The sequence below is a fragment of the Nocardioides lentus genome, from assembly GCF_039529515.1.
In the GTDB taxonomy this organism is placed as follows: domain Bacteria; phylum Actinomycetota; class Actinomycetes; order Propionibacteriales; family Nocardioidaceae; genus Nocardioides; species Nocardioides lentus.
Window position 1 is genome coordinate 57,672 of sequence record NZ_BAAAMY010000009.1, and the last position, 56,013, is coordinate 113,684.

At 72.4% G+C, this 56,013-nt stretch carries 60 protein-coding genes and 4 tRNA genes (2 of these 64 running past the window's edge); 43 read left to right on the plus strand and 21 right to left on the minus strand.

Annotation, left to right across the window (positions count from 1 at the left end):
* The 8 genes in view from ABD158_RS16295 to ABD158_RS16330 are tightly spaced (at most 33 nt apart) and all read left to right on the plus strand, a layout consistent with a single transcriptional unit that may run on beyond the window.
* On the plus strand, nt 1-545 hold the 3' portion of the coding sequence (locus ABD158_RS16295) for a YihY/virulence factor BrkB family protein (protein ID WP_344008658.1). Its footprint begins 544 nt before the window's first position; only the last 545 of its 1,089 coding nucleotides appear in the window; its start codon lies beyond the left edge, outside the window; its stop codon occupies nt 543-545.
* A gap of 5 nt (nt 546-550) precedes the next feature.
* The gene (locus ABD158_RS16300; protein ID WP_344008659.1) at nt 551-922 is read left to right on the plus strand and encodes a hypothetical protein; all 372 of its coding nucleotides are present in this window, start codon (nt 551-553) and stop codon (nt 920-922) included.
* Nucleotides 923-955: 33 nt separating this feature from the next.
* Nucleotides 956-2,056: a potassium channel family protein gene (locus tag ABD158_RS16305; protein ID WP_425573222.1), complete on the plus strand. Its 1,101-nt coding sequence runs from the start codon at nt 956-958 to the stop codon at nt 2,054-2,056.
* 2 nt (nt 2,057-2,058) lie between these two features.
* Entirely contained in the window at nt 2,059-3,462 is a 1,404-nt protein-coding gene (locus ABD158_RS16310) for a TrkH family potassium uptake protein (RefSeq protein ID WP_344008661.1), read from the plus strand.
* Nucleotides 3,455-4,111, plus strand: a complete 657-nt coding sequence (locus tag ABD158_RS16315) for a potassium channel family protein (RefSeq protein WP_344008662.1) — start codon at nt 3,455-3,457, stop codon at nt 4,109-4,111. The genes ABD158_RS16310 and ABD158_RS16315 overlap by 8 nt, the downstream gene beginning before the upstream one ends.
* 30 nt (nt 4,112-4,141) lie before the next feature.
* On the plus strand, nt 4,142-4,345 hold the full coding sequence (locus tag ABD158_RS16320) for a hypothetical protein (RefSeq protein WP_344008663.1): 204 nt from the start codon (nt 4,142-4,144) through the stop codon (nt 4,343-4,345).
* 28 nt (nt 4,346-4,373) lie between these two features.
* On the plus strand, nt 4,374-7,292 hold the full coding sequence (locus ABD158_RS16325) for an ATP-binding cassette domain-containing protein (RefSeq protein ID WP_344008664.1): 2,919 nt from the start codon (nt 4,374-4,376) through the stop codon (nt 7,290-7,292).
* Nucleotides 7,289-8,131: an ABC transporter permease gene (locus tag ABD158_RS16330; RefSeq protein ID WP_344008665.1), complete on the plus strand. Its 843-nt coding sequence runs from the start codon at nt 7,289-7,291 to the stop codon at nt 8,129-8,131. Before ABD158_RS16325 ends, ABD158_RS16330 begins: the two co-directional genes overlap by 4 nt.
* A 217-nt stretch (nt 8,132-8,348) precedes the next feature.
* Here the strand turns inward: ABD158_RS16330 and ABD158_RS16335 are convergent, their stop codons facing one another.
* From ABD158_RS16335 to ABD158_RS16345, 3 genes are read right to left on the minus strand one after another with little or no spacing between them, the layout of a single operon-like run.
* Complete coding sequence (locus ABD158_RS16335) at nt 8,349-9,161, minus strand: helix-turn-helix transcriptional regulator (protein WP_344008666.1); 813 nt, start codon at nt 9,159-9,161, stop codon at nt 8,349-8,351.
* Nucleotides 9,162-9,193: 32 nt separating this feature from the next.
* On the minus strand, nt 9,194-9,994 hold the full coding sequence (locus tag ABD158_RS16340; RefSeq protein ID WP_344008667.1) for a helix-turn-helix transcriptional regulator: 801 nt from the start codon (nt 9,992-9,994) through the stop codon (nt 9,194-9,196).
* Between the two features lie 23 nt (nt 9,995-10,017).
* Entirely contained in the window at nt 10,018-10,389 is a 372-nt protein-coding gene (locus ABD158_RS16345; RefSeq protein WP_344008669.1) for a hypothetical protein, read from the minus strand.
* Nucleotides 10,390-10,860: 471 nt separating this feature from the next.
* Here ABD158_RS16345 and ABD158_RS16350 point away from each other — a divergent pair, with 471 nt between their 5' ends.
* From ABD158_RS16350 to ABD158_RS16360, 3 genes are all read left to right on the plus strand, one after another.
* Nucleotides 10,861-11,181, plus strand: a complete 321-nt coding sequence (locus ABD158_RS16350; protein ID WP_344008670.1) for a DMT family transporter — start codon at nt 10,861-10,863, stop codon at nt 11,179-11,181.
* Between the two features lie 425 nt (nt 11,182-11,606).
* Nucleotides 11,607-13,406: a hypothetical protein gene (locus ABD158_RS16355; RefSeq protein ID WP_344008671.1), complete on the plus strand. Its 1,800-nt coding sequence runs from the start codon at nt 11,607-11,609 to the stop codon at nt 13,404-13,406.
* Between the two features lie 113 nt (nt 13,407-13,519).
* Nucleotides 13,520-13,861, plus strand: a complete 342-nt coding sequence (locus tag ABD158_RS16360) for a hypothetical protein (RefSeq protein WP_344008672.1) — start codon at nt 13,520-13,522, stop codon at nt 13,859-13,861.
* 11 nt (nt 13,862-13,872) lie between these two features.
* Here ABD158_RS16360 and ABD158_RS16365 read toward each other — a convergent pair whose 3' ends face one another.
* From ABD158_RS16365 to ABD158_RS16375, 4 genes are all read right to left on the minus strand, one after another.
* The gene (locus ABD158_RS16365) at nt 13,873-14,043 is read right to left on the minus strand and encodes a hypothetical protein (RefSeq protein WP_344008673.1); all 171 of its coding nucleotides are present in this window, start codon (nt 14,041-14,043) and stop codon (nt 13,873-13,875) included.
* A 298-nt stretch (nt 14,044-14,341) separates the two neighbouring features.
* On the minus strand, nt 14,342-14,698 hold the full coding sequence (locus ABD158_RS16370; RefSeq protein ID WP_344008674.1) for a hypothetical protein: 357 nt from the start codon (nt 14,696-14,698) through the stop codon (nt 14,342-14,344).
* Complete coding sequence (locus ABD158_RS19285) at nt 14,695-14,991, minus strand: helix-turn-helix domain-containing protein (protein ID WP_425573223.1); 297 nt, start codon at nt 14,989-14,991, stop codon at nt 14,695-14,697. Before ABD158_RS19285 ends, ABD158_RS16370 begins: the two co-directional genes overlap by 4 nt.
* A 241-nt stretch (nt 14,992-15,232) precedes the next feature.
* Nucleotides 15,233-15,541, minus strand: coding sequence for a hypothetical protein (locus ABD158_RS16375; RefSeq protein WP_344008675.1), 309 nt, complete (start codon nt 15,539-15,541; stop codon nt 15,233-15,235).
* Nucleotides 15,542-15,849: 308 nt separating this feature from the next.
* On the opposite strand from ABD158_RS16375, the gene ABD158_RS16380 reads away from it, so the two are divergent.
* Nucleotides 15,850-16,947, plus strand: coding sequence for a hypothetical protein (locus ABD158_RS16380; RefSeq protein ID WP_344008676.1), 1,098 nt, complete (start codon nt 15,850-15,852; stop codon nt 16,945-16,947).
* A gap of 105 nt (nt 16,948-17,052) precedes the next feature.
* Here ABD158_RS16380 and ABD158_RS16385 read toward each other — a convergent pair whose 3' ends face one another.
* Nucleotides 17,053-17,898, minus strand: a complete 846-nt coding sequence (locus tag ABD158_RS16385) for a hypothetical protein (RefSeq protein ID WP_344008677.1) — start codon at nt 17,896-17,898, stop codon at nt 17,053-17,055.
* A gap of 325 nt (nt 17,899-18,223) precedes the next feature.
* Between ABD158_RS16385 and ABD158_RS16390 the strand changes: the two genes are divergently transcribed.
* The 3 genes from ABD158_RS16390 to ABD158_RS16400 are packed head-to-tail and all read left to right on the plus strand — an operon-like array spanning nt 18,224 to nt 19,594.
* On the plus strand, nt 18,224-18,856 hold the full coding sequence (locus ABD158_RS16390; RefSeq protein ID WP_344008678.1) for a hypothetical protein: 633 nt from the start codon (nt 18,224-18,226) through the stop codon (nt 18,854-18,856).
* On the plus strand, nt 18,853-19,248 hold the full coding sequence (locus tag ABD158_RS16395) for a hypothetical protein (protein ID WP_344008679.1): 396 nt from the start codon (nt 18,853-18,855) through the stop codon (nt 19,246-19,248). Before ABD158_RS16390 ends, ABD158_RS16395 begins: the two co-directional genes overlap by 4 nt.
* A 10-nt stretch (nt 19,249-19,258) precedes the next feature.
* Nucleotides 19,259-19,594, plus strand: a complete 336-nt coding sequence (locus ABD158_RS16400) for a hypothetical protein (protein ID WP_344008680.1) — start codon at nt 19,259-19,261, stop codon at nt 19,592-19,594.
* Between the two features lie 8 nt (nt 19,595-19,602).
* Here ABD158_RS16400 and ABD158_RS16405 read toward each other — a convergent pair whose 3' ends face one another.
* From ABD158_RS16405 to ABD158_RS16430, 6 genes are all read right to left on the minus strand, one after another.
* Complete coding sequence (locus ABD158_RS16405) at nt 19,603-20,253, minus strand: hypothetical protein (RefSeq protein WP_344008681.1); 651 nt, start codon at nt 20,251-20,253, stop codon at nt 19,603-19,605.
* A gap of 273 nt (nt 20,254-20,526) precedes the next feature.
* The gene (locus ABD158_RS16410) at nt 20,527-20,850 is read right to left on the minus strand and encodes a hypothetical protein (protein ID WP_344008682.1); all 324 of its coding nucleotides are present in this window, start codon (nt 20,848-20,850) and stop codon (nt 20,527-20,529) included.
* Complete coding sequence (locus tag ABD158_RS16415; protein WP_344008683.1) at nt 20,847-21,203, minus strand: hypothetical protein; 357 nt, start codon at nt 21,201-21,203, stop codon at nt 20,847-20,849. The genes ABD158_RS16410 and ABD158_RS16415 overlap by 4 nt, the downstream gene beginning before the upstream one ends.
* A 159-nt stretch (nt 21,204-21,362) precedes the next feature.
* A tRNA-Val gene (locus ABD158_RS16420) sits at nt 21,363-21,437 on the minus strand.
* A gap of 24 nt (nt 21,438-21,461) precedes the next feature.
* Nucleotides 21,462-21,532, minus strand: a tRNA-Cys gene (locus ABD158_RS16425).
* A gap of 30 nt (nt 21,533-21,562) precedes the next feature.
* A tRNA-Gly gene (locus ABD158_RS16430) sits at nt 21,563-21,635 on the minus strand.
* Nucleotides 21,636-21,773: 138 nt separating this feature from the next.
* Between ABD158_RS16430 and ABD158_RS16435 the strand changes: the two genes are divergently transcribed.
* Both ABD158_RS16435 and ABD158_RS16440 read left to right on the plus strand, forming a co-directional pair.
* Nucleotides 21,774-22,595: an aminotransferase class IV gene (locus ABD158_RS16435; RefSeq protein WP_344008684.1), complete on the plus strand. Its 822-nt coding sequence runs from the start codon at nt 21,774-21,776 to the stop codon at nt 22,593-22,595.
* Nucleotides 22,596-22,684: 89 nt separating this feature from the next.
* Nucleotides 22,685-22,756, plus strand: a tRNA-Val gene (locus ABD158_RS16440).
* A gap of 38 nt (nt 22,757-22,794) precedes the next feature.
* Here the strand turns inward: ABD158_RS16440 and ABD158_RS16445 are convergent.
* Nucleotides 22,795-23,187 carry a RidA family protein gene (locus tag ABD158_RS16445; protein WP_344008685.1) on the minus strand — a complete coding sequence of 131 codons (393 nt, stop codon included), beginning with the start codon at nt 23,185-23,187 and terminating at the stop codon, nt 22,795-22,797.
* 133 nt (nt 23,188-23,320) lie between these two features.
* Here ABD158_RS16445 and thrS point away from each other — a divergent pair, with 133 nt between their 5' ends.
* The 21 genes from thrS (at nt 23,321) to ABD158_RS16550 (ending at nt 42,558) form a co-directional block, all read left to right on the plus strand.
* Nucleotides 23,321-25,303 carry a threonine--tRNA ligase gene (gene thrS / locus ABD158_RS16450; protein WP_344008686.1) on the plus strand — a complete coding sequence of 661 codons (1,983 nt, stop codon included), beginning with the start codon at nt 23,321-23,323 and terminating at the stop codon, nt 25,301-25,303.
* Nucleotides 25,303-26,289 (plus strand): glycoside hydrolase family 25 domain-containing protein, encoded by a 987-nt coding sequence (locus ABD158_RS16455; protein ID WP_344008687.1) that lies wholly within the window; start codon nt 25,303-25,305, stop codon nt 26,287-26,289. The genes thrS and ABD158_RS16455 overlap by 1 nt, the downstream gene beginning before the upstream one ends.
* Before the next feature lie 170 nt (nt 26,290-26,459).
* Nucleotides 26,460-27,437, plus strand: a complete 978-nt coding sequence (locus tag ABD158_RS16460; protein ID WP_344008688.1) for an AurF N-oxygenase family protein — start codon at nt 26,460-26,462, stop codon at nt 27,435-27,437.
* Nucleotides 27,438-27,490: 53 nt separating this feature from the next.
* On the plus strand, nt 27,491-29,179 hold the full coding sequence (locus ABD158_RS16465) for an FAD-dependent oxidoreductase (RefSeq protein ID WP_344008689.1): 1,689 nt from the start codon (nt 27,491-27,493) through the stop codon (nt 29,177-29,179).
* Nucleotides 29,180-29,246: 67 nt separating this feature from the next.
* Nucleotides 29,247-29,972 carry a TetR/AcrR family transcriptional regulator gene (locus ABD158_RS16470; RefSeq protein WP_344008690.1) on the plus strand — a complete coding sequence of 242 codons (726 nt, stop codon included), beginning with the start codon at nt 29,247-29,249 and terminating at the stop codon, nt 29,970-29,972.
* Entirely contained in the window at nt 29,969-30,544 is a 576-nt protein-coding gene (locus tag ABD158_RS16475) for an HIT family protein (protein ID WP_344008692.1), read from the plus strand. The genes ABD158_RS16470 and ABD158_RS16475 overlap by 4 nt, the downstream gene beginning before the upstream one ends.
* A gap of 50 nt (nt 30,545-30,594) precedes the next feature.
* Nucleotides 30,595-31,200 carry a phosphatidylinositol phosphate synthase gene (gene pgsA / locus ABD158_RS16480; RefSeq protein WP_344008693.1) on the plus strand — a complete coding sequence of 202 codons (606 nt, stop codon included), beginning with the start codon at nt 30,595-30,597 and terminating at the stop codon, nt 31,198-31,200.
* 116 nt (nt 31,201-31,316) lie between these two features.
* Nucleotides 31,317-31,841 carry an alternate-type signal peptide domain-containing protein gene (locus tag ABD158_RS16485; RefSeq protein ID WP_344008694.1) on the plus strand — a complete coding sequence of 175 codons (525 nt, stop codon included), beginning with the start codon at nt 31,317-31,319 and terminating at the stop codon, nt 31,839-31,841.
* 8 nt (nt 31,842-31,849) lie between these two features.
* Nucleotides 31,850-32,464, plus strand: a complete 615-nt coding sequence (locus ABD158_RS16490) for a signal peptidase I (RefSeq protein ID WP_344008695.1) — start codon at nt 31,850-31,852, stop codon at nt 32,462-32,464.
* On the plus strand, nt 32,461-33,285 hold the full coding sequence (locus ABD158_RS16495; RefSeq protein ID WP_344008697.1) for an LPXTG cell wall anchor domain-containing protein: 825 nt from the start codon (nt 32,461-32,463) through the stop codon (nt 33,283-33,285). Before ABD158_RS16490 ends, ABD158_RS16495 begins: the two co-directional genes overlap by 4 nt.
* Nucleotides 33,282-33,932: a SipW-dependent-type signal peptide-containing protein gene (locus ABD158_RS16500; protein ID WP_344008698.1), complete on the plus strand. Its 651-nt coding sequence runs from the start codon at nt 33,282-33,284 to the stop codon at nt 33,930-33,932. Before ABD158_RS16495 ends, ABD158_RS16500 begins: the two co-directional genes overlap by 4 nt.
* The gene (locus ABD158_RS16505; protein ID WP_344008699.1) at nt 33,932-34,435 is read left to right on the plus strand and encodes a hypothetical protein; all 504 of its coding nucleotides are present in this window, start codon (nt 33,932-33,934) and stop codon (nt 34,433-34,435) included. Before ABD158_RS16500 ends, ABD158_RS16505 begins: the two co-directional genes overlap by 1 nt.
* 37 nt (nt 34,436-34,472) lie before the next feature.
* Nucleotides 34,473-35,399, plus strand: coding sequence for a pyridoxal 5'-phosphate synthase lyase subunit PdxS (gene pdxS, locus ABD158_RS16510; protein WP_344008700.1), 927 nt, complete (start codon nt 34,473-34,475; stop codon nt 35,397-35,399).
* The gene (pdxT, locus tag ABD158_RS16515; protein WP_344008701.1) at nt 35,393-36,031 is read left to right on the plus strand and encodes a pyridoxal 5'-phosphate synthase glutaminase subunit PdxT; all 639 of its coding nucleotides are present in this window, start codon (nt 35,393-35,395) and stop codon (nt 36,029-36,031) included. The genes pdxS and pdxT overlap by 7 nt, the downstream gene beginning before the upstream one ends.
* A complete protein-coding gene (locus tag ABD158_RS16520) occupies nt 36,031-36,795 on the plus strand; it encodes a YebC/PmpR family DNA-binding transcriptional regulator (RefSeq protein WP_344008703.1) in 765 nt (254 codons plus the stop codon). Before pdxT ends, ABD158_RS16520 begins: the two co-directional genes overlap by 1 nt.
* Nucleotides 36,796-36,914: 119 nt before the next feature.
* Nucleotides 36,915-37,472 (plus strand): crossover junction endodeoxyribonuclease RuvC, encoded by a 558-nt coding sequence (gene ruvC, locus ABD158_RS16525; RefSeq protein WP_344008723.1) that lies wholly within the window; start codon nt 36,915-36,917, stop codon nt 37,470-37,472.
* Nucleotides 37,469-38,068 (plus strand): Holliday junction branch migration protein RuvA, encoded by a 600-nt coding sequence (gene ruvA / locus ABD158_RS16530; protein ID WP_344008704.1) that lies wholly within the window; start codon nt 37,469-37,471, stop codon nt 38,066-38,068. The genes ruvC and ruvA overlap by 4 nt, the downstream gene beginning before the upstream one ends.
* A gap of 16 nt (nt 38,069-38,084) precedes the next feature.
* Complete coding sequence (gene ruvB, locus ABD158_RS16535) at nt 38,085-39,140, plus strand: Holliday junction branch migration DNA helicase RuvB (protein WP_344008724.1); 1,056 nt, start codon at nt 38,085-38,087, stop codon at nt 39,138-39,140.
* Between the two features lie 76 nt (nt 39,141-39,216).
* The gene (gene yajC, locus ABD158_RS16540) at nt 39,217-39,579 is read left to right on the plus strand and encodes a preprotein translocase subunit YajC (protein ID WP_344008705.1); all 363 of its coding nucleotides are present in this window, start codon (nt 39,217-39,219) and stop codon (nt 39,577-39,579) included.
* Nucleotides 39,576-40,145, plus strand: a complete 570-nt coding sequence (locus tag ABD158_RS16545) for an adenine phosphoribosyltransferase (RefSeq protein ID WP_425573224.1) — start codon at nt 39,576-39,578, stop codon at nt 40,143-40,145. Before yajC ends, ABD158_RS16545 begins: the two co-directional genes overlap by 4 nt.
* Before the next feature lie 160 nt (nt 40,146-40,305).
* Nucleotides 40,306-42,558 (plus strand): RelA/SpoT family protein, encoded by a 2,253-nt coding sequence (locus tag ABD158_RS16550; RefSeq protein ID WP_344008725.1) that lies wholly within the window; start codon nt 40,306-40,308, stop codon nt 42,556-42,558.
* Between the two features lie 36 nt (nt 42,559-42,594).
* Here ABD158_RS16550 and ABD158_RS16555 read toward each other — a convergent pair whose 3' ends face one another.
* The 6 genes from ABD158_RS16555 to ABD158_RS16580 are packed head-to-tail and all read right to left on the minus strand — an operon-like array spanning nt 42,595 to nt 50,401.
* The gene (locus ABD158_RS16555; RefSeq protein WP_344008707.1) at nt 42,595-45,135 is read right to left on the minus strand and encodes an OpgC domain-containing protein; all 2,541 of its coding nucleotides are present in this window, start codon (nt 45,133-45,135) and stop codon (nt 42,595-42,597) included.
* A complete protein-coding gene (locus ABD158_RS16560; RefSeq protein WP_344008708.1) occupies nt 45,132-45,551 on the minus strand; it encodes an ATP-binding protein in 420 nt (139 codons plus the stop codon). The genes ABD158_RS16555 and ABD158_RS16560 overlap by 4 nt, the downstream gene beginning before the upstream one ends.
* The gene (locus tag ABD158_RS16565) at nt 45,551-45,880 is read right to left on the minus strand and encodes an STAS domain-containing protein (RefSeq protein WP_344008709.1); all 330 of its coding nucleotides are present in this window, start codon (nt 45,878-45,880) and stop codon (nt 45,551-45,553) included. Before ABD158_RS16565 ends, ABD158_RS16560 begins: the two co-directional genes overlap by 1 nt.
* Complete coding sequence (locus tag ABD158_RS16570; RefSeq protein WP_344008710.1) at nt 45,877-47,841, minus strand: glycosyltransferase family 2 protein; 1,965 nt, start codon at nt 47,839-47,841, stop codon at nt 45,877-45,879. Before ABD158_RS16570 ends, ABD158_RS16565 begins: the two co-directional genes overlap by 4 nt.
* Nucleotides 47,842-47,858: 17 nt before the next feature.
* Nucleotides 47,859-49,133, minus strand: a complete 1,275-nt coding sequence (locus ABD158_RS16575; protein WP_344008711.1) for a PP2C family protein-serine/threonine phosphatase — start codon at nt 49,131-49,133, stop codon at nt 47,859-47,861.
* A complete protein-coding gene (locus ABD158_RS16580; protein WP_344008712.1) occupies nt 49,130-50,401 on the minus strand; it encodes a DUF349 domain-containing protein in 1,272 nt (423 codons plus the stop codon). The genes ABD158_RS16575 and ABD158_RS16580 overlap by 4 nt, the downstream gene beginning before the upstream one ends.
* A 62-nt stretch (nt 50,402-50,463) precedes the next feature.
* On the opposite strand from ABD158_RS16580, the gene ABD158_RS16585 reads away from it, so the two are divergent.
* From ABD158_RS16585 to ABD158_RS16605, 5 genes are all read left to right on the plus strand, one after another.
* Entirely contained in the window at nt 50,464-51,186 is a 723-nt protein-coding gene (locus ABD158_RS16585; RefSeq protein WP_344008714.1) for an MBL fold metallo-hydrolase, read from the plus strand.
* 4 nt (nt 51,187-51,190) lie between these two features.
* Nucleotides 51,191-52,582 carry a histidine--tRNA ligase gene (gene hisS, locus ABD158_RS16590; protein ID WP_344008715.1) on the plus strand — a complete coding sequence of 464 codons (1,392 nt, stop codon included), beginning with the start codon at nt 51,191-51,193 and terminating at the stop codon, nt 52,580-52,582.
* Entirely contained in the window at nt 52,579-54,381 is a 1,803-nt protein-coding gene (aspS, locus tag ABD158_RS16595; RefSeq protein WP_344008716.1) for an aspartate--tRNA ligase, read from the plus strand. Before hisS ends, aspS begins: the two co-directional genes overlap by 4 nt.
* Before the next feature lie 200 nt (nt 54,382-54,581).
* A complete protein-coding gene (locus ABD158_RS16600; RefSeq protein WP_344008717.1) occupies nt 54,582-55,589 on the plus strand; it encodes an ABC transporter permease in 1,008 nt (335 codons plus the stop codon).
* Nucleotides 55,590-55,683: 94 nt separating this feature from the next.
* Nucleotides 55,684-56,013 carry the start of an ABC transporter substrate-binding protein gene (locus ABD158_RS16605; protein WP_344008718.1) on the plus strand. Its footprint extends 1,452 nt past the window's final position, so the window shows 330 of its 1,782 coding nt (coding positions 1-330); the start codon lies at nt 55,684-55,686; the stop codon falls past the right edge of the window.

Sequence of the window (56,013 nt, forward strand, 5' to 3'; positions counted from 1 at the left end):
TGGCCTTCCTGCGGGTCCTGTACTGGCCGGTCGTCGTGGTCGTCTGCATCTGCTTCCTCGCCACGCTCTACCACGTGTCGGTGCCGGTGCGGACGGCGTGGAGCTTCAACCTGCCGGGCGCCGTGTTCTCGCTGCTGGTGTGGATCGGCGGCTCGTCGGTGCTGCGCTGGGTGCTGACCATCACCGCGGCGGAGTCCCGCTCGGTCTACGGCCCGCTCGCCGCCCCGATCGCGGTCCTGCTCTGGCTGTACCTGCTGGCGATCGCGGTCCTGATCGGCGCGGCGGTCAACGCGGCGTTCGACGAGGTGCTCGGGCAGCAGGCGACCCAGCGCGCGCGCCGCGAGATCGCCGAGCGCCTGCGTCGCGGCCTCACCCTGGTGCCCGTGCGCCGCTCGCCCCGCCGTACCCCGGGTGCCACTCCGGTGGCCGGCCCGGTGGCCGGCCCGGTGGCCGGCCCGGTGGCGGGCCCCGCGGCCGGCCCGGCGGTCGCACCCGCCCGCGCCGCGGGGGCGGACCGGCGGGCCTCGGGGGCTCTGCCAGACTGAAGGCCGTGGGCAACGTCAACCTCCCGACCCCCGTCGCGGTGGCCATCGCCGCCCTGTGCGTGCTGGCCGGCTACCTGCTGGGCATCGTCGCCGGCCCGGACGGCCCCGAGCGCACCGTCGGCACCGTCGAGTCCTTCGACCCGGGCGAGAACCTGCTGTGCCTGTCGGGCGAGGCCGTCGCCGAGCTCGAGGACACCGCCCTGGACGGGGAGGACGACGACGTCCTCTGCGGCCGCTGGCAGCGCAGCGCGGGCAGCACGCGACCGTCCGTGGGCGACGACTTCCGCTTCGTCACCGAGCGCACCACCGACGCCCCCGACGGCGAGTCCGCCCCCGAGGCGGGCAGGGTCGTCATCTACGGGGCCGTGGTCGACTAGATTCCGGGCGTGGTCGCAGAGGGTCCCAGGGACATCGACGGGCGCGGCCTCGACGCCGCTGCCGCCAGCGACCGCGGACGGGTCGACCTGCCGGAGCCCGAGCGCTCCCCGGTCTGGCAGCTCGCGCGCCGGCTGCTGCTCGCGCTCGGGATCCTCGTGGCCACGGTCGCGCTGGTCTGGTTCGACCGCGACGGCTACAACGACAACGGCGACCCCACCAACACCGTCAGCCTGGTCGACGCGATCTACTACACGACGGTCACGCTCTCGACGACCGGCTACGGCGACATCGCCCCGGCGTCGCAGACGGCCCGGCTCGTCAACGCGTTCGTGATCACGCCGCTGCGCATCGCCTTCCTGGTGCTGCTGATCGGCACGACGCTCGAGGTGCTCGCCTCGCAGGGCCGCGAGGCGCTGCGGGTGCTCAGATGGAGGAAGCGGATGGGTCAGCACGTGGTCGTCATCGGGTACGGCACGAAGGGCCGCAGCGCGGTCGACGTGCTCGTCGGCAACGGCCTGCCGCGCGAGTCGGTGGTCGTGGTCGACGCGAGCCAGCACGCCCGCGAGGACGCGCACGACGACGGGTTCGCCGTGGTCATCGGCGACGCCACGCGCCGCGAGGTGCTGCGGCGCGCCCGGGTGGCCGACGCGGACCAGGTCATCATCACCACCGACCGCGACGACTCCAACGTCCTGGCCACCCTCACGGTGCGCCAGCTCAACCCCGACGCCAAGATCGTCGCCGCCGTGCGCGAGCACGAGAACGTGCCGCTGATCCGGCAGTCCGGGGCGGACTCCGTCATCACCTCCTCCGACGCGGTCGGTCGGCTGCTCGGGCTCTCCACGCTGTCCCCGACGCTGGGCACCGTCATGGAGGACCTCCTCACCCGCGGCGAGGGCCTCGAGGTCGCCGAGCGCGACCTGCTGGTGGCCGAGGTCGGCAAGCCCCCGCAGTCGCTGCCCGACCAGGTGATCGCCGTGGTCCGCGACGAGAACGTCTACCGCTACTTCGACCCGGTCGTCACCCGCCTCGCGCGCGGGGACCGGCTGATCGTGGTGCGGCCGGCGCAGGAGCGGCCCTGGGCGCCGCGGCCCGGGACCCACGGTGAGACGTCGGCCGACGAGCCGGACTGAGCGTGTGGTCCCCGCGCGGGCGTGACCGCCGCCAGGAGCGCCGCACCCTCGAGGCCCGCCAGTTCGCGCGGCGCCGGCGCAGCCTGGCGGACCGACCCGGTCGCGCGATCGTCCTCGGCTTCGCCGGCGTCATCGGGGTCGGCACGGCCGTCCTGCTGCTGCCGGTCGCCCGCGCCGGGGAGCAGTCGCCGGGCCTGCTGGACGCGTTCTTCACGGCGACCAGCGCCGTCTCGGTGACCGGGCTCAACGTCGTCGACACCCCGACGTACTGGTCGACGTTCGGGCACGTCGCGATCCTCGCGCTGTGCCAGGCCGGCGGCTTCGGGATCATGGCGCTCGCCTCGCTGCTCGGTCTGCTGGTCACGCGCCGTCTCGGCCTGCGCAGCCGGCTGACGACGGTCGCCGAGGCCGGCACGGTCGGCCTGGGCGAGGTCCGCGAGGTGCTGTTCGGGCTGATCCGGATCTCGCTCGTGGTCGAGGCCGCGGTCGCGCTCGTGCTGTGGCTCCGCCTGTGGCTGGGCTACGACGAGCCGCCCGGGCGCGCCGCCTGGTACGCCGTGTTCCACGCGGTGTCGTCGTTCAACAACGCGGGCTTCTCGCTCTGGTCCGACAGCCTCGTGCGGTTCGTCGGCGACCCCTGGATCGTGGTCCCGGTCTGCGTGGCGGTGTTCCTCGGCTCGATCGGGCTGCCGGTGCTGATGGAGCTCTCGCGACGGGTGCTGCCGGTGCGGGAGTGGTCGCTGCACACCCGGATGACCGTCGGGGGCTGGCTCGGGCTGATGGTGCTCGGCTGGGTGGTGCTGACCGCCTTCGAGTGGACCAACCCCGACACCCTCGGCGGCCGCCCGGTCGGCACCCGGCTCCTCGGCGGCCTGGCGGCGTCGGTGCTGCCGCGCTCCGCGGGCCTGCAGACCGTCGACTACGCCGACGTCACCGACGAGTCCCTGGTCGTGACCACCGTGCTGATGTTCATCGGCGGCGGGGCGGCCAGCGCCGGCGGGGGGATCAAGGTCACGACGCTGCTGCTGCTCCTGCTGGTGATCGCCGCCGAGGTCCGCGGCTCCCGCGACGTCGAGGTCGCGGGCCGCCGCCTCGGCCCCCGCACGCAGCGGCAGGCGGTCGCGGTGACCACGCTGACCATCGGCATCCTCTTCGTCGCGACGCTGCTGATGATGGCGCTGGCCGACCTGGGTCTGGGGCGGGCGGCGTTCGAGACCGCCTCGGCCTTCTCGACCGCGGGCCTGTCGTCGGTCGGCACCGGGTCGCTCCCGGACTCCGCCCAGCTCCTGCTGGTGGTACTGATGTTCGTGGGCCGGATCGGTCCGGTCACGCTGGTCTCCGCGCTCGCGCTGCGCGACCGCCCGCACCTCTACCGCTACCCGGAAGGCAGGCCCCTCATTGGCTGACTCCGACGCCGTCGCCGTCATCGGCATCGGCCGCTTCGGCGAGTCCTTGGCGCGCGAGCTGATGTCGCAGGGCACCGAGGTCCTCGTCATCGACTCCAGCGAGCAGACCGTGCAGCGCCTGGCGGGGGAGGTGACGCACGCGGTGACCGCCGACGCCACCGACGAGCAGGCCATGCGCCAGCTGGGCCTCGACGAGTTCAGCCGGGTCGCGGTCGGGATCGGCTCGAACCTCGAGGCCTCCATCCTCACCTGCTCGACGCTGCGGACCCTCGAGGTGCCGTCGATCTGGGCCAAGGCCATCTCGGCCGCCCACGCCCGGATCCTGACCCAGCTGGGCGTCGACCACGTGATCCGCCCCGAGCACGACACCGGGCGGCGCATCGCCCACCTCGTCGCGGGCCGGCTGCTCGACTACATCGAGCTCGACGACGGCTACGCCATCGCCAAGATGCACCCCCCGCGCGCGCTCCTCGACACCCCGCTCGGCGAGACCGGCATCCGGCGCCGCCACGGCGTGACCGTGATCGGCGTGAAGGAGTCCGGCGAGGCGTTCCACCACGCGAGCGCCGACACGGTGGTCGGCGCCGGGAGCCTGATCATCGTCTCGGGCGCGCGCCGCGACGTGGAGCGGTTCTCCGAGCTCGGCTGAGCCGGGCGGGCCCGGAGTACGTTGGTCGGCATGGACTTCGTGATGTCGAACGACGCGGCCGCCCGCGACGCGGCCGGCGAGCTCGAGCGCGGCGGACGGTCGGCGACCCTCCGGACGGGGGAGGGCCCGGACGGCGCCGACCTGCTGAGCGTCGAGACCGGGCCCGACGACGCGCGCGAGGTCGAGATGATCGTGATGAACCTCGATCCGGACGCGCGGCCGCTTGACGCGTAGCGCCGGTCGACGGTCCCTGCACGACCGGATGCGCGACCGGCTGGGCCTGCGGCCGGGCCGGCCCGGCAGGCTGGTCGCCGGCCTGCTGACGGTCGCGTTGCTCGCCGCGGTCGCCGGCACCGCCGTGGCCCTCACCGGCGACGACGCGGCGGTCGACGCCGTGAGCGAGACCCCGGGCGAGGTCCGGGGGCGACCGGAGCCCGGCCAGGGACCGACCACCCTCGACGTGTCGGTGTTCACCCCCGACGCGACGGTGCCCGGTGCCGACGCCGACGGGCGGCGCCCGGCGGTGCTGCTGGCCCACGGCTTCGGCGGCAGCAAGGACGACCTCGCCGACTCCGCGCGCCGCATGGCCGGGGCCGGCTACGTCGCGATGACCTGGACCGCGCGCGGCTTCGGCGGGTCCGGCGGCCGGATCCACCTGGACGACCCCGCGTGGGAGATCGACGACGTCTCGCGACTCGTGGACGCGCTGGCCGCGCGCGACGACGTACGGCTGGACGGTGACGGCGACCCCGTGGTCGGCATCGCCGGCGCGTCGTACGGCGGGGGAGCGGCGCTGCTCGGTGCGGCGTACGACGACCGGATCGACGCGGCCGTGCCGGCGATCACGTGGAGCGACCTCGAGCAGGCGCTGTTCCCGCAGAGCGCCTCGCCGGTGCCCTACGGCGACCGTCCCACCGGGGTGTTCAAGCAGCAGTGGGCCTCGCTGCTCTACGGCGCCGGTCTCGGGACCGGACCCGCCGGGGCCGGCGGGTCCGCACCGGCCGACGACGGCGCGACCGGCGACGCCGGGGTGCCGGTGGACCCCCTCGGCGAGATCCCCGACGGGGCCGACGAGGCGGTCGACGAGCTGCTGTGCGGTCGCTTCGCGCCGGCGGTCTGCCGGCTCTACCGCGGTGCCGCGACCGGGCAGGGGCTCACGACGGACGGACGACGGCTGCTCGCGCGCTCCTCGCTCACGCCGGCAGCGGTGCGCGGCTACACCGCGCCGACCCTGCTGGTGCAGGGCACCCGCGACTCGCTGTTCGGGCTCGAGCAGTCCACCCGCACCGGCTCGCTGCTGCGCGACGAGGGCGTCGAGGTCGACGTCCGCTGGTTCGAGGGCGGACACGACGCGGGCGGACTGACCGGGGTCGGCGACGGCGGCGACCTCGTGGAGCCGGCGCTCGACTGGTTCGGCACCCACCTCGGCGACGACGCGCCGCCCGCCGGCGGCCAGGACGGTGGCGAGGTCGAGCTGACCCTGCCGCCGCCGCAGCTGCGCGAGGACGAGGTGGAGCAGCGGGCCACCGACCTCGACGAGCTGCTCGACCCGGCGACCACCGAGGTCAAGCTGCTCGGCGACCCGCAGCCCGTCGTCTCGCCGCCGGGCGGCCGCCCGGCCGCGCTGACCTCGCTGCCGGGCCTGAGCGCGGGGCTCGACCTGGCCGGGGGGCTGGGGCAGGGCTACGCCCTGGCCGCGCTGCCCGGCGCCACCGCGGTGTTCGAGTCGCGCCCGCAGGCCGAGACGCTCACGGTGGTCGGGGCCCCGACGGTGGACCTGACGGTCCGCTCGACCGCGTCGGACGCCACCCTGTTCGCCTCGCTGTGGCTGGTGGGCGAGGACGGCACGGCGAGCCTGCCGCGGTTGCTGGTCTCGCCGCTGGCCGTGCCCACCTCCGAGGACCTGGTCCGGGTGCAGCTGCCCGCCTCGACCTACCGGGTGGAGCCGGGCCAGTCGCTGCGGCTCGTGGTCGCCAGCACCGACCAGGCGTACGCCGTGCCGAGCGACCCGCGCGCCTACACGGTCGCGCTCGCCGGTGACGAGAACCTGACCCTGCCCACGCCGCGGACCACGGCCGTCGACTCGGCCGGCGGGCTGGTGCCCCAGCCGCTGCTGGTCACGGTCGGGCTGCTGCTCCTGGCCGCGGTGGCCCTGGCCGCGTGGGGCGCGGCGCGGGCCCGCAGCCGCGCCGACAGCGACCCGGACCCCGCGAGCGCGGACGTACCGCTCGTCGTGGACGGGCTGGTCAAGGAGTACAGCAACGGCTTCCGCGCCGTCGACGGCGTCTCGTGGCGCGCCGAGCGCGGCCAGGTCGTCGGCCTCCTGGGGCCCAACGGGGCCGGCAAGACGACGACGATGCGGATGCTGGTCGGCCTGATCTCGGCCGACGCCGGCACGGTGCGGGTGCTCGGTCGCGAGGTCGGCGCCGGCTCGAGAGTGCTGGGGGAGGTCGGGGCGCTGATCGAGGGGCCGGGCTTCTTGCCGCACCTCACGGGTCGGCAGAACCTCGAGGCCTACTGGGAGGCCACCGGACGCCCGCGGGCGGACGCCAACCTCGACGAGGTGCTGGCGGTCGCCGACCTGGGCGGCGCGGTCGACCGGCCGGTGCGCTCCTACAGCCACGGCATGGAGCAGCGGCTGGGGATCGCGCAGGCGATGCTCGGCACGCCGGACCTGCTGCTGCTCGACGAGCCGACCAACGGCCTCGACCCGCCCCAGATCCGGGGGCTGCGCGGCGTGCTGCGGCGCTACGCGGAGGGCGGTCGCACCGTGGTGGTCTCCAGCCACCTGCTGGGCGAGGTCGAGCAGACCTGCAGCCACGTCGTGGTGATGCACCGTGGCCGGGTCGTGCTCAGCGGCGCCGTCGAGGACCTGGTGCAGGCGACGGGCTCGACGCTGGTGACCCTCGAGGGGGGCGACCCCGTCGGCGCCGCCCGCCTGCTCTCGGGACTCACGGGGGTGGAGTCCGCCGAGGCGGTCGGGTCCGACCAGGTGAGGGTCGAGGGGCCGGTGCGGCGTCCGCGGCTCGTCGAGGCGCTGGTGCGCGAGGGGTACGCCGTGGCCGGGCTCGACGGCCGGCGTCAGCTGGAGGAGGTCTTCATGGGTCTGGTCGGCGGCGGTGAGCCGGCGCAGCTGCCGGCGTCGGGCGCGGGCGGGTCGGACGCGGGGGCGGCGCGATGAGCGCGCGGGGCACGGCTCCGGCCGCCTCACGGGCGCTGCCGCTGAGGGCCGAGCTGCGGCGCCAGCTCGGTCGTCGCCGGACGCGGCTGTCGTTCCTCTTCCTCCTGCTCCTGCCCCTGCTGCTGGTGGGGGCGTTCGCGCTCGGAGACGGGGGCTCGGACGGGGGCGGCGCGTCGTTCGTCGACCTCGCGCAGACGGGCGCCCCCAACCTCGTGGTCTTCACGCTGTTCGCCTCGACCGGTTTCCTGCTGGTGGTGCTCGCGGCCCTGTTCCACGGCGACGCCGTGCCCTCGGAGGCCTCGTGGTCGTCGCTGCGCTACCTGCTGACGGCGCCGGTGCCGCGGGGGCGGCTGCTGACGGTCAAGCTGGCCGCGGCGTCGCTGACGACGCTGGTGGCGCTGGTCGTGCTGCCGCTGTGGACCCTGCTGGTCGGCCTCGTCGCCTACGGCACCGAGCCCTACCGCGGGCTCGCCGGGGAGACCATCGGGTGGGCGGACTTCTGGCCGCGGCTCGCGATCGCGGTGGCCTACCTGTTCGTGAACCTGTTCTTCGTCGCCGGGCTGTCGTTCCTGGTCGGCACGATCACCGACGCCCCGCTGGGCGCGGTCGGCAGCGCGGTGCTGGTGACCATCGTGTCGAGCATCCTGGACACCATCGACGCGCTCGGCGACCTGCGGGAGGCCCTGCCCACGCACTTCCAGTTCGCCTGGGCCGGGGTGCTGACGTCGGACGTCGACTACGCGCCGCTGGCGACCGGGGCGACGTGGTCGCTCGGGTGGGCGCTCCTGCTGGTGGGCGCGTCGTACGTGCTGTTCGCGCGCAAGGACGTCCTGAGCTGAGGAAGCCCGCGCGTGCGGGGACCGTCCCCCTCCCCATGCCGAGGGGGACGGTCCGACCCCCGAGGGTGCACCGCGGTCCGACCCGTCACCGCCCCCGTACGGGACGCCCCGGACGGGCTCCATGTTGACGGCTCAACAGAGGGCGTGGGTCGGAGTTGCAGGTTCCTGCAACTCCGCCGCCGTCGGCGCGGCGCCCGCCCGCCTGTCCGGGACGGGCTCAGCGGCCGGGGCGCCCGGGGGCGGCGGGCACGGCCCGCGCCGCGGCCATCCGTCGTCCGAGCTCGAGACCGGCGGCGAAGCGGCTGGACACGCCCAGCAGCGTCTTGACCGCGGCCACCTCCGAGCGCAGCGTGCGGACGCTGATGTCGAGGACTTCGGCGGCCTGCTCGTCGGAGACGTCGCGGGCGAGCAGCGCGAGGACGGCGCGTTGGCGCGGCGTGAGCCCCGGGACCACGGGCGCCCGTCCCTCGGCGGCCTCCCGGGCGCTGCGTGACGCGCGCAGGACTGCCCGCCAGTAGCGGCGGGCCAGCGACATCGAGGTCTGGTCGTGGACCGACATCAGCGAGCGGTGGCCGTCGACCCGGGGCCCCTCGAGCAGCACGGCACCCCCGTCGACGACCTTGAGGTTCAGGGCGGGGACCGGGGCGAGCAGGTAGGGGATCGGCTGGGAGGCCAGCAGGTCGAGCACGTCGGGGCCGCAGTGGTCCTCCGCAAACACGCTGACCATCTGGAGCCCGTCGTCGACGATCCGGCGGTTGTTGCGCATGGCGGCCGGGAGGATGTCGGGGTTCTCGCTCTCGCCCGTCACCCGGACCGAGTGCAGCGTGCGCCAGGTCGGGGAGCGGTCGAAGAGCCAGGCCGTGAACTCCTCGGCGGCCCCGACGACCACCACCCCGCCGCCGTCGTCGGCCTCGGTCGCGGCGTACCGGGTCGCGAGCTGGTGCTGCCGGGACCACAGCGCGGCCGCGGCCTCGGTGATCTCGCGGCCGTGCCGGACCCGGGTGGCGTCGTCGGCCCCCGTCCCGGTCACGCGGGCCAGTGTGCCTCGCGGACCGGCCCGGGTCACCCCCGAAGCGAGGGCGAGGGGTCGGACGCCTCGACCGCGCGCAGCAGCCGGCCCAGCTCGAGGCCGGCGGCGAAACGGGTGGAGACCCCGAGGAGCCTCTTGATCGCGGCGACCTCGGTGCCGACGGTGCGGAGGCTGACGCCCAGCACCTCGGCCACCTGCCGGTCGGTCGCGTCGCGGGCGAGCAGGCCGAGCACGGCGTGCTGTCGGGAGGTCGCCCCGCGCAGCACCTCGCGGAGCCCGACGAGGTCGTCCGCCGGCCGCGAGCCGCGCAGCAGGACGGACCAGTACGTGTGGGCGAGCGCGAGGCTGACCCGGTCCTCGGCGAGCATGATCGACCGCTCGCCGTCGATCGTGGGCCCCTCGAGCAGGACCTGGGAGCCGTCGACGATCTTCATGTCGAGCGGGGCGTGGGCGACGCGGTAGCCGAGGTCCTGCTCCGCCAGGAGGTCCACGAGGCCGGGGGGCAGACCCTCGGCGGCGAACACGCTCGTCATCCTCAGACCACGCTGGACCGACCGGCGGTTGTGGGCCAGCGAGCTGGGGAGGTCCGGCGTGGGACGAGGACCGCCGTGGCGTGTCGAGTCGAGCTGCCGCCACCCTCGCAGGTGGGTGAAGAGCCACCGGTGGAAGTTCTCCTGGCCCACCGCCACGATCCGGCCGCGGTCGTCCCCGCTGGTGCGGGCCCACTCGCCGGCGAGGGCGGCGCGGCGTCGCTCCAGCGCGGCCGCGGGCCGGGCGACGTCGTCCTCGTGGGAGTCGCCCGTGCGCGGTGGTGTCGGGGGACCGGCGGTCACGGGCTCATCATGACCCGCGGCGACTAGTTGTCGGTGCACTCCCCGTACGCCTCGGCGTACGCGTCGCTCTCGGAGGAGCCCTCGCCGACCTCGCCGCCGAGGAAGCCGAAGTAGCTGTCGTCGAAGGTCGCGAACTCCTCGCCGATCGTGCCGCAGTTGATGACGTCGGGGGTGACCTCCGTGCCGTCCTCGTCGAGGCAGCCGCGGTAGTCGACCGGCAGCTCGTTGCCCGCGACCCACACCTCGCTGCAGTCGGGGAAGACGCTCGCGCCCCCGTCGGAGTCGGCCTCGGTCCCGCGGTCGGCGCTCGACTGGGGGCCCGTCTCGGCCGAGCAGCCGGCCACCAGCAGGGTCAGGGCCATCGCCGCCGCCGCGGTCCAGGTTGTGGAGGTCATGCCGCCAGGTACCCAGCCTCCCGGTCCACGGGCAGGACCGTTCGCGTGGCCAAGGTTGGATCGTGCAGTAGTCTCACCTTCACGCACCCCGGCCGCGACCCCATGCGGGGCCGGGGTGCGCTGTGCGTCGGGCGGACGGCACCCTCAGTGCGTCCCGACCGCGCGGTTGATGGTGTCGGCGGTCCGCTGCGGGTCGTCGACGGTGACGACGAGACGCTCGTCCCGCTGTGAGGGGTCGAGGGTGATGACGACGGTCCGGTCGTGCCCCGAGACGTTCCAGGACTGTCGGGAGCCGTCGGCGTGGAAGGCCCTGGACGGCGTGCCCGGGAGGTGCAGGCCGGGACCGCGCCAGGCGTGGCCGACCCATGATTCGAGAACAATCGTTCACGAACGGGCGGTCAAGAACGTGCGGATGCGCACGCGCCGTCGCGCCCCGTGACCCCGGCCCGTCACCACGGCGAGGATGGGGCCGTGGTCTACCTCTGGTTGCTCGGCGCGATCGTGCTCGAGGTGCTCGGGACGTCGCTCCTGCGGTCGACGGAGGGGTTCTCCCGCCTCTGGCCCACCGTCGGCTGCCTCGGGAGCTACGCGGTGGCCTTCCTCCTGTTGAGCAGGGTCGTCCAAGAGCTTCCGGTCGGTGTCACCTACGCACTGTGGAGCGGGATCGGGACCGTCCTGGTCGTCGCCGTCGCCGTGACGGTCCTCGGTGATCCGGTCACCTGGCAGACCGGGCTGGGGATCGGCCTGGTGATCAGTGGGGTCGTCGTCCTGAACCTCAGCGGCGGCCACTAGCGGTCGAGGGGCGGGCGGTCCTGCCCCCCGATGCGGTGAGGGGTCGGTCGGTGGCCCACGCGCGGTCAGGGTGCGGTGGTGCGCGGTGTCGGCGAGGACGATGCGGCCACACCCCTCCCCGAGGTGGCGTCACGCCGTGACCTGCCCGGCATCGTCGTGGCGCGGTCGATCGCCGATGCCCGTCGACCAGTGCCCCCGTTCGACCGGTCAGCCGCAGGCCGCTCGCGCACCGGTCGATCCGGGGGGAGTCCGTCGACGACCGCCCGGGTACTTCTCCGGCGTGCACCCACCCCCGGGGTGATGTGCACGGTCGGGCCGGGCCCCCCTCATCCCCCCCGAGGCAGGCGCCCGGTCCTCCGCCACGGCGACGTCGGATCAGCGCGACGGCGACGGGACGGGGTGGTGCCGCGAGGCGCCCCCGGTCTGTGACGGACACGGATCCCAAGACAGAACCGTCCTCCTCGACCGCGGCCGGCGGCCTCATGGGCTCCATCGCGGGGATCAAGGGCTTCATCGTCGATGCCGCGTTCGGTGCGGTCTTGGACTTGCGGGCCGCGAACGCCGACCTGGAGCAGTCCATGAACGACCTCTCAGCCGCTGCGGCGCGTCAGGACTTCGCCGGGGAGACCGACGCCTACTCCCGCGCCGCGGACCTGCTGCGCGAACAGGGCAAGCTGCACGATGACTTCTTCGGCGGCTTCGGCGACCAGACCCGTCAACTGCTGTCCGGTGACCTCCTGGCCGGCGCCAAGGCCGGCCTGTCCGACATCATCGGCTACGGCCTCTCTGATGCCCGTGACGACCTCGCGGCCTCCAACCGCGAGATGCAGGCCCTCGGCAACCCCGACGGCCTGGGTGATGCCCTTGGGCAGCCCTTCGACACCGCGAGCCGCTCCATCACCGGGGCCACCTCCAGCGTGCTCGACTTCATCGACGCCACCAGCCGACTCGAGGGGGTGCTGGCCGAGCAGGGCGCGCTGGTCGACTACAAGGCCGCGATGGACGACCTCGACGCGTCCCTGACCGAGAACGGCAACACCTTCAACGTCAACACCGAGGCAGGCCGCGCAAACACCCAGCAGCTTCTCAGTGCCGGGCAGGCCGCGATCGACTACGCCAAGAACCTCAAGGGCGCCGACCGGAACCGGTTCCTGGAGAACGCCCGCCAGGATCTGCGCCAGGTGGCCGATGAGTTCCCCAAGGCCGGGCGGCTGATCGCCGACATCAACCGCGAGCTGCGCCGCGGCTCAGGTCAGTCCTACGACATCGAGGTCGACTCCTCGGGCCTGAAGATCGCCGAGGGCCAGGCCCGCCGGCTGCGCAGCGTCTACGACAGGATGCCCGAGGAGCTGCAGACCCGGATCGAGACCTCCGGCATCCCCAAGTCACAGCAGGAAGTCAGGATCCTGGCGAAGGCCTACGACCTCACACCCCGCGAGGTCCGGACCCTGATGACCTTGCAGGCCGCCGCCGCCAAGACCGGCATCCGCGACATCCAGGGCCTGCTGACCACTACGGGACGGATGCGACCCACCCCGAACGTCAACGCGAATACCGGTCAGGCCAGCGGCGCTCTCGCGGCGCTGATCGGGCAGCTTCAGACCGCCGACGGCTACCACGCGACGTCCTCGACGACGCACACGATCACGACTATCCGCCGTGAGGTCCGAGTCGGCGTCGGGATCGGTGCGGCGACGGGCCTGCCGCGCGCGTACGGCGGTCCGGTGGTCGGTCCCGGCACGGAGCGCTCGGACAACATCCTCACGCCCACCTCTTCCGGCGAATGGGTGCTCCAGGCCCCGGCCGTGCGCAAGTACGGCGAGGACTTCATCTCCCAGCTCAACGCCATGGCGATTCCCACCACGCCAGCCCTACCCGGAATGGAGCCGGTCCGGGAGATCGCCGCCCAGCGATCCAAGTCCCGCGAGGAGATCCGCAACCTCAGCCGCGGCCCTGACATGACCGCGGCCTTCAACAGCATGAACCAGGACCGCTACGCGCACGAACGTCAGGCGATGCAGGCCGCGCAGCGCTCCAGCGGGGGCACGCGTGAGCGTGTAGTTGTCGTTCAGCAGGGCGGGATCGTGCGCGGCACCCTCAACACGCCGTGGGGTCCAGCTGAGGTCGAGCTGATCGCGGAGGCGGCGGCTGCACGGGTGGTCGACCAGACCCTCTTTGATCGTGACGAGATGGCCGCTTCGGAGGCCGGGCGGGTGGTCGGATGAGCGTGGCGACTACTTGCACAGCACCTTGAGTATGATCTTCACGCACCCCGGTCGGACCCCATGCTGGCCGGGGTGCGCTGCCTGCGAGTTTTGACGGATGCTCTCGTGCCAGCATGCTCGTGGGCGATCTAAACATCTGGCTGCAACTGCTTGGTGCGGCTGTCACGGTGTTGCTGCTGATCGGCATTGACACCGTCATCGACCGCCGCTTTGCCCCTGACCGGCGTAGGGCGATGTGGCTCGCGCCGTTCTGGTGGGTGATGCCCTGGTTCTTCCTAGGCGGTCTCCTGCTGCCGCTGTTCGACCGAGACATCGAGGTTCGGGTGCCGGTGTCAGCGCTGGTGATTGCGGGGGTCACCGCCGCGGGTCTGGGCGTGCTGGCTTTCTGTTTCCGGTTCGGCGTTGGACGTCGACGACTCGGTGATCAAGACCTAGTGGTGCAGCGCTTCTTTTGACTGGCGCTGGTTCACACGTCGGCCTCAGGGCTGTCACTTCGCGCCCCTGTATTGAAGTAGGCGTGGGCGAGGTGCTGGTAGGTAATGCCGCCCAGACCGATCACCGTCATCCACCGCGCCACCAAGGCGAAGCCCCCGTCGTCTTCCGCAACTAGTAAGGCGACGGCGATAACGAGGAACACGGAACCTCCAACTCCCCACCACAGCGACGCGCGGCGACTCCTGTCCTCGCCCTTTGACGTGCGCATCCGCGGCGCGTACCACCGACCCGACCGCGTGCTCATCCCTCACGCTCAATGCGTTCTAACCGAGCCCGCATTCTGCGTTTGCCCCACACCTGGAGAGGCAGCCAGACGGCCGCGAAGGCCATCAGGCCGATGAACGGCCAGCTGGTCTCGCCACCCGCCCGGTAATAGGCGATCGCTAGTCCCACGAGGGCGACCATTACGAACCCGATCAGCGCTGCCCACGCTTTGCCACTCACGCCTTGCCCTCCGATCCTCCAGTCTCGACTGACCTGACGCCCCCGAGATCGTCCACCACGATGACGTCGAGGTCGAGCCGGCGTCTGATGTCGGGTGACACCCGCTCGACAGCGCTGCACAGCCGCTCCGGAACCACGAGCGCGAACTGAGTGGCCTCCGGGTGGCGCGACATGCACCGCAGGAGCTGCCCGTAGCCGGTGTCCATGTCGAGCCCGGGCGAGCTGGTGACGCCCTTGACCTCGGCGCCGCGCTTGGCTCGCACGTCAGCGGTGTCGCCGTCGTCGGTCTGGATGTCCCAGCCTCGCTCGAGCAGGTAGGCCTCGAACGCGGCCTGGACGTCAGCTTCCTTCATGCCGACGCATCCTGCCCGGGGTCCTGCATCTTGTCTGCTCTCCGTGCGAATGCCCGCGCGGCAGCGACCACCTCGGCGTGCTCGCGCCTGACCCACCACTGACCACCGTGGCTCGTGGCCGGCATCCGCTCCAGCCGGATCTGCTTGATGACCCACTTTCGGCTGAGCTGGCACAGGGCGGCGACCTCGGCGGTGTCGAGCCAAGCGTGCTCGATGTCGGGCGGGTTGCGGTACAGCTCGCGGCGTCGCTTGCGCTCGGCCGCTTGGCGGCGCTGCTCCTCGAGGATCGGCAGGTAGCGCTGGACGGACTAAGAGCTGATCGACGGCATACCCCGGTTGCGGGGTGGCGGACGGCGCTCGAGGTCACCACGGGCCAGAAGTGCTCTGACCTTCGCGGCAGAGCAGTTGAGGCGGTGGGCTGCCTCGACCTGGGTGATCCACTGCGCGGCCACAGGACGCACGGTAAGGGAAGCCGGCTATCTCGTCACCCGCCACCGAGCGGCTCTTCGGTCCGGAAAGGGAATGCGGACTTCGCTAGCGGCGCGGCGAGCCCAGCCAGCGAACCTCTTCAGGGTTGTCAACGAGGTTGCGTGCGCGCTCGACGTCTCGGTGGCCCTCGCCGTTTGGCTCGTTGATCTCGCCGATCCAGATGTCGCCCGCCAGGGTCTCGGCGTCGTTCGGTGAGAACGCGACGTGCAGCTCTTGGATGTTCCACGTCTTCCCGTAGGTGCGCTCGCCGCGGTACGCCGTCCAGATGATGGTGAACGTGCCGTCCTTGTCGATCTGGCTAGCGACTAGTTGGTCTGCGATCTCACGGTCACCGCGGTCGAACTCGGTCCGCAAGAATTGGATGACGCTCTCAGGGGTGCTTGGAACGGGAGTCACGAGACAACACCCTCCCCGTTCGAGCCCGGACGACGCCAGCGACTATCCCGCCGGCCGCAGACTCTCAGCCCGCACCCACCGCATCTCGACGCGCCAGCCTGGTTCATCAAGGCCGATCGCATACGGACGAACGTCGCGAAGGTGGGCGCGTGGTCCGGTCAGGACGGACGCTGACCGCCTACGCAGCACCCCACTCCAGAGGTGGGGTGTGTGCGTGGCCGGCGTGCGGACAGGCGGTAGCGATTGGGGCCGCGTAACTTGCTCGCATGGATCAAGTGGATGGGGCCAGTGACGGCGAGAATCATGAGGGCGAGCAGCCTGAAGATGAGCAGTCCGAAGAGCTCACCCCCGAGCAGCGTGAGGCTCTTCGGCGGACTGCAGACCGCATCAGGAATCAAATCACACCACAGTTTCGAGCCGATCTGACTGGATTGCAGGACAGGCTTCGCGATTCGGGTGTCTTTGATAGTTTCGCCCGGATCCAGCGAGATGTGTTGGCAAACTCCTTCAAGCCGATGCTCGAATCGCTGAACTTTCGAACTAAGCAGATAGGCGTGGTCAACACGGATGTGCTCAACCGGGCCGTTCTTGCCCAGAGCAATTTGAGTTCAATATCGGCCCAGTTGGCTAAGGGCTTCGACTTCGGCCAAACTAACGCGTTCGCCAAGACGCTGAAGGCCTTTTCTGACAGTCAGGCGCACTGGCTACAGTCGCTCAAGCCCACTCTGACCTCGTTCGGCAACGCGTTCTATCCGCCGAATCTGCGAGGCATCGAGGGGCTTACCTTTGAGTCTGTTGAAACGGTGGTGATGGTTGACGGCATTCCTCTCTATGGCGTCCCTCGCCGCGATATTGCAGGCGCTCTAATTAGAGCGGAGAACTTGAGCGCGCGGCGCGTGATCCTCGGCCGTCGGTGGGAAGCGATTGTGGCCGACTGTCGAATCGCGATAAAGGCCATGACTTCTCCTGCCTCGGAGCCCTTCCGCGATCCCGCGCTCGCGGCAATCAAGGCCCTGGAGTGTGGACATCCGGAAGCTGCGCAAGCTCTCGCAGGCTCGCTGGTCGATGCGATCGTCACCTCGTACTTCGGCAAGGATCGCGTCAAGTACACACCAAACCGGAAAGGCACTCGGACCAAGGATGCATACGAGGAGTTCAATGTCCGCGAATTCTTCGCTTTCGCTCCGATGTGGCAGGCGTATCAACAGTTCTTCGTCGTGGAGGGCGACAAGATCCCGCACACCTTCAGTCGAAACGCCACAGCCCATACCGTCAGTCCTCGTCAATTTAACCGGCGGAATGCCGTGCAAGCGTTGATGCTGGTTACGAGTCTGCTGTACCGCTTGGACGAGGAGATTCGCTAGTACCTACGACCGGCGACGCTTTGGTATTCGATTCACGGGGCGGTGGCTCACGCCGAGCCAGCTGTAAGCCCTGAAGTCGTCCGCCAATCGCTGGGTGTCTTATGGCTACTTGCCGCGGTCTCCACCCCGTTGACGACGCCCCTTCCACTTCGCCCGTCGGCGCTTAGTTTCAGCTGCATCCTCGGCGCGCTTAGCCTCGTCCGTCAGTTGAGCTATGTCGACTGGTGTTTCGAGTCTGTGAGCGAACTGGCGCAAGTACTCACGATGAGGGTGGTCGAATGTCATGACGTCAAAGGAGCGTGCGGCCCACATCATGGCCATGACGGTCAGGTAGACCCAGGCCCGAGCCTCGGTGTCCACCGGCGTGTGCCGAAGTTTCACGCCCGCCTCGGAGTCGCTGGGTTCGAGGTACTTGTCGACCAAGAAGATCGATGGGTGGCAGTAGGCCGACATTGCGCGGTAGACGGTGTACCCCTGTTCGCCAATCCGACCGAGGGCTAGGCATCGGTCGTGGAACCGGCGAGCTTGGCTCTTGGCACTCGTTGCCTGCTCGTCGCCGTAAATCGCTCCGACTCGTTGCGCGACGTCGAAGGGGTCTATGCCAGGAAGGTCTTGCATGCCCTGGAGCAGGTACGTATGAAGGCGCCGGCTTTCCTCATGTATAGCTGCGGCGCCCTCTCGACTGTTTGCAACCCACATCGCGGTTACGCCGAACTCCCAAGCCGTCCGACTGAGGGGCATTGCCTCGATGTGAAGTCCGCGCTCGTGAAGGTCGAGAGCGGCGCTGCCCGCTCGCAACCCGTGCCTGGCCAGGCCGTGGACGATCGGACCGTGGGCGAGACTGCTCATGCGGCTGCTCTTGATCTCGAGGACACCGGCGGGCTTCCAGTCGGCGGTGCGGACCAGGAGTTCGCGACCCATCTCGATCAACTGCGTCTGTTCGAGATCCATCCGCGAACGATATGGGAGCGAGGGTGCCGGGAGAACCCGCTCCTGCCTGGAGACGACCTGTGCTAAGCGGTGGCCACCGAGGTGTCTGCTCACGAACCAACTGCCCGCCCCCAGGGGGCGGTGTCAGCATGCGTTCCGAGCGGGCATGGGCAGTTGAAGACGGGCGTGAAGCCTCGGCGTGATGAGAAGCCGTGACACGATGCAGATCACGCTCCCATCGCCACCGCGGCCAGGCTAGAGTGTGTTACGTGCTTGCCCTTGAACTTCCCCGTCGAGTCTGCTACGTGATGCTGTGGCAGAGAGTGCGACTCGGATGGTGACACGGTTGCAGATCCCGGACGAGCATCGGGATGCCTTGCGCTCACTTCTCGAGCTTTCGGCTAGTGATTTCGAGAGCCTGATTCGGTCGCTTGAGTCTGCGTCGCCCTCGGTGGAGGGGGTGGTAAACGCGTTCGAATCAACCGTTGAGGATGCGTCAACCGCCGCCGCAGCCGTTCTGGCGTTTAGTACTTGGCGAACCTCGCACGATCGATCGTTCGATGATGCGCTGGGTTCTTTGCGTTCGTCGCTTGAACTCGAATCTGTGCCGGAAGGTCTGAGTCGCCTGCTAAACGCTAGGCCGCTAACAATCATCGCGAAAGCTATCGATCTCGGGGTAAGTCACGAACGGGTCTTCCAGAGCGCTCGAGTCATGAGTGACATGCGCCCTATCTTCGGTGAGAATGTGGAAGAGCCACCGATTGCGGCGGTAGTTACTCACGAATTGCTCCTCAATGTTTACGGGGGAGCCTCAGGCGAAGAGTTGTACGTGAGCTTGGATTCCAGCGATGTCAAAGCGTTGCGGGCGCAACTGGATAGGGCTCTGGAGAAGCAAACGCAATTAGAAATGCTGATCGTCAAGTCTGGGATGGCAGTAGTTGATCTCGGAGCGCAGCAGTCAGGGGATGGGGCCCGATGAGTGAACTCGCCATTGCGAGATCTTGGCAGTCGTCTACCGTGCCGATCGAGATTGCCACTCGGTGGAAGACGGTAGAGCCCGCCAAGCGACAAGATTCGATTCTTCGGAAGAAGATCATCGACACCATTGACATGGTGACCGTGAAGGACCAGGCCCTTCGGGTTCTGGAGAAGACTGAATCTGACTGGCGATCGATCTCGTCGATCGCCCGCCAGGTGGGCGCTAGCGAAAGCGCAGTTGCACGCGCGCTGGCCGGAGCGCCTGAGGTCAGGCACCCTTTGGCGCCCAGCCGACCAGAGGACTACAGGCTGTACCGCCTTGTTGAGCGCGGTCTCACGCGGCGTGAAAAACTACGTCTGTGGCTGCTAGTGCTGTCCCGGCAAGCGCGCTGAGTAGGGAGAGGTGGAGTGGTGGCTGGCCGCCCTATACGGGGCAGGCGGTGCGGCCGTCGGCGTCTGGCTGACCTGGCTTGCGCCTAACGAGCAGGGGCCCTTTCCACACATCCCGAAGAGTCTCCGGGAGCCGAAGTGGTGGGGGTCCAATGTCGGCTGGCTACTCGTTGGCGCGTTCTGGGCCGTGACGATGAACTACGACGATCCCGTTACTGCAGTGGTCGCCGCACAGTTTGGTCTCATTGCGCCATACGTGCTCCAGAAGGCAGCCCATGTTGCTCGTAATCAGATGGATGCTGCCGCGCGCGGTGAGATAGACGTTGAAGATCAGGGTGATCCGAAGTAGCAGGACCCCTACCTCGGCGCGGGGAAGTTCTCGTTTGTCAGCCCACCTCGCGGCATCTGCAGCTTGGTGCGGGTCGACCCGTCACGGTGGGCGTTCCAGGCGCGGATGGTCAGCGCTAGGCCCTCGGTCTCGTTGATCCGACCACCGGAGAGTCGCAGTCGGGTGACGCGGTTGCGTAGGACGGCGATGGGGTCGGTAGCTGCGAGGCCGTCACCGTCTGCGACGCGCAGGAAGAACCAAGTGGCGGCCTCAGGGTCGATGGCGCTGAGTAGCCAGTGACAGAGCCCGATGACGGAGGCCGGCAGGCGCTCGCGTGAGGCGAGGCGGTTGGCGAGTTCGGCTGAGGTGCGGATCTCGGGGTTGCGGGCGAGCCAGTCGTCCATCTCGAGCGGGGTGGGTCGGATGGCTCCGGTGTTGGTACGCATCCCGCGCTCCCACATCACTGCGCGTCGACAGACCGCGGCGAGGGTGGCGGTGTTCTCCTCGCCCGTGAGCTTGAGGGCGTCGGAGTAGTTGCGTTTGGCGCCGGCATCGACGGTGGGCATGACGTCGGGGGTCAGGCCGCGCACGACGACCATTGGGGTGCTGATCTGCGCTTGTACGAGTGCGGTGAGGCGCTGCTGGCCGTCGAGCAGCTTGCCGTCTGCGGAGAACTTCACCGACTCCCCGTTGAGGCGCCAGCGGCCTGCTCCCATGTCTCTGGCGTACCCCTCGACCACGGCCCGGCGCAGGTTGCGGTTGTTCGGGTTGCGGCTCAGCCAGGTCTCGGCGAGCTGCGGGGTGACGTCGATGATCTCGGCGGCGGGTGCGGCGGGTGCGGTTGGGTTGCTCGGTCATGGGTGCCTCTCGGGGTGGGGTGCGGACGCGCGAACAGGCCCGCCCCGGTGTGGGGCGGGCTGATGGTGGGGCTCGCAGGGGGAGCAGCGCGGGGTTCATCGCTGGCGTTCTTTTTGCTCGCCGCGCGCTCGGGCGACCATGTCGAGCAGAGCGCGGGCGTGGCGCTCCATGTCGTCGGGGTGGATAAGCTCGCCATTGCCGGCCATGCACATCACCGGGGCGTGCGTGGGGTCCTCGGGGCGCAGGACGCCGTCAGGGGAGCCGATCGCCGAGAGGGCGTAGTCCTCGCTGTCGACGTGACCGAAGTCGGCGCTGCTGTGGATGACCTCGCCGTCGTTGTTGCGGAGGTCGTCGAGGTGGGTCTGCTCGGTCACGGTGCACCAGTCCGGGCACCAGACGCGGACCGCCATGGCGCTCACCGACCGGCCTCCTGCTCGAGGCGGAACCGACGGGCAGTGTCGGCCGCGCGGGCGATAGCCAGGCTGAGCTCGTGGGCGTCGCTGTCGCTGAGCTCGGTGGAGTCGCTGTTGTCGAGGTTCTCGAGGGTGACGTTCACGCGGGGCGCCTGCAGGCCCTGCTGCAGGATCTCCTCGGCGCCCACGGTCACGGTGATGTCGCCGATGACGACACCGTGCTCGTCGTGGAAGCGACGGATGCTGCCGTCGCTGAACTGCTCCCAGCGCTGGTAACCGTCGAGGTGGCCAGCGCACCAGGGCGGGCAAATGTCCTCGGTGGGCCGCTGGATCGGTGAGGTGGTGCAGGATGCGGTCATGGTTCTGGCCCTCCAAGGGGACTGGTTCCAAGGCCTCGCACTGGTGCTGAATCACCGATGCGGGGCCGTTTTGTTGGAACCGACCATCCGCGCACTCTCTGGCACATGAATGAGGCCGGCTCCCTGGGTAGGGAACCGGCCTCTGACCTGCGTAAACGCTGGTGGGCGATACTGGGTTTGAACCAGTGACCTCTTCCGTGTCAAGGAAGCGCGCTACCGCTGCGCCAATCGCCCGGGTCTGGAGTTGTGGTGGTGCCGAGGTGGGTACGGGATTTGAACCCGTGTACACGGATTTGCAGTCCGTTGCCTCGCCTCTCGGCCAACCCACCATGGAGGCCAACCCATGAGAGACCTCTCCGAGCGGACGACGAGGCTCGAACTCGCGACCTCAACCTTGGCAAGGTTGCGCTCTACCAACTGAGCTACGTCCGCTTGCGGCTGCCGGCGTGAACCAGCGGCGCGTCAGAAACAGTAGCGGATGGGTTCGGGGCCTCAAAATCACCCCCCGTCCCGCGCGCCGGGCGGCTGTCCGCCGACTCCGCCGACTCCGCCGCTCCTAGGGTGGACGACGTGCAGGTATGGGTGGACGGACAGCTCCTCGACGACCCCGCGGCGCCGGTACTGCGCCACGACGACCACGGGCTGGTGGTGGGGGACGGGGTCTTCGAGTCGGTCGAGGTCACCGCGGGCCGTCCCTTCGCGCTGACCCGCCACCTCGACCGGTTGCAGGTCTCGGCGTCCGGGCTCGGGCTCGGTGGCGTGGACCTCGACGCGGTCCGCGCCGGCGTCGCCGCGACGCTCGGCGCCGCCCACCTCGAGCGGGGCAAGCTGCGCATCACCGTCACCGGCGGGCCCGGCCCGCTGGGCTCCGGTCGGGGCGACGCACCCCACACGCTCGTCGTGGCCGCCGAGCCGATCGGACCCGCCGACGGGTCCGCCGCGATCGTCACCGTGCCGTGGCCGCGCAACGAGCGCGGGCCGCTCGCCGGCCTCAAGACCACGTCGTACGCCGACAACGTCGTCGCCCTGGCCGAGGCCCGACGCCACGGGGCCAGCGAGGCGATCTTCCCCAACCTCGCCGGTCACCTCTGCGAGGGCACCGGCAGCAACGTCTTCTACGTCGTCGACGGCGAGCTCCGCACCCCCACGCTGGCCTCGGGGTGTCTCGCCGGGGTCACCCGGGCCCTCGTGCTCGAGTGGTACGGCGGCCGCGAGGTCGATGAGCCGATCGAGGTCGCCGAGGGGGCCGACGAGGTCCTCATCGTGTCGACCACCCGGGCCGTCCAGCCCGTCCACCGGTGGGGGAGCCGCGAGTGGGCCACCCCGGGTCCCGTCACCGCCGAGGCGCAGGCCGCCTGGCGCGCCCACGAGCCGCTGGACGTCGACCCCTGAGCCGCACCGACGATCCCCCCGGCCGATGTGAGCCGGCCCGCGGGGATGCGTTAAAGTCGCGTCTCGTTCCGCCGAGCGCGGGACGTCTGGGGCGATTGGCGCAGTGGTAGCGCGCTTCGTTCACACCGAAGAGGTCACTGGTTCGAACCCAGTATCGCCCACCCAGATCGTTGCTCCTGATCAGTCGGTCCCGTCGCCGTCACCCGTCCTGCGGGTCCTCCGCGACCGCGCGGATCTCGACCAGCGCGCCGGGCACGGCCAGCTCCACGACCCCGATCGCCGACCAGGCCGGGTACGGCGCGGCGAGGTGTCGGTCCCTCACCGCGGCGAACGTCGCGAGGTGCTGCTGCAGCCCGACGTGGTAGCTGGTCATCTCGACGAGGTGCGAGACGTCGGCGCCCGCGGTCGCGAGCGTCTCGGCGAGCCGGACGAAGGCCCGCTCGAGCTGCGTGCCCGGATCGGCGTCGACGGACCCGTCCTCGCGAGTGCCCATCACCCCCGAGCAGAAGAGCAGTCCGCGGCTGCGCACGACGTGGCTGAAGTGCCACTGCGCGGCGGTCGCGGCGTCGGCGGGGTCGTCCAGGTGCTCCATCCCCCCATGGTGGACGGCGCGGACCCGGGGCGCAGCCGGGAATCCGGTGGGGCCGGCGTCGGGGACGCCGATACGCTTCGACGACCCACGAGCCGCGGTGCCGTACGCCGTTGCGCCAACCCAGGAGTGACGCATGCCCGAGATCACCATCGTCCGCCACGACGCGCAGGAGACCCGGGCGGTCGACGCCGGGACCAAGCTGTGGGAGCTGTTCCGCGAGACCCCCGACGTCGTCGCGGCCCGCGTCGGCGGCGAGCTGCGCGACCTGTCCCGCGAGGTCGAGGACGGCTCGTCCGTCGAGGGCGTGAGCATCGACAGCCCCGACGGCCTCGACATCCTGCGCCACTCGACCGCCCACGTGATGGCGCAGGCGGTGCAGGATCTCTACCCCGACGCCAAGCTCGGCATCGGCCCGCCGATCCGCGACGGCTTCTACTACGACTTCGACGTCGCCACGCCCTTCACCCCCGAGGACCTCGAGAAGATCGAGACCCGGATGCGCAAGATCGTCAAGGAGGGTCAGCGCTTCGACCGCCGCGTCACCTCCGACGCCGAGGCGATCGACGAGCTCCAGCACGAGCCCTACAAGATCGAGCTCATCGGTCTCAAGGGGGGCGCCGGCGTCGAGGACGCCGCCGAGGGCGCGAGCGTCGAGGTCGGCGCCGGCGAGCTGACGATCTACGACAACGTCCGTCGCGACGGCGAGGTCGCCTGGTCCGACCTGTGCCGCGGCCCGCACCTGCCGACCACCAAGCGGATCCCGGCGTTCAAGCTCATGCGCTCCGCCGCGGCGTACTGGCGCGGCGACGAGAAGAACCCCCAGCTCCAGCGCCTCTACGGCACCGCGTGGCCCTCGAAGGAGGCGCTCGCCGACCACCTCCACCGCATCGAGGAGGCCGAGAAGCGCGACCACCGCCGCCTCGGCCGCGAGCTGGACCTCTACTCGTTCCCCGACGAGATCGGGTCCGGCCTCCCGGTCTTCCACCCCCGGGGCGGCGTCATCAAGCGGGTCATGGAGGACTACGTCCGCCGACGCCACATCGAGGAGGGCTTCGAGTACGTCGGGACCCCGCACATCTCGAAGGAGCAGACCTTCCGGCTCTCGGGCCACCTGCCGTACTACGCGGACGGCATGTTCCCGCCCATGGCCATGGAGGGGGCGAACTACTACCTCAAGGCCATGAACTGCCCGATGCACAACCTGATCTACCGTTCGCGCGGCCGGTCCTACCGCGAGCTGCCGCTGCGCCTGTTCGAGTTCGGCCACGTCTACCGCAACGAGAAGTCGGGCGTCATCCACGGCCTCACCCGAGTGCGCGGCTTCGCCCAGGACGACTCCCACTCCTACGTCACCAAGGAGCAGGCGCCCGGCGAGATCAAGCACCTCCTCGACTTCGTCCTCGGGCTGCTGCGCGACTTCGGGCTCGACGACTTCTACCTGGAGATGTCGACGCGCGACGACTCCAAGCCCGACAAGTTCGTCGGCGACGACGCCCAGTGGGCCGAGGCCACGGAGGTGCTGGAGCGCGTGTGCCGCGAGTCCGGCCTCGAGCTGGTCCCCGACCCCGGCGGCGCCGCGTTCTACGGCCCGAAGGTCTCGGTGCAGGCGCGCGACGCCATCGGCCGGACCTGGCAGATGTCGACCATCCAGTACGACTTCAACCAGCCCGTCGGCTTCGACCTGACCTACCAGGCCGCGGACGGCACCCGCCAGCAGCCCGTGATGATCCACTCGGCCAAGTTCGGCTCGATCGAGCGCTTCGTCGGCGTGCTCGTCGAGCACTACGCCGGCGCCTTCCCGCCCTGGCTCGCGCCCGTGCAGGTCCAGGCCATCCCGATCGCCGAGCGCCACGCCGACTACCTGTACGACGTGGCGCGCCGGCTGAAGGCGCGCGGGCTGCGGGTGGAGGTCGACGACTCCGACGACCGGATGCAGAAGAAGATCCGCAACGCCCAGCTGCAGAAGGTGCCCTTCATGGTCATCGCCGGCGACGACGACGTCGAGGCCGGCGCGGTGTCGTTCCGCTACCGCGACGGACGCCAGGACAACCAGGTGCCGGTGGCCGAGGCGATCGAGCGCGTCGCCGCCGCGGTCGACGCCCGCGAGCAGGTCTGATGCCTCGCGGCGGGGGCGTGACCGGGCTGCTGCTCGTGGCCGCCCTCGCCGCCGGCTGCGGCGCCGACGGGCAGACGCCACCCGGCGCCGCGGAGGCGCCCGGCCCGTCGGGCGGGGCGCCGGACTCGCCGTACCCGACCGCGCCGACGCCCTCGGCGCCCCCCACCTCGACGTCCGCCCCGGCGGAGCCCGGCGCCGGCGCGGAGGACCTGGCGAAGCAGGCCGAGGGCCTCGCCGAGCGCGGTCGCATCGCCCCGCGGCGCGGCAACGTGCTCGGCTCCGACATCTCCTGGCCGCAGTGCCCCGTCGGGCTGGGCATCCCGGAGAAGCGCGCGCTGGGCATGCCCGGCCCGCTGCCGGCCGCGCAGTACGTCGTCGTCGGTCTCACCAACGGGCCCGGCTTCACCCCCAACCCCTGCCTGGCCGACCAGGTCGCGCTCGTGCGCGGCGCCGACATGCTGATCTCGGCGTACTCGGTCGCGAGCTACCCCGACGCCGACCAGCTCGCCGAGCACGGCGACGACGGTCCGTACGACGGGTCGAGCCCGGCCAGCGCGCTGCGCAACACCGGCTACCAGCAGGCCCTCTACAACGTGGCCTCGATGGAGGCCGCCGGCCTCGAGACGCCGTTCGTGTGGATCGACGTCGAGCCCGTGCCCGACTTCGAGTGGAGCAGCGACCTCGCCGCCAACGCCGAGGTCGTGCGCGGCGTGGCCCGCGGCTACACCGAGGCCGGCTACGGCATCGGGGTCTACTCGACACCCGCGCTGTGGGACGGCGTCGTCGGCGACCTCGAGCTCGGCCTGCCCGAGTGGCGCGCCGCCGGGCAGACCTCCGCCCAGGAGGCGCTGGACCGGTGCGGCGAGGACTGGGTGATCCAGGGTGGCGACGCGGTGATGGGTCAGTGGGTCGAGGCCGACCGCGACCAGAACCTCACCTGCGACGGGGTCGCGGCCGACCTCGACCTGTACTTCCACCGCTACTGAGCCCGCCCCGGACGGGTGGCCGGGCGGGTGGCCGGGGCGGGGGTGGCGGCGTGTCTGCGACACGGTGTCGATATTCGTGACATGTTGTCGCGCGTACCTCTGTACGGCGACACGATGTCGCAGTAACCTCGGACGACCACCACCGGTCACACCGACCCCAGGAGCGCGCCATGACCGTGACGTCGGACCCCCTCGCCCACCAGGACTACGAGTCCCGCCTGCAGACGCTCTCGGAGGCGTCGGTCGAGACGCACTTCGACGCGTTCGGCGACATCGCCTGGGACGACCCGTCGTACGCGATCGACCCGACGGACCGGCGCTGGGTGCTGCCGGAGGTCGACACCCTCGGCGGCCACGAGTGGTACCGCAGCCTGCCCGAGGAGCGCCAGATCGAGATCGGGCTCTACCGGCAGGCCAACGTCGCGAAGGTCGGCCTGCAGTTCGAGCAGGTGCTGATCAGCGGACTGATGAACTTCACCTTCGACCTGCCCAACCGCAGCGCCGAGTTCCGCTACTCCACGCACGAGGCGACGGAGGAGTGCCACCACACCCAGATGTTCCAGGAGTTCGTGAACCGCACCGGCCAGCCGGTGCTGGGCGCTCCCTGGCTGTTCCGGATGGTCGCGCCGTTCCTCGCGCTGTTCGCCCGCTGGGCGCCGATCCCCTTCTTCATCGGCGTGCTCGCCGGGGAGGAGCCGATCGACCACCTGCAGAAGTCGATCCTGCGCGCCGGTGACCGGATGCACCCCCTGCTGCAGCGCATCATGCAGATCCACGTGGCCGAGGAGGCCCGCCACATCGGCTTCGCGCACGAGTTCATCGCCCATCGCGCGCCCCGGCTGACCGGCGTGCGACGGGCGGCGGTCGCCCTGCTGTTCCCGATCATCATGCGCGTGCTCTGCGACGTCATCGTCGTCCCGAGCCGCCGCGCCCAGCGCGACATGGGCATGCCCAAGCGGGTCGTCAAGGACCTCTACTGGCGCAACCCGGCCTCGCAGAAGATGCTGCGCGACCTCTTCGCCGACGTGCGGATGCTCGCCGAGGAGACCGGGCTGATGACGCGCTGGTCGCGGGTGCTGTGGCGGCTGCTCAAGATCGACGGGCGCCCCGCGCGCTACCGCAGCGAGCCCGCCTCCGCGGCCTCCTGACGAGCACCGGCACCCAGCCCACCACCAGCCACCCACCGAGACCGGGAGCGCCCGTGGCGTACGTCGTCACCCAGCCGTGCTGCGCGGACGCCTCGTGCGTCCTCGCCTGCCCGGTCAACTGCATCCACCCCGCCCCGGGTGAGCCCGGCTTCGCCGAGGCGGAGATGGTCTACATCGACCCGCGCTCCTGCGTCGGGTGCGGCGCCTGCGCCACCGCGTGCCCCGTCGACGCGATCAAGCCCGAGGCGGCGCTGAGGCCCGCGGAGCAGGTCTTCGCCGCCGTCAACGCGGAGTACTACGACGTCTTCCCCCACCCCGACCGCACCCCGCTGGCCGTCGTGGGCAGGCAGCGCCGACTCGTCGGCGACCGGCCCGCGCGCTCCGTGCGGGTGGCCGTCGTCGGGGCCGGCCCGGCCGGCCTCTACACCGCCGACGAGCTGCTGCGACACCCCGAGGTGGCCGTCGACGTGCTCGACCGCCTCCCCACGCCGTACGGGCTGCTGCGCGCGGGCGTCGCCCCGGACCACCCGCACACCAAGCAGGCGGAGCGGCTGTTCGCGCAGATCGAGTCCCAGCCCGGCTTCCGCTACCTGCTCGGCGCGGAGGTCGGCGCCGACCTCGACCACGCCGAGCTCGCAGCCCGCTACGACGCGGTCGTGTACGCCGTGGGCGCGGCCACCGACCGGCGCCTCGGCCTGCCGGGGGAGGACCTGCGCGGCTCGTGCTCGGCCACCGAGGTCGTCGGCTGGTACAACGGCCAGCCCGACCACGCCGACCTCGCGACGACGGGCGCCCTCGACCTGGGCCACCACCGGGTGGTCGTCGTCGGCAACGGCAACGTCGCCCTCGACGCCGCGCGCGTCCTGACCGCCTCGCCCGAGCGGCTCGCGGGCACCGACATCGCCGGCCCCGCGTACGACGCCCTGGCTCGCAGCGCCGTGCAGGAGGTCGTCGTGCTCGGCCGGCGCGGCCCGGCGCAGGCGGCGTTCACCCTCCCGGAGCTGCTCGGCCTGCAGGCCCTGGCCGAGACCGGCGAGGTGGACGTCGTCGTGGACACCGGGGGCGCCCCGCTCGGCGGGTCCGCCGTCGAGCGCGTGCTCGCAGGACTGGCCGACGCCCCGCGCCTGCCCGGCCGGCGCCGCGTCGTGCTGAGGTTCCTGACCGCCCCGCGCGCCGTGGTGGGCGAGGACGGCCACGTCACCGGACTCGAGGTGGTCCGCACCCGGCTCGTCGACGACGCCGACGGGGTGCCGCGGGCGGTGCCGACCGACGACGTCGAGACCATCCCCACCGGCACCGTGCTGCGCTCCGTGGGCTACCACGGGCGCCCGGTCCCGGGGCTGCCGTTCGACGAGGCCACCGGCACCGTGCCCCACGAGCGCGGACGCGTGGCCCCCGGCACGTACGTCGTGGGCTGGATCAAGCGGGGCCCGACCGGCTTCCTCGGCACCAACAAGACCGACGCCCAGGAGACCGTCTCGACGATCCTCGACGACCTCGACGCGGGCACCGCCGTCCGCGTCGGCGAGGTGGCGGGGCCGACCGAGCTGCTGCACCTGCTGCGCGGTCGCGGGGTCGTCGTGCACTCGCGACGCGGGTGGCGCGCCATCGACGCCGAGGAGCGACGACGCGGCGGGGACGAGGGCCGCACCCGGAGCAAGATCGTGCGCCGCGTCGAGCTGGACGACGTGGCGTCCGGCGCCCGCCGGCGTCGGCGTTACGCTGGTCGCCCGCGCAGGTGACGCTGCGCCGGACGACGGTGACGATCGTGGACCACGATCGTCTCAGCACGATCGGGATCGGGGTGCGATGGCCACCAAGGAGCAGCCGCCGGACGGACGGCAGCTGCGGTGGAGCCGCCACAACCGGGAGCGCCGCGAGCAGATCCTCGACGCCGCCATCGCGACGCTCGAGGACGCCGGACCTGGCGCCGAGGTGCACGTGCAGGAGATCGCCGCCCGCGCCGGCCTGAGCCGTACCGTCGTCTACCGCCACTTCGAGGACCGGGCCGACCTGGACCGCTCGGTGCGCACCGAGATCCTCGACCGCCTGTGGGGCGCGCTGCTGCCCGAGGTCACCCTCGACGGCACGATCCCGCAGATCGCCGAGCGGGTGGTCGGCACCTACGTGGGCTGGGCGGTGGCCCACCCGGCCCTGCACCGCTTCGCCGAGCAGGACCCCGCCGGCGGCTCCGCCGACACCGAGGACCCGCTCCAGGAGGGCCTGACCCGGATCGCCAGCCAGGTCGCCGACCTGATCACCACGGCCGTCGACCTGCTGGGCCTCGAGCCCACCGACGACGAGCGGGCCGCGGTCGACCCGCTGGTCTTCGGCCTCGTCGGCGCCGTGTTCGGCGCCGTGCGCCGCTGGATGGCGAGACCGGTCCGCACGCCGTCCGTCCCCGTCTTCGTGTCCCTGGTCACCGAGTCGGCCTGGCACCTGCTGGAGGGCTTCGGACGCCGGCTGGGCATCCAGCTCGACCCGGACCAGCCGGTCGAGGACCTCCTCGCCTCCGCGGTCGGCCCGAGCGCGTGAGCGGCCCCGTGGACGGCGACGAGCCCGGGCGGGCGACGGGGGAGACCCCCGGTGAGCCGGACGGTCTCCAGCGCCTGTGGACGCCCCACCGCATGGCCTACATCCGGGGCGAGAACAAGCCGTCGGACGCCAGCGAGGGGGAGTGCCCCTTCTGCCGGATCCCGCGGACCGACGACGACCCGGGCCACGCCGACAGCCTGGTGGTGCGTCGCGGCGAGCTCACGTACGCCGTGCTGAACCTCTACCCGTACGCCCCCGGGCACCTGCTGGTCTGCCCCTACCGGCACATCGCCGACTACACCCAGACCACGGACGCCGAGGCCGCGGAGATGGCGGACCTGACGCGCCAGGCGATGCGCACCCTGCGGGAGGTCTCCGACGCCGCGGGGTTCAACCTCGGGATGAACCAGGGCGCGATCGCCGGCGCCGGGATCTCCGCGCACCTGCACCAGCACGTCGTCCCGCGGTGGCCGGGCGACCAGAACTTCATGCCGGTCGTCGGCCGCACCAAGGTGCTGCCCGAGGTCCTCGACCAGACCCGCGACCTCCTGCGGCGGTCCTGGGTGGCGTGACGCGCACCGGCCGCCCACGCGCGCCCGGGCCTCGATAGCCTCCCCCCACCATGCTCGAACGCTTCCGCGGGTTCTGGACCCGCCTGATCGCCCCGGTCGCGCGTCTGCTGATCCGACTCGGGGTGAGCCCCGACGCCGTCACGCTCGTGGGGACCCTCGGCGTCGTCGCCGGCGCCCTCGTCTTCTTCCCGCAGGGGATGCTGCTCACCGGCGTGCTGGTGATCACCGCGTTCGTGTTCTCCGACCTCGTCGACGGCCACATGGCGCGGCTCACGGGACGCACGAGCCCCTTCGGCGCGTTCCTCGACTCCACGCTCGACCGGATCGGGGACGGGGCGATCTTCGGCGGTCTCGCGCTCTACTTCGCCGGCCCGGGCGACTCCGGGCTGTACCTGGCGCTGAGCCTGGTGTGCCTGGTCATGGGCTCGGTGACCAGCTACGCGCGGGCCCGCGCCGAGGCGCTGGGCTTCGAGGCGAAGGTCGGCATCGCCGAGCGCGCGGACCGGCTCGTCGCGATCCTCGTGATGACCGGCCTGTCGGCCATCTTCTCCCTGCCGATCCTGCTCTGGCTGACTCTCTGGGCGCTCGCCGCGGCGAGCACGATCACCGTCGCGCAGCGCGTCTGGGTGGTGCGTCGCCAGGCCCTCGCCGTCTGAGACATGTGTATTCCTCAAGGTTTCGGCAAACGCCTGCGAGAATAGTTGTAGGTGCCTAGTTTCTCCGTACACGTCGCGTGCCCGGAGCCGCGCGACACGAGCGCGCGGAGCGACACATGAAGAAGTCCACCAAGGCAGTGCTGGCCGCCGGTGCGGCCGTCGTCGTCCTCACCGGCGGCGCGGGGTCGCTGGCCTACTGGAACGCCACCGCCGACATCGGCGGCGGGACGATCACGGCGGGTGAGCTGGACCTGACCCCGGTCGCGGGCACCGGCACCTGGACGTTCAACGGCACCCCGGTGGCGGACCCGACGGCCGTCGTCATCGTGCCGGGCGACGAGCTCGCCTACACGGGCAGCTTCACCATCACCGCCGAGGGCGACAACCTGGAGGGCACGGTCGACGTCGTGGGCGGTGCCGGGGCCGGCGGCCTGGTCGGCGACGTCACGCTCGACGTCGTCCCGACGATCGACGGCGCTGCCGCCACCACCGTCACCGAGGCCGACGACGGCGACGTGCTGGACGTGGCCATCGACATCTCGTTCCCGTTCGGCACCACGGTCGACAACACCTCGCAGACCGAGACCCTCGACCTGACCGGTGTCGACGTCGTCATCACCCAGACCGACGCCACCCCCTGACCCCACCGATGACGACCGTCACCCTCCCGCGCGCACCGGGGGCGACGACCCCCGGCGCCCGCCGGGCGACCCGGCACCGCAGCACCACGCCGCTCGCCGTGGTCGGCTCCGGCCTCGCCTGGGCCGTCGTCACCCTCGCGGTCGGCCTGCTCGTCGCCGCCGTGCTGCTGCCGCGCCTGGCCGGCGCCACGCCGTACAGCGTCCTCACGGGCTCGATGACGCCCGCCTACCCGCCGGGCTCGCTCGTCGTGGTGCGCCCCGTCGCGGCCGAGGACGTGGCGGTCGGCGACGTCATCACCTACCAGCGCGAGTCGGGTCGGGCGAGCGTGGTGACCCACCGCGTGGTCTCCGTCGCCAGCAGCACCGTCGACGGCAGCCGCACCTACCTCACCCGCGGCGACGCCAACCCCGTGGTCGACGCCGACCCGGTGCGCCCGGTGCAGGTGAAGGGGGAGCTCTGGTACGCCGTGCCGTGGCTGGGCCACCTGCACAGCTGGCTCTCCGGGGACCAGCGCCAGTGGGCGACGTACGGCGTGGGGGCGGGGCTGCTCGCCTACGCCACCGTGATGCTCCTCGGCGCGGGCCTCGACCGACGACGCCGTCGGGCGGGGGAGGTCCGGTGAGCCGGGACGGCGTCCCGGCAGCGTCGGCGCTGTCGGCTGCGCTCGCGACCGTGCTGGCGGCCGTCCTCACCGCGACGGTCCTCCTCGGCGCGGGGGCAGCGTCGGCCGCGTCGCCGACCGCGGGAGCGCCGCGCGACCCGATCGGGCTGAGCCCGGACGGGGTGCGCTACGCCGACGCCCTCGAGGGGCCGCTGTTCGGGCGCCGACTCGCCTGGGTGCCGGGAGACCGCCGCACCCGCAGCTGGTGGGTGCGCAACCAGGCGGAGCAGGCTGCCCTCCTCACCGTCGAGGTGCCGGCCCGCGGAGTGCTGCCGGGCTGGCTCTCGCTGCAGACCCGGGTCGGGGGCGCCTGGCGCGCCCTCGACACCGCGGCGCCCGTCACGACCGGGCGTCTCGCCCCGGGTGCGTCCCGACGGGTCGCGGTCCGGGTCACGATGCGGCCGACGGCCGGCAACCGCACGATGCTTGACGACGCCGACCTGCCCCTGCGCGTGCGCCTCACCGAGGCCCGGGGGGCCACGCCCGGTGGCCCCGACACCGCCCCGGGTGACGGCGGCGGTGACGGCGGCGGTGACGGCGATGACGGGAGCGGGCCCGGCGACGGGGGGTCCGCCGGGGGTGCCGGTGACGGGTCGGGCTCCCTGCCCGGCGCCGGAGGTGCACGGTCGGCCCCGGGCGGGCCCCTCGACGGGCTGCTGCCCGACACCGGGGCGGGCTCCGGCCCCGCGCTGCTGCTGCTCGGGGCGGCCCTGCTCGCGGCGGGCGCCTCGGTGCTGCGCCGCCGCTGGCGCGGCGCCGTCCCGGCGGAGGCGACCTCGTGAGCCGGCACCGCGCCGAGGGTGGCGGGCGGGGTCCCGGCCGCCGGGCCACGCCCGCCCCGACCCGGCACCGGCTCGCGCTCCTGGTCGCGCTCGCGGTGGCCCTCCTCGTCGGGATCGGGGGCGCCGGCACCTACGCCTTCTGGAACGACCGCGCCGACATCGACACCGGCGCCGTCGCCAGCGGGTCGATGGACCTGCGGGTGGACGACCAGGCGATCGGTCGCAACACCGGGTACGCCAAGACCGCCATCGCGTTCAGCGGCCGGACACCGGGGGAGTTCGAGACCTACGACCTCCGGCTGCGCAACGTCGGTCGCGCCACCGGCACCTACACGCTGGCCGTGCTGCGGGGCGGCAGCTGGAGCTACACCGAGGACGCGATCACGGTGCAGGCCTGGAGCGGCACCGCCCAGGACGACCCGACGTCGTACCCGGAGCGGGACACCTGCTCGGGCAGCCTCCTCGGGGCCGCGCAGGTCTTCCCGACCGCGACGCCCCAGGCGCTGATCACGACCCCGCGGACGCTGGTCGGCAACGCCGAGGAGACGATCTGCGTGCGCGTCGGCATCGCGACCTCCGCCACCGACGTCAGCCAGGACAAGACCGGGACGCTGCAGCTCCGCGCGATCCTGACCCAGGTCACGTGATGCCCGGCCGGACGGGGCTCGCCGCGGGGCTCGCCGGACTGACGGGAGTCCTCGCGCTCGCGTTGCCGGCCACGGTGGACACCACGGGTGCGGTCTTCTCCGACGCCGCCGACACCGCGACCGGGGCCCTGGCGACCAGCCGCTTCGTGCCGGCGGCCGCGGGCACGGTCACCTGCTCCACCACCGGGCTGCTGCCGAGCACGATCCGGTTCACCACGCCCACCGTGGCCGCGCTCCCGCGCGGCACCGTCCAGTACGTCGCGCGCCTGTCGCGGGTCGCCCAGCCGCAGACGGTGGTGTTCGAGGGCCTGATGACGGTCAGCGGGTCGACGGCGAGCATCGACTTCGGCGGCACGCTGCTCAGCGGGCTGGGGACGGCGAACTACCGGATCTCGGTCACCACCCGGCTGAGCGCCCAGACGCTGGAGTCCTCCCCGGCGGCCACCGCCACCTTCAGCTACGGGCTGCTCGTGCTCGGGGTCTTCGGGTGCGGCACGGCGTGAGCGCGGCGCGATCGAGCACGCTGGGTACGGTTGAAGCATGGACGACGCCCAGCAGACCCCGGACCGCACTCCCGACGTGACCGCGACCACGGGCACCGCCGCGGTGAAGCGCGGCATGGCCGAGATGCTCAAGGGCGGCGTGATCATGGACGTCGTCACCCCCGAGCAGGCCCGCATCGCCGAGGACGCCGGCGCCGTGGCCGTCATGGCGCTCGAGCGCGTGCCCGCCGACATCCGCGCCGAGGGCGGCGTCAGCCGCATGAGCGACCCCGAGATGATCGAGGGGATCATCGACACCGTCTCGATCCCCGTCATGGCCAAGGCCCGCATCGGCCACTTCGCCGAGGCGCAGGTGCTCCAGAGCCTCGGCGTCGACTACGTCGACGAGTCCGAGGTGCTCACGCCCGCCGACTACGCCCACCACATCGACAAGACGGCCTTCACGGTGCCGTTCGTCTGCGGCGCGACCGGTCTCGGCGAGGCCCTGCGACGCATCGCCGAGGGCGCGGCCATGATCCGGTCCAAGGGCGAGGCCGGCACCGGCGACGTGTCGAACGCCGTGACCCACATGCGCACCATCCGCTCCGAGGTCCGCCGCCTGGCCGGGCTCGACGCCTCCGAGCTGCCGCTCGCCGCGAAGGAGCTCGGCGCGTCGCTCGAGCTGGTGCGCGAGGTCGCGGAGGCGGGCCGCCTGCCCGTCGTGCTGTTCACCGCCGGCGGGATCGCCACCCCCGCCGACGCCGCGATGATGCGCCAGCTCGGCGCCGAGGGCGTCTTCGTCGGCTCGGGCATCTTCAAGTCCGGCGACCCCGCGGCCCGCGCCGCGGCCATCGTGCGCGCCAACGCGTTCTACGACGACCCCGACGTCGTCGCCAAGGCGTCCCGCGGCCTCGGGGAGGCCATGGTCGGCCTCAACGTCGACGCGCTGCCCGAGCCGCACCGGCTCGCCGAGCGCGGGTGGTGACCGGGCCCCGGATCGGGGTCCTCGCGCTGCAGGGGGACGTGCCGGAGCACGTCGCCGCGCTGGCGGGCGTCGGCGCCCGCCCCCTCGTCGTACGACGGGAGGCGGAGCTGGACGCCTGCGACGCGCTCGTGCTGCCCGGCGGGGAGTCCACCACGATGGTCCGTCTGCTGCGGATCTTCGACCTGCTCGGACCGCTGCGGGCGCGGATCGCGGGCGGCCTGCCGGTCCTCGGCACCTGCGCGGGGATGATCCTGCTCGCCGACCGCGTCCTCGACGGCGAGCGGGGCCAGGAGACCGTCGGCGGCCTCGACGTGACCGTGCGGCGCAACGCCTTCGGACGACAGGTCGACTCCTTCGAGGGGTCGGTGACGATGGCGGGCGTCCCGGGTCGCCTGCCCGCCGTCTTCATCCGCGCGCCGTGGGTCGAGGAGGCCGGGCCGGGTGTCGACGTCCTCGCCCGGGTCGACGCGGGGCCGGGGGTCGGTAGGATCGTGGCCGTACGCCAGGGTCCGCTGCTGGCCACCTCGTTCCACCCCGAGGTCGGCGAGGGCCCGGACGCCTGGCGCGTGCACCGCTACTTCGCCGAGCAGGTGGTCCCGGACCCCGCCGGCGCGCGACGAAGGGATCCGTGATGTCAGGCCACTCCAAGTGGGCGACCACCAAGCACAAGAAGGCCGTCGTCGACGCCAAGCGCGGCAAGCTCTTCGCCAAGCTCGTCAAGAACGTCGAGGTCGCCGCGCGCATGGGCGGCGGCGACCCGGGCGGCAACCCGACGCTGTACGACGCCATCCAGAAGGCGAAGAAGTCGTCGGTGCCCAACGACAACATCGACCGGGCCGTCAAGCGGGGCTCCGGCGCCGAGGCCGGCGGGGCCGACTACCAGACGATCATGTACGAGGGCTACGGCCCGAGCGGCGTCGCGCTGCTCGTCGAGTGCCTGACGGACAACAAGAACCGGGCCGCGATGGAGGTCCGCACCGCGATGACCCGCAACGGCGGCACCCTCGCCGACCCGGGCTCGGTGTCCTTCCTGTTCCACCGCAAGGGCGTCGTCGTCGTGCCCGCCACCCAGGAGGGCCGCACCCTCGGGGAGGACGACCTGCTGGAGGTCACCCTCGAGGCCGGCGCCGACGACATCCACGACCTCGGCGAGGCCTTCGAGGTCGTCTCCGAGGCCACCGACCTGATCGGGGTCCGCACCGCGCTGCAGGCCGCCGGGCTGGACTACGACTCCGCCGAGGCGTCCTTCCTGCCCGACTCGCAGGTCGAGCTCGACGCCGACGCGGCGCCGAAGGTGTTCCGTCTCGTCGAGGCCCTCGAGGACCTCGACGACGTCCAGAACGTCTACGCCAACTTCGACGTCTCCGACGAGGTCATGGCGACCGTCGACGCCTGAGCCCGACCGCGGCCTCCCGGCGTGTCGGGGGCCGACGGCGTCGCCGGGTGCGGCTACCGTCTGCGAACAGGTGTTCGGACGAGCGGGCACGGCGAGGCGGAGGCGGTGCGATGCGCGTCCTGGGGATCGACCCGGGCCTGACCCGGTGCGGGGTCGGCGTCGTCGAGGGCGACGTCGGGCGGCCGCTGCGGCTGGTCGACGTCAACGTCATCCGCACCTCCGCCGGCGTCCCGGTCGCCACCCGCCTGGTGACGATCGAGGCCGGCATCGCGGAGTGGCTCGAGGAGTACCGCCCCGACGCCGTGGCGGTGGAGCGGGTCTTCGCCCGCTCCGACGTCTCGACGGTCATGGGCACCGCGCAGGCCAGCGGCCTGGCGCTCGTCGCGGCGGCCAAGCGCGGCCTCCCGGTGGCGCTCCACACCCCGAGCGAGGTCAAGGCCGCCGTCTCCGGCAACGGCCGCGCCGACAAGACGCAGGTCGGGCTCATGGTGGCCCGGATCCTGCGCCTCCCGGCCCCGCCGAGCCCGGCCGACGCGGCCGACGCCGTGGCGCTCGCGATCACCCACATCTGGCGGGGCGGGGCCCAGTCCCGCCTGGCCGCCGCGGCCGAGGCCGCCCAGAGCAGTCGAGCCGGTGACGCCCGCGTCGCCGCCGCACGGAAGGCAGGACGTCGATGATCAGCAGCGTGCGGGGGAGGGTCCTCGCGGTCGGCCTCAGCAGCGCCGTGGTGGAGGTCGGCGGGGTCGGGCTGCAGCTGTCGTGCGCCCCCGGGACGCTCGCCGGGCTGCGTGCCGGCGAGGAGGCGACGCTCGCCGCCAGCCTCGTGGTCCGGGAGGACTCGCTGACGCTGTACGGCTTCGCGACCCCCGACGAGCGCGACTGCTTCGAGCTCGCGCAGACCGCCTCGGGCGTCGGGCCCAAGGTGGCGCAGGCGATGCTCGCCGTGCTCGGCCCCGACGACCTGCGCACGGCCATCGCCACCGAGGACACCAAGACGCTCACCCGGGTGCCGGGGATCGGCCAGAAGGGCGCCCAGCGGATCATCCTGGAGCTCAAGGACCGGATCGGGCCCCCGGTGGGGACCGCAGCCTCCCCGGCCGCGGCGCCGCCGGTCGACGCCTGGCGCGCGCAGGTGCTCGAGGGCCTCGTCGGGCTCGGCTGGTCCGCGCGCGAGGCCGACAAGGCCGTCGGCGCCGTCGCCGACCAGGCCGGACCCGAGCCCGACGTCGCCGCGCTGCTGCGGGCGGCGCTGCGCACCCTGAGCCGGAGCTGACGGGGCCGTGGAGGAGATCGACCACGAGGACGCGGAGTCCACCCACCTGCGCTCGCTGGTGACGGCCGAGGCCGACGGCGACGAGCGGGCGGTCGAGGCCGCGCTGCGACCGAGGACCCTCGACGAGGTCGTCGGGCAGCAGCGGGTGCGCGAGCAGCTGGGTCTCGTCCTCGAGGCCGCCCGTCGCCGTGAGCGGACCCCCGACCACGTGCTCCTCTCCGGGCCGCCCGGGCTGGGCAAGACGACGCTGGCCATGATCATCGCCGCCGAGATGAGCGCCCCGCTGCGGCTGACCAGCGGACCGGCGCTGACCCACGCGGGCGACCTCGCCGCGATCCTGTCGGGGATGAACGAGGGCGACGTGCTCTTCGTCGACGAGATCCACCGCACGGCGCGACCGGCGGAGGAGATGCTCTACATGGCGATGGAGGACTTCCGCGTCGACGTCGTCATCGGCAAGGGACCGGGCGCGACCGCGATCCCGCTCGAGATCCCCCCGTTCACGCTCGTCGGGGCGACCACCCGCGCGGGGCTGCTCCCCGGCCCGCTGCGCGACCGCTTCGGGTTCACCGCGCACCTCGAGTTCTACGAGCCCGCCGAGCTCGACCTCATCGTCCGGCGCTCCGCGGACCTGCTCGGGGTCGAGGTCACCCGCGACGGCTCCGCCGAGATCGCCGGACGCTCCCGCGGCACCCCGCGCATCGCCAACCGCCTGCTGCGCCGTGTCCGTGACTGGGCGCAGGTGCGCGCGGACGGCGTCGTCACGCTGGAGGCCGCGCGGGCGGCCCTCGACCTCTACGAGGTGGACGAGTCCGGCCTCGACCGGCTCGACCGGGGCGTCCTGGACGTGCTGTGCCGTCGGTTCGGCGGCGGGCCCGTCGGGGTCTCGACGCTGGCCGTCGCCGTGGGGGAGGAGCGCGAGACCGTCGAGGAGGTCGCCGAGCCGTTCCTGGTGCGCAACGGCCTGCTCGCCCGCACCCCCCGGGGCCGCGTCGCGACCCCCGCCGCCTGGGCCCACCTCGGCCTCACCCCACCGCCCGGGACCGGCGACACCGCGCTCTTCGACGGCTGAGGCCGCGGGGATGCGGGGGGCGGACAGCGGTCTCCTAGACTCACCAGGTCCCTGACGTCACCCGAAAGGTCCCATCGTGGGCGAGGCCGCCTCCTTCCTGCCGCTCGTGCTCATCGTGCTGGCGTTCTACTTCCTGCTGATCCGGCCGCAGTCCAAGCGCGCCAAGGCGCAGCGCCAGATGCAGGCCGAGCTGGCCCCGGGCTCCTCGGTGATGCTGACCTCCGGGATCTTCGGCGAGCTGACCCGCACCGACGACCCGGAGCGCGTGGACGTGCGGGTCGCCGACGGCGTCGTGCTGACCGTCGCCCGCGCCGCGATCGCCAACGTCGTGCCCGAGCGCGCCCCGCTCGAGGCCACCGACCCGGTCGACCCCGCCGTCGAGGCCCGCGCCGACGGCCGCGAGCCCGGCGAGGACGTCCCGGGCCGCCGGGAGCTCTGAGCGTGAGCCCCTCCGCTGCCGGCGCGCTCGAGCGCGCCCGCGAGGCCATGGCGCGCCTGGTCGTCGACGTCCCCGACTTCCCGAGCCCGGGTGTCGTCTTCAAGGACGTCACGCCGCTGCTCGCCGACCACGAGGCGCTGACGGCGGGCGTCGCGGCGCTCGCCGAGGCGGGCCGCGACGACGACGGGGCGACCACCGTCGACGCCGTGGTCGGCATGGAGGCCCGCGGCTTCCTGCTCGCCGCCCCGGTGGCGCTCGCCCTCGGCGCGTCCCTCGTGCCGGTGCGCAAGGCCGGCAAGCTCCCGCGGGCCACGCACGCCGTCTCCTACTCCCTGGAGTACGGCGAGGCCACCCTGGAGATCCACACCGACGCGCTGGCCCCGGGGTCGCGGGTGCTGCTCGTCGACGACGTGCTCGCGACCGGCGGGACGCTGCGCGCGACCCGTGAGCTGGTCGAGGCCTGCGGGGCCGAGGTCGCCGCCGTGGCGATGCTCATGGAGCTCACCTTCCTCCCGGGCCGCGAGGCGCTGGGCGAGGTGCCGCTCACGTGCCTGACCAGCGTGTGAGCACCCCTACACTGGTGGGGTGGACGAGCACCCGGGCGACAGCGGCTCCCGCAGGGGAGCGCTGACGGCCGAGCCCGTCGACGCGACCCCGGCCCCGCCGACGCGCGGCCCGGCCGGGCCCCGACCGACCGGACCCGCGCCGGTCACGTCGGCGCGCGGGATGCGGGCCCGCCTCGCGCGCATCGGCACCCGCAGCTCGGCCAGCGACACCAACCCGGTGCTGGACCCGCTGTTCAAGGCGGTCCGGGCCAACCACCCCAAGGCCGACCTCGCCCTGCTCGAGCGGGCCTACACGACCGCCGAGACCATGCACGGCCCGCAGATGCGCAAGAGCGGCGACCCGTACATCACCCACCCCCTCGCGGTGACCACGATCCTCGCCGAGATCGGCATGACCGAGCCGACCCTGGTCGCGGCGCTCCTCCACGACACCGTCGAGGACACGCCGTACACCCTCGAGCAGCTGCGCAAGGACTTCGGCGACGAGGTCGCCCAGCTCGTCGACGGCGTCACCAAGCTCGACAAGGTCAAGTACGGCGACTCCGCCCAGGCCGAGACGCTCCGCAAGATGATCGTGGCGATGGCGCGTGACATCCGGGTCCTCGTCATCAAGCTCGCCGACCGTCTCCACAACATGCGCACGCTGCGCTACGTGAAGGCCGAGACGCAGGAGCGGAAGGCCCGCGAGACCCTCGACATCTACGCCCCGCTGGCCCACCGGCTCGGCATGAACACCCTCAAGTGGGAGCTCGAGGACCTCGCGTTCGCGACCCTGCACCCGAAGATCTACGACGAGATCGTCCGCCTGGTCGCCGAGCGCGCGCCCTCGCGCGACCAGTTCCTCGCGCAGGTCATCAGCGAGGTCTCCGCCGACCTCAAGGCGGCCCGGATCACCGCGAAGGTCACCGGCCGGCCGAAGCACTACTACTCGATCTACCAGAAGATGATCGTCGGCGGCCGGGAGTTCTCCGACATCTACGACCTCGTCGGCATCCGGATCCTCGTCGACGCCGACCGCGACTGCTACTCCGCGCTGGGCGTGCTCCACTCGCGCTGGAACCCCGTGGTCGGCCGCTTCAAGGACTACGTCGCGCTGCCGAAGTTCAACATGTACCAGTCGCTGCACACGACGGTGATCGGCCCGCAGGGCAAGCCCGTCGAGCTGCAGATCCGCACCTTCGGCATGCACCGTCGCGCCGAGTACGGCGTCGCGGCGCACTGGAAGTACAAGGAGAACACCCGCGCCGGCGTCGACACCGAGCGTCGCACCGAGGCCGGGACGGCCCCCGGCGACGACATGACGTGGGTCAAGCAGCTGCTCGACTGGCAGAGCGACATCGAGGACCCCGGCGAGTTCCTGGAGTCGCTGCGCTTCGAGGTCAACCAGACCGAGGTCTACGTCTTCACCCCGCGCGGCGACGTCATCGCGCTGCCCGCCGACGCCACCCCCGTCGACTTCGCCTACGCCGTGCACACCGAGGTCGGGCACCACACCATCGGCGCCCGCGTCAACGGACGTCTGGTGCCGCTGGAGTCCCGCCTCGACAACGGCGACGTCGTCGAGGTGTTCACCTCCAAGGCGGCCAACGCCGGCCCGTCGCGCGACTGGCTCGGCTTCGTGAAGTCGCCCCGGGCGCGCTCCAAGATCCGCCAGTGGTTCACCAAGGAGCGTCGCGACGAGGCGATCGAGCGCGGCAAGGACCAGATCGCGCGCCTCATGCGCAAGGAGGGCCTGCCCCTCAAGCGCCTGATGAGCCACGAGACGCTCACCGAGGCCGCCACCCACTTCCACCTCAGCGACGTCACCGCCCTCTACGCCGCCGTCGGCGAGGCCAACCTGTCCGCGCAGGCCGTCGTACGACGGGTCATCGAGCTGCACGGGGGCGACGACGGGGCGGCGGAGGACCTGGCGGAGGCCGTCACCATCACCGGCCGCCGGGGGCGGTCGAAGGCTGCCGCCGCCGGTGACCCGGGCGTCATCGTCGCCGGGGCGCCCGACGTGTGGGTCAAGCTCGCCAAGTGCTGCACCCCGGTGCCGCCCGACCCGATCCTCGGCTTCGTCACCAAGGGCGGCGGCGTCTCGGTCCACCGCGGCGACTGCACCAACGCCCGCTCGCTGACCTCCCAGCCCGAGCGCCTGCTCGAGGTCGAGTGGGCCCCGACGGCGCAGTCGATGTTCCTCGTCAACATCCAGGTGGAGGCCCTCGACCGGGCCCGGCTGCTCTCGGACATCACGATGGCGCTCTCCGACGTCCACGTGAACATCCTGTCGGCGTCGCTGTCGACGACCCGCGACCGCGTCGCCAAGAGCCGGTTCACCTTCGAGATGGCCGACGCCAAGCACCTGGACTCGGTGCTGCGCGCGGTCCGCACGGTGCCGGGCGTCTTCGACGCCTACCGCGTCACCCAGTGAGCCGCCGGTCGCCACCCGGTGGGGGAGCGGCCGCGCTCAGGCGGGGATGATCTTCGCGAGCACCTTGTAGCGGACCATCAGCCAGATCACGCCGAGCACCACGGTGTGCACGACCAGGCCCTGCCACCAGCTGGTGCGGTCGAGGCCCGGCACGTTGCCGACGGCCAGCACGAAGAAGACGTGCACGATGAACACGTACAGGCTGACCCGGCCGAGCGGCACGAGGAACCACCCGGTCGCGGCGGCGATCGGCTTCCACACGCAGGTGAGCAGGGCGTAGGCGACGACGACCACCAGCGCCAGGTCGAGCAACCGGCCGGGCTGCAGCTCGGTGCGCTGGTAGAGGTTCGGGTAGAGCCAGTCGTAGGCCGGGCCGTGCTGCAGCCACAGCACGCCGAGCGTGGCGGCGTAGGCGCCGAGGGCGAGGGCCACGAGGACCCTGCCGGCCCGCGACGTGAGCGTCCGGGTGATCTCGCGGCGGTAGCGTCCGACGACCAGGCCGACGCAGAACGGCACCTGCCACACCGCGAGCGGGAACACGTCGTCGAACTGCGAGGGCAGCAGGTCCAGGCCGAGCCAGCGGCCCAGGCCGTACAGCCCGGCGCTGCCCAGCAGCACCGCCCACCAGAAGCCGCGCTGGACGGCCCACATCAGCGCCGGGACGAGCAGCGAGAGCACGACGAACAGGCCCATGATGTTGAAGACCCAGGGGCCCATCTCGAGCAGGAGCAGCTGCCGCACGGCGTACCAGGGCGGGGGGTAGTCGAACAGGCGCGGGGCGTTGACGTAGAGGTCGTAGACCTGGCCCGCGGCCTGCGGCCCGGCGGAGCCCGTGCCGCGGTCGGTGAAGGTGGTGACCACCGAGGCGTCGACGAACGGCACCAGCGAGATCAGGTAGACGAGGACCACCACGACGAGGGCGGTCAGGTACTGCTTGCGGGCGCGCAGGAGGGCCTGGACCGCGGCGACGTACTCGCCCTGGCGTCGCACGGCGACCGGGTAGACCATCCCGAGCACGATCCCGGACAGCAGCACGAACAGCTCGGCGCCGGTGATGGCGCCGATCGCGTTGCGGGCGACGTAGCTGTAGGGCCCGGCGACCTCGATGTGGGTGACGACCACCGCGCAGATGATCCAGCCGCGCAGCAGGTCCAGACGCCGGTCGCGGGGGTCGTCGGGGGTCGGGTAGCGCCACGACGGCACGAACCGCCCGGCCAGCCCGGCCAGCAGCAGACCGACGAACGCGGCCACCACGAGGGCGGTGATCCACCCCATCTGGTCGCCGGCCTCGATGCCGTCGGTGAGGTACTGGTTGGTCGCCTCGTTGGAGGCCTCCTGGTCGATGACCCGGGTGACCGGGCCCAGGTCGACGCCCGCGGCGCGGAGGTCGGTCCGCAGCGCCTCGGCGAGCCGCCGGGTGTGCGTGACCCGCCAGTCGACGACGGTGTCGCCCGTCTCGGCCTCCGCGCGGCGCACCTCCAGCCAGGTGATCAGCGCGATGTCGGGGTACGCGGCCGCGGTGTCGGGGTCGACGACCTGGCGCCACCACGTCCGCTTGATGTCCTCGGGGCTGTCGTCGCCCGAGGCCTCGGGGTCGTAGAAGGCGCCCGTGCGCACCGTCATCGGGAGGTCGTAGGCCTGCGAGAAGCGGTCGTAGAAGCTCTCCCGGAGCCGGTCGTCGCCGTAGCCGGCGGCCTCGTCGAGGCGGTCGGCGTAGGCGCCGGGCACGGGGACCGTGTTGGTCTCCTCGTCGATGCCCTCGGTCTCGGTGTCGGTCTCGCCGTCGTCGAGCCGGATGCCGTAGTGGTAGACGCTGAGGCCCACCCAGTCGACCGCCTCGGGGCCGGGGAAGTAGGGCCCGTACGGGTCGTCGGCGGCGTCGACGAGGCCGTCCCCGGTGGTGTCGAGCCGCTCGAGGTCCCGGGAGCCGAGGCCCTCGATGCGCCCCGAGCTGCCGGTGAACGGGTAGCCGGAGCCGTACGACGGCGCCCACAGCATCGCCGCGTCGGGGGCGCCGGCGTGGACGACGTCCGCCAGCTCGCGGAACGCGCCGACGTACGCCGAGGGCTCCTGACCCCACGGGGTCCAGGACGCGTTCATCTCGGGGGCGAACCGGACGAGCACCGTCGAGTCGTACTGCTCGTGCACGTCGACCAGGACGTCGACGAGGTCCTGCGCGTCCTCGGCGGTCAGGTCGTCGAGCGCGACCGCGGGCTCCAGCGTCAGCTCGGCCAGCGCGCCCTGCTGGGCGGCCTGCTGGGCGAACTGCTCGACGACGGTGACGTCGGCCGCCCCGAGGGGGTAGGCCACGAGCTGCGCGTACGCCGAGGGGCGGGCGCCGAGGCGGTCGGCGTACTGCGCGGCCGAGTCGTCGGTCCAGTCGAGCTGGGGACCGAAGTAGGGCCCGCCCGAGGGCGCCGGGACCGGGTCGGCGGCGGGGACGAGAGGGGCGGCGGGGGCCGCCTGGGCGGTCGGGGTCGCGGGCACGAGGGTGAGCAGGAGCGGCACGAGGAGGGCCGCCACGAGTCCGAGGAGCCGGCCGGCGCGGCGGTGCGCGGGGCGGGGGGAGAGGGTCACGGTTCGCTCCGCTCGCAGCGCAGGGTCCAGTGGTTGACGGCGCCGTCGCGCCGGTAGACGGCCTCGTCGACGACCGCGAGCACGAGCGCGAGCCCACGCCCGCCGACGGCGTCCGCGGGCGGCATCACGGCCCCGGCGAGGTCGACCTCGAGCGGCGCGCCGGGGTCGGTGACGTCGACGACGACGGCCGCCGCCTCGACGCTGACCCGCACCTCCAGGTCCGCGTCCGGGGCGCCGACGAGCGCGTGCTCGACGACGTTGCCCACGACCTCGACGAGGGCAGTCTCCACGCGGAGGCGGTCGCGCGCCGACACGTCGGGCGCGGCCTGCCACACCGCGACGAGCTCCGCCGCGACCGCGTCGACGCTCTCGACCCGGCCCGGGAGCCGCATCGATCGCACCAGGGCGGGCTCCATCAGAACGCGCTCTCCACGCTGTCCCGCGGGCGCAGGACCTTGTCGAGGTTGGTCAGCGACAGGATCGTGGTGACCTGCTCGGTGGGGGCCGCGAGCCGGAGGTCGCCGCCCGCCTGCCGGGCCGACTTGAGCCCGGCGATGAGCGCCCCGAGCCCGGAGGAGTCGACGAACCCGGTGCCGGACAGGTCGACCACGATCCGCGACGTGCCGCCGCCGATGAGGTCGGCGACGTGGCCGGAGAACCGCTTCGCCGAGACCATGGTGAGGCGGTCGAGCGGCCGGACGACGCCGATGCCGTCGTCGGTGACGGTGACCTCGAAGTCGCTCACGTGGTGCTCCCTTCGGTGGGGCCGCGGTAGAGCACGGCCTGGATGACGACGCTGAAGATGACGAGGTCGTAGACGACCCACGCGATGTTGGCCCAGACCCCGAGGGGGTCGGCCTGGCCGACGGCGAGGCGCACCAGCCCGAGCAGCACGGCCACGACGAGGGCGCCGATGACGACGAGCTGGGGCTTGACGAGGTGCCACTGCGGTCCGTCGGTGACGGGCCGCTCCTTCGGCGTCACGGAGAAGTCGAGGTGGCGCCCGAGGACGACGTTGCCGAACGCCGAGGTGACGGACTTGATCCAGGTGGGGAAGAGCACCAGGGAGTACTGCTGGCCGCGCCAGGTCGGCACCCCCTTGCCGACGACGAGGAACAGCAGCTGGTTGACGAGGAGGAACGGGATCAGCCGGACGAAGAACTCGCTCGACAGCGACTGCACCGGCAGCACCCCGAAGGTCAGGTAGACGACGGGTGCGGTGACGTAGACGACCGCGGCGAACCCGGACAGGTAGCTCCACATCGTCGCGAAGTACATGAGGCGCTGCGGGACCTTCAGGCCCCGGACGAGCAGGGGGTTCTCCCGCAGCATCACCTGCATCGTGCCCTGGGCCCAGCGCAGCCGCTGGGTGAGCATCGACCCGAGGTCCTCGGGCGCGAGCCCGTGGGCCAGCACCTCGTGGTGGTAGACCGAGCGCCAGCCGAGGGCGTGCAGCCGCATCGCCGTGGCCATGTCCTCCGTGACGGAGATGGTGGCCAGCGGCATGACCGGCTGGGCCTCGTCGTCGCGGCTCATGTCGACCGCGCCGATCAGGGTGCGGACCGTCTCGAGGGCCCCGAGCGGCGACCAGGCCCGCCGGGAGACCCGGTCGAGCGCCACCTCGTCGAGGACGGCGAGCGGGCTGGACTCCCCGGCGATGGCGCCCTCCAGGCCGGCGATGACCTCGAGGTCGGCGCGGACGGCGGTCAGGTCCTCGGCGACGAGGCGGTCGGTCACGGCGTCGATGCGCTGCTGGAAGCCGTAGGTCACGTCGGCCAGGGCGACCCCGGCGTCGAGCTCCGCGCGGGCGCCGCGGACCTCGGCGGCCACCTCGTCGATCGCCGACCGCAGCCGGTCGTCGTCCTCGGCGAGGTCGCGGCGCGCCGACGCGAGCACGCGGTCGGAGGTCCGCAGGGCCCGGCGTACGGCGGTCTCGACCTCCCGGGCGTAGCGCGAGACGCCGAGCTGCATGAGCGCCTCGCGGCGCAGCACGGCGTTGGAGCCGCAGAAGAACGCCGCGTTCCAGCCGTCCTTGCCCTGCTGGATGGGTCCGTAGAACAGGGGCGCCTGGCTGCCCAGCGGGTCGTGGTCCGGCACGTTGACGAAGTACTGCGGGGTCTGGACGAGCGCGACGTCGTCGTCGGTGAACCAGCCGAGGGTCCGGTCGAGGATCTCGGGCGTCGGCACCTGGTCGGCGTCGAGGATCAGGAGGAACTCGCCGTCGGTCTGCATCAGGGCGTTGTTGATGTTGCCGGCCTTCGCGTGGCGGGGCCGGTCGACCCAGTCCGCGCTGCGTCGGATCCAGCCGATGCCGTGGGCCTCGGCCCAGTCCCGCAGCTCGGTGCGCGAGCCGTCGTCGAGGATCCAGGTGCGGTGGGGGTGGTGGATGTCGCGCGCGGCGAGGGCGGTGCGCTGCACGAGGTCGAGCGGCTCGTTGTAGGTCGTGACGAACACGTCGACCGTCGCGCCGGGCGGGGGTGGCGGCGCGTCGCCGCGCCGCTTCACCTTCCAGACGGTCAGCCCGAAGAGCAGGGCGTCGATGATGCTGTAGGTCTCGGCGAGGATCAGCGGCACCGCGATCCACCAGGCGCTCCAGTTGACGGAGAACAGCCAGCGCCACACGACGTAGTTGACGCCGAGCACGACGGTGAGCAGCACCGCCACGCGGATCAGCCACTGGGGTGCGGGGGAGGGGGCCCGAGACACCCTGCGACCCTAGGTACCTACAACCGTTCTGTACGGCGAATCGCGAGAACGGTGACGTCGTCGCGCGCGGGGTCGTCGTCGGCGAGGGCGCGCACCGCCGTCATCAGGCCCGCCGGGTCCGCGGCGCCGAGCGCCAGCCGGGCGATCTCGTCGAGGGACTCGAGGGTGCCGCCGAGCAGGTCGAGCAGGCCGTCGCTGGTCAGCACGAACCAGTCGCCCGGCTCGAGGACGACCCGCGACTCGGCCCAGGTCCCGTCCTCGACGACGCCGAGGGGCAGGCCCTCCCCGTGCAGCCGGACGACCTCGCCGGACGCGCGGCAGACCAGGGCGAGGCCGTGGCCGGCGTCGACCCAGCGCAGCTCGCCGCGCTCGGGGTGCACCCACCCGACGAACCCGGTGACGAAGGCGTCGCTCGCCGCCAGGTCGGTGACCAGGAGCGCGTTGACGGCGGACACGACCACGCCCAGGTCGGCGGGACCGCCGGTGCCGCTGCCGGTGCCGGGGTCCGGCCCGTCACGGCGCCCCCGCGCGTACGCCGTGGCCTCGGCGCGGAGCGCCGCCCGCACGGTGGCGGTGAGGATGGCCGCGCCAGTGCCCTTGCCCATGACGTCGGCCAGGGCGAGGAGGTGCCCGTCGTCGCCGAAGCCCGCGTGGTCGTAGAAGTCGCCGGACACCACGGAGGTCGGCAGGCAGAGCGCCGCGGCGTCGTACCCCTCGAGGACCAGCGGCGGCGGCAGCAGCGCGTCCTGCACCGCGGTCGCGCGCTGCGCCTCGCTCTCCGTCGCCAGCTCGGTGTCCACCCACCGGGCCAGCTCCCGCAGGAGCTGGGCGTCGCGGCCGTCCCAGGCCCGCAGCCGGCGGTCCGCCAGGGCGAGGGTGCCGATCGGGGTGCCGTTCGCGTCGTGGACCGGGTGGCCCGCCCAGAAGCGGACCCGGGGCGCCCCGGTCACCGTCGGGGCGTCGGCGTAGGACGGGTCCTCGCGGGCGTCGGGGACCACGAGCACCTCCCCGGACTCGACGCAGGCGAGCGAGAAGTCGTCGGTCGCCGGCGGCTCCGGCACCTGGGGGATGCGCGTGAGCGACTTGAAGAAGGTCCGGTCGCCGTCCACGAGCGTGATCGAGGCCAGTGGCACGTCGAACAGCACCAGCGCCATCCGGGTGAACCGGTCGAACCGCTCCTCCGCCGGCGTGTCGAGCAGGTCGAGCGCGTCGAGACCCCGGCTGCGCCGCTCCGGCCCCGTCGCCGGCGCGGCGGGCCCGGCGCGCCCGACGGGCCCGGAGGGCTGGGTCACGAGAAGTCCGCGGACGCCCGCCTCGCCGCGTCGAGGAACATGCGGCGCGACGCGAGGTCGGACTCCAGACGCTCCGCCGCCCGCTCGTCGCCGGCCGCCCGGGCCTGCTGCTGCTCGGCCTCGAGCGCGGCGATCGCCGCCTCGAGCTTGGCGACCATGTCGCCGGCGCGGGCCGACTTCTCCGGGTCCGACCGGGTCCACTGCTGGTCCTCGACGCCCCGGATGGCCTGCTCCACGGCGCGGAAGCGGCCCTCGAGCGACTTCATCCGGTCCCGCGGCACCTTGCCGGCCTCGTCCCAGCGGTCGGCGAGGTCGCGGAACGTCCGCTTCGCGGCGTCGAGGTCGGTGACCGGCACCAGGGCCTCGGCCTCGGTGAGGATCTGCTCCTTGACCTCGGCGTTGCCCGCGAACTCCTGGTCCTGCGCGCGGTTGGCCTCGTCGCGGGCCGCGAAGAACTGGTCCTGGGCCCCGCGGAAGCGTCGCCAGAGTGCCTCGTCGACGTCGCGCGGCGCCGGGCCGGCGGCCTTCCAGTCCCGCATCAGGTCGCGGTAGCGACCCGAGGTCGGGCCCCACTCGGTCGAGCCGGCAAGCGACTCGGCCTCCGCGGCCAGGCGCTCCTTCACGGCGCGGGCGCCCTCGCGGCGCTGGTCCTGCTCCGCGAAGTGGGCCTTGCGAGCTTTCGTGTACGCGGTGCGCGCGCCCGAGAACCGCTTCCACAGCGCGTCGTCGGTGGGCCGGTCCAGCCGCGGCAGGCCCTTCCACTTCTCCAGCAGGTCGCGCAGGCGGTTCGCGCCGTGGCGCCAGTCCTGGCCGGCGGCGATCGACTCGGCGGTCGCGACGATCTCCTCCTTGCCGGCACGCGCCTCGGCCTGCGCCTGCGCCTTCTCGGCCCGCTTGGCGTCACGCTGGGTGGCGATCACGGGGCCGAGGGCGTCGAGCCGCGCGAGCAGGGAGTCGAGGTCGCCCACGGCGTTGGCGCCCTCGACCTGGCCGCGCACCCGCTTCACCGCGGAGGCCGCCTCCTCGGGGGTCACCACCCCGCCGTTGACCCGCTTCTCGGTCAGGCCCACCTCGAACTCGAGCCCGGCGTACCGCTCGGTGAAGAACGCCAGGGCCTCCTCCGGCGTCCCCGCCGGGTAGGAGCCGACGGCTCGCTCACCCTCGGCGGTCCTGACGTAGACGGTCCCGTCGGAGGCCACACGGCCCCACTCGTGGCTGGCCGCGTCGTGGCCGGACCCCTCGGGGCCGGCACCCTCGTGCGTGGTCACGCGGACGATCCTACTGAGAGGCGGGCCCGGCGGTGGACCGTCCGGTCGGTAGTGTGCGGCGAGTGCTGATCGCAGGCTTCCCCGCCGGCCCCTGGGGCACCAACTGCTACGTCGTGGCGACCGGGGACCGCAGCGAGTGCGTCGTCGTCGACCCGGGCAAGGACGCCGCCGACGGCGTCGCCCAGGTGGTCCGCGAGCGGCACCTCAAGCCGGTCGCCGTCCTCGCCACCCACGGCCACCTCGACCACGTCTGGTCGGTGACCCCCGTCGCCGGGGCGTACGACGCGACCGCCTGGATCCACGCCGAGGACCGGCACCTGCTCGTCGACCCGCTCGCGGGCATGAGCGAGGACACCCGGCTGATGATGCCGCAGCTGCTCGGCGGCGCGGAGCACACCTGGCGCGAGCCGGACGACGTCCGGCTGCTCGAGGACGCGCAGAGCCTGGAGCTGGCCGGGCTGACGTTCACGGTCGACCACATGCCCGGCCACACCCGCGGCTCGGTGACCTTCCGGACTCCGCACCCGGCCGACGGCGTGTCCGAGGTGCTGTTCGCCGGCGACGTCCTGTTCGCCGGCTCCATCGGCCGCACCGACCTGCCCGGCGGCGACCACGCGACGATGCTGCGCACGCTCGCCGACAAGGTGCTGCCGCTGGCCGACGACGTCGTCGTGCTGCCGGGACACGGCGAGCAGACGTCGATCGGCGCCGAGCGTGCCACCAACCCCTACCTGCGCGACCTCGCCGCCGGCGACGACGCGCCTCGAGTCACCCGAGGTCTGTGAACCGATGAGCAAGCCCACCGCCCTCAGCGGCTTCCCGGAGCTGCTGCCCGCCCAGCGAGCGGTCGAGCAGCAGGTGCTCGACACCCTGCGCGAGGTCTTCGAGCTGCACGGCTTCGCCGGCATCGAGACCCGCGCGGTCGAGCCCCTCGACGTGCTGCTCCGCAAGGGCGACACCGCCAAGGAGGTCTACCTGCTGCGGCGGCTGCACGAGACGGCCGAGGAGGGTCACGCCGGGTTCGGCCTGCACTTCGACCTCACGGTCCCGTTCGCGCGCTACGTCCTCGAGCACGCGGGCCACCTCGAGTTCCCCTTCCGCCGCTACCAGCTGCAGAAGGTGTGGCGCGGCGAGCGGCCGCAGGACGGCCGCTTCCGGGAGTTCACGCAGGCCGACATCGACGTCGTGGGCCGCGACGTGCTGCCCGCCCACCACGACGTCGAGGTCACCCGGGTGATGGTCGACGCCCTGCGACGCCTGGACTTCCTGCCCGGCTTCACGCTGCAGGTCAACAACCGCAAGCTCGTCGTGGGGGCGTACGCCGCGCTGGGCCTCACGGAGCCCGCGGTCGTCGACGAGGTGATGCGCCTGGTCGACAAGCTCGACAAGCTGCCGGCCGCCGAGGTCCGCACCCAGCTGGTCGCCGCCGGCCTGGACGACGCGACCGCCGGCACCGTGCTGGACCTGGCCGGGATCGTGACGCCCGACGACACCGTCGCCGCCCGGGTCGCCGACCTCCTCGGCGCCGACGCCGTCGCGGGCAGCCCGCTGCTGGCCGAGGGGCTCGACGAGCTCTCCTCGCTCCTGCGCGGGGTCGCCGACCTCGTGGACGACCGCACCCGCGTGGTCGCGGACCTCTCGATCGCCCGCGGGCTGGACTACTACACCGGCACGGTCTTCGAGACCCGCCTCGACGGCTTCGAGTCGCTGGGGTCGATCTGCTCCGGCGGCCGGTACGACGCGCTGGCCACCGACGGCCGCACGACCTACCCGGGCGTCGGGATCTCCTTCGGCGTCAGCCGGGTCGTGGTCCCGCTGGTCACCCGCACCGGCCTGGCGGCCGACCGGTCCGTGCCCAGCGCCGTCCTCGTCGCGCTCACCGACGAGGACTCCCGCCCCGCCAGCGACGCCGTCGCGGCCGCGCTGCGGGCCCGCCGGATCCCCTGCGAGGTCGCGGCGTCCGCGCAGCGGTTCGGCAAGCAGATCCGCTACGCCGAGCGGCGCGGCATCCCGTACGTCTGGTTCCCGGCACCCCCGGCCGGCACCACCGGCACGACCGGCTCCGGGGCCCACCAGGTCAAGGACATCCGCAGCGGCGACCAGGTCGACGCCGACCCCGCCAGCTGGACCCCACCCACCGAGGACCTGCGCCCCCGCGTGCAGGCGAAGGAGCAGCAGTGATCCGCACCCACGACGCCGGGACCCTCCGGGCCGAGCACGTCGGTCAGACCGTCACCCTCGCGGGCTGGGTCGCCCGCCGCCGCGACCACGGCGGCGTGGCGTTCCTCGACCTGCGCGAGGCCTCCGGCGTGGTGCAGGTCGTCGTCCGCGACGAGGAGGTGGCCGGGGCCCTGCGCAGCGAGTACTGCGTGAAGGTCACCGGCGAGGTCGTCGCCCGCAAGGAGGGCATGGAGAACGCCGCCCTCGCCACCGGCGACGTCGAGGTCGTCGCCGACGACCTCGAGGTGCTCAGCGCGAGCGCCCCGCTGCCGTTCCCCGTCGACGACGCCGCCGGCCACGGCGGCGGCGAGGTGGGGGAGGAGGCGCGCCTGCGCCACCGCTACCTGGACCTGCGGCGGGCCGGGCCCGCCCACGCGCTGCGGCTGCGCAGCAAGGTCAACGCCGCCGCTCGCGGCGTCCTGGCCGGTCACGACTTCGTGGAGGTCGAGACCCCGACCCTGACCCGGTCCACCCCCGAGGGCGCCCGCGACTTCCTGGTGCCGGCCCGGCTGCGCCCCGGATCCTGGTACGCGCTCCCGCAGAGCCCGCAGCTGTTCAAGCAGCTGCTGATGGTCGGCGGCCTCGAGCGGTACTACCAGATCGCGCGCTGCTACCGCGACGAGGACTTCCGCGCCGACCGCCAGCCGGAGTTCACCCAGCTGGACGTCGAGATGAGCTTCGTCGACCAGGACGACGTGATCGCGCTGTCCGAGGAGATCCTGGCCTCCCTGTGGCGTCTCGTGGGCCACGAGATCAGCACGCCGATCCCGCGGATGCCGTACGCCGAGGCGATGGCGCGGTTCGGCTCCGACAAGCCCGACCTGCGCATGGGCCAGGAGCTCGTCGACTGCACCGACTTCTTCGCCGACACCCCGTTCCGGGTCTTCCAGGCGCCGTACGTCGGGGCGGTCGTCATGCCCGGCGGGGCGTCCCAGCCGCGTCGCACCCTCGACGCCTGGCAGGAGTGGGCCAAGCAGCGCGGCGCGAAGGGCCTCGCCTACGTGCTGGTGCAGCCCGACGGCACGCTCACCGGTCCGGTCTCGAAGAACATCAGCGACGCCGAGAAGGAGGGCCTCGCGGCCCACGTCGGCGCCGAGCCCGGTGACTGCGTGTTCTTCGGTGCGGGTGCCCCCAAGACCTCCCGCGCCCTGCTGGGCGCCGCGCGCCTGGAGATCGGCCACCGCCTCGGCCTGATCGACACCGACGCGTGGAGCTTCGTGTGGGTCGTCGACGCCCCGCTGTTCGAGCCCGCCTCGGAGGCCCAGGCCGCCGGTGACGTGGCCGTCGGCTCCGGCGCCTGGACGGCCGTCCACCACGCCTTCACCAGCCCGCAGGACCTCGAGACCTTCGACGTCGACCCCGGCAGCGCGCCCGCGTGGGCCTACGACATCGTCTGCAACGGCAACGAGATCGGCGGCGGGTCCATCCGTATCCACCGCGAGGACGTCCAGAAGCGCGTCTTCGCCGTGATGGGCCTCGACGAGGCGGAGGCGCAGGAGAAGTTCGGCTTCCTGCTCGACGCCTTCGCCTACGGCGCCCCGCCCCACGGCGGCATCGCGTTCGGCTGGGACCGGATCGTCGCGCTGCTGGCCGGCGCGGACTCGATCCGCGAGGTCATCGCCTTCCCGAAGTCCGGCGGCGGCTACGACCCCCTCACCGCCGCCCCGGCGCCGATCAGCCCGGAGCAGCGCCGCGAGGCCGGTGTCGACGCCACCCCCAGGAAGCCCGTCCCCGCGGAGGCCCCGACCGAGCCGGCCTGAGCCGACGCGACCCGCCACCGACCGGCCCCTCCGGGTCGGTCGGGGCTGTGACCTGCGACGACGCCGTTGCCGGATCGTTACCGCGTTGCCGGATCGTTACCGCGGGGGGATCCTCCGGCCGGAATTGCTGATCTAGAGTCGCCGAGGTGCCGGTGGCCGACCGGCACCGGTCATTCGGGTGATCAGGACACGAGGTGAGCATGACCGTTCCGCAGATGGAGGTCACCAGCGAGGTCTCGACCGCGCCCGGTGCCCCGGAGCAGGGACAGAAGGAGATCGCCGGCAAGTCGCCGCTGCGGATCGCGTTCGAGCGCCTGCGCCGCGACTGGGTCGCGATGATCTCGCTCCTCGTGGTGCTGTTCTTCGTCGTCATCGCGATCTTCGCCCCGCTCATCGCCCGGCTGCTCGGCGTCTCCCTCGACACCCCGCTGGCCAGCGAGCGGATCAACCTGATCAACCAGCTGCCGCTCGAGGGGCCGCCGTTCGGCGGCTTCGACCCGGAGCACCCCTTCGGTGTCGCGCCCCGCTCGGGGCAGGACAACCTCGCGGTCTGGTTGTACGGCGCGCGCACCTCCATGGTCATCGCGACCACCGCCGCGGTGCTCAGCACCGTCACCGGCGTCGTCGTCGGGCTGCTCGCGGGCTACCTGGGCGGCGTCGTCGACCGCGTCCTCATGTTCGTCACGGACGTGTTCCTGACGATCCCGTTCCTGCTGGCGGCGCTGGCCCTCTCGCCGATCCTGTCCGACCGCTTCGGCACCAACCCCGAGCTGCTCGGCGAGGTGAAGTTCTACTCGGTCATCGGGATCCTGACGGTCTTCGGCTGGATGACGATGGCCCGGCTGATCCGCGGCGAGGTCCTCTCGATCCGCGAGCGCGAGTTCGTGCAGGCCGCCCGGGTGATCGGGGTGCCGACGTCGGTGATCCTCCGCAAGGAGATCCTGCCCAACCTCGTCGCGCCGATCGTCGTCGCGTTCTCGCTCGCGCTGCCGGCGTACGTCGCCGCCGAGGCGGGTCTGTCCTACCTCGGCATCGGCGTCACCGACCGGCCCTCGTGGGGTCAGACCGTCGCCGGGGCCGTGCAGTGGTTCGAGTCCTACCCGCAGTACCTGTGGCAGCCCGTGATCGGGATCGTCCTGCTGGTGATCGCCCTGAACCTGCTCGGCGACTCGATCCGCGACGCCCTCGACCCCAAGACCCGACGCTGACGCGTCGTCCCCGACCTCGAGGCGCCACCGCGTCCTCGACTCCGGCCCCGGCCACCTGCGCCGCGGTCGACCACCAGAGAGAAGGAAGGCTCAGATGAAGCGCAGCAAGTTCATGGCTGCGGTCGCCGGTGCGGCAGCGATCTCGACGCTGGCGGCCTGCGGCGGCGGAGGTGGCGGCAACAACAACGCGCCGACGACCGACGACGGGTTCCAGGAGGGCGGCGCCGCCGGCGAGCTCAAGGACCCGGAGGCCCAGGGCCCCGCGGACCCGATCGAGGGCGCCGAGGAGGGCGGCACGATCAACGTGCTGCTCCCGTCGCCCGACACCGGTCCGGCGACCCTCGACCCGACCGCCGGCTGGTCGGTGACCGACAACTCCATCCTGCAGAACCTGGTCTTCCGCTCCCTGACGACCTACAAGTTC

Bases quoted from the DNA above. Each gene is read 5' to 3' on its own strand.
- ABD158_RS16320 (WP_344008663.1), top strand. From the start codon at position 4,142: ATGGACTTCGTGATGTCGAACGACGCGGCCGCCCGCGACGCGGCCGGC.
- ABD158_RS16325 (WP_344008664.1), top strand. From the start codon at position 4,374: ATGCGCGACCGGCTGGGCCTGCGGCCGGGCCGGCCCGGCAGGCTGGTC.
- ABD158_RS16330 (WP_344008665.1), top strand. From the start codon at position 7,289: ATGAGCGCGCGGGGCACGGCTCCGGCCGCCTCACGGGCGCTGCCGCTG.
- ABD158_RS16345 (WP_344008669.1), bottom strand. From the start codon at position 10,389: ATGACCTCCACAACCTGGACCGCGGCGGCGGCGATGGCCCTGACCCTG.
- ABD158_RS16360 (WP_344008672.1), top strand. From the start codon at position 13,520: ATGCTCGTGGGCGATCTAAACATCTGGCTGCAACTGCTTGGTGCGGCT.
- ABD158_RS16370 (WP_344008674.1), bottom strand. From the start codon at position 14,698: ATGAAGGAAGCTGACGTCCAGGCCGCGTTCGAGGCCTACCTGCTCGAG.
- ABD158_RS16380 (WP_344008676.1), top strand. From the start codon at position 15,850: ATGGATCAAGTGGATGGGGCCAGTGACGGCGAGAATCATGAGGGCGAG.
- ABD158_RS16385 (WP_344008677.1), bottom strand. From the start codon at position 17,898: ATGGATCTCGAACAGACGCAGTTGATCGAGATGGGTCGCGAACTCCTG.
- ABD158_RS16395 (WP_344008679.1), top strand. From the start codon at position 18,853: ATGAGTGAACTCGCCATTGCGAGATCTTGGCAGTCGTCTACCGTGCCG.
- ABD158_RS16415 (WP_344008683.1), bottom strand. From the start codon at position 21,203: ATGACCGCATCCTGCACCACCTCACCGATCCAGCGGCCCACCGAGGAC.
- ABD158_RS16445 (WP_344008685.1), bottom strand. From the start codon at position 23,187: ATGGAGCACCTGGACGACCCCGCCGACGCCGCGACCGCCGCGCAGTGG.
- thrS (WP_344008686.1), top strand. From the start codon at position 23,321: ATGCCCGAGATCACCATCGTCCGCCACGACGCGCAGGAGACCCGGGCG.
- ABD158_RS16455 (WP_344008687.1), top strand. From the start codon at position 25,303: ATGCCTCGCGGCGGGGGCGTGACCGGGCTGCTGCTCGTGGCCGCCCTC.
- ABD158_RS16460 (WP_344008688.1), top strand. From the start codon at position 26,460: ATGACCGTGACGTCGGACCCCCTCGCCCACCAGGACTACGAGTCCCGC.
- ABD158_RS16470 (WP_344008690.1), top strand. From the start codon at position 29,247: ATGGCCACCAAGGAGCAGCCGCCGGACGGACGGCAGCTGCGGTGGAGC.
- pgsA (WP_344008693.1), top strand. From the start codon at position 30,595: ATGCTCGAACGCTTCCGCGGGTTCTGGACCCGCCTGATCGCCCCGGTC.
- ABD158_RS16485 (WP_344008694.1), top strand. From the start codon at position 31,317: ATGAAGAAGTCCACCAAGGCAGTGCTGGCCGCCGGTGCGGCCGTCGTC.
- ABD158_RS16490 (WP_344008695.1), top strand. From the start codon at position 31,850: ATGACGACCGTCACCCTCCCGCGCGCACCGGGGGCGACGACCCCCGGC.
- ABD158_RS16505 (WP_344008699.1), top strand. From the start codon at position 33,932: ATGCCCGGCCGGACGGGGCTCGCCGCGGGGCTCGCCGGACTGACGGGA.
- pdxS (WP_344008700.1), top strand. From the start codon at position 34,473: ATGGACGACGCCCAGCAGACCCCGGACCGCACTCCCGACGTGACCGCG.
- ABD158_RS16520 (WP_344008703.1), top strand. From the start codon at position 36,031: ATGTCAGGCCACTCCAAGTGGGCGACCACCAAGCACAAGAAGGCCGTC.
- ruvA (WP_344008704.1), top strand. From the start codon at position 37,469: ATGATCAGCAGCGTGCGGGGGAGGGTCCTCGCGGTCGGCCTCAGCAGC.
- ABD158_RS16550 (WP_344008725.1), top strand. From the start codon at position 40,306: ATGCGGGCCCGCCTCGCGCGCATCGGCACCCGCAGCTCGGCCAGCGAC.
- ABD158_RS16560 (WP_344008708.1), bottom strand. From the start codon at position 45,551: ATGGAGCCCGCCCTGGTGCGATCGATGCGGCTCCCGGGCCGGGTCGAG.
- hisS (WP_344008715.1), top strand. From the start codon at position 51,191: ATGAGCAAGCCCACCGCCCTCAGCGGCTTCCCGGAGCTGCTGCCCGCC.
- ABD158_RS16600 (WP_344008717.1), top strand. From the start codon at position 54,582: ATGACCGTTCCGCAGATGGAGGTCACCAGCGAGGTCTCGACCGCGCCC.